This window comes from Limnohabitans sp. 2KL-51 (assembly GCF_003063645.1).
In the GTDB taxonomy this organism is placed as follows: Bacteria; Pseudomonadota; Gammaproteobacteria; order Burkholderiales; family Burkholderiaceae_C; genus Limnohabitans_A.
In genome coordinates, this window is the sequence record NZ_NESJ01000018.1 from 1 (window position 1) to 57,671 (window position 57,671).

48 protein-coding genes (1 of these 48 running past the window's edge) are annotated in these 57,671 nt (G+C 60.5%); 30 read left to right on the forward strand and 18 right to left on the reverse strand.

Annotated features, from left to right (window positions below; genetic code table 11):
* Positions 1–8,012 (forward strand): S-layer family protein (locus B9Z49_RS17165; RefSeq protein ID WP_199225092.1); only part of this gene is annotated, 8,012 nt, incomplete at its 5' end.
* Positions 8,013–8,121: 109 nt separating this feature from the next.
* Here B9Z49_RS17165 and B9Z49_RS17170 read toward each other — a convergent pair.
* The 3 genes from B9Z49_RS17170 to B9Z49_RS17180 form a co-directional block, all read right to left on the reverse strand.
* Entirely contained in the window at positions 8,122–9,318 is a 1,197-nt protein-coding gene (locus tag B9Z49_RS17170) for an ATP-binding protein (RefSeq protein WP_108354664.1), read from the reverse strand.
* A 240-nt stretch (positions 9,319–9,558) separates the two neighbouring features.
* The gene (locus tag B9Z49_RS17175) at positions 9,559–10,899 is read right to left on the reverse strand and encodes a sulfatase (protein WP_108354665.1); all 1,341 of its coding nucleotides are present in this window, start codon (positions 10,897–10,899) and stop codon (positions 9,559–9,561) included.
* A 4-nt stretch (positions 10,900–10,903) separates the two neighbouring features.
* Positions 10,904–11,902, reverse strand: coding sequence for a tripartite tricarboxylate transporter substrate-binding protein (locus B9Z49_RS17180; protein ID WP_108354666.1), 999 nt, complete (start codon positions 11,900–11,902; stop codon positions 10,904–10,906).
* 278 nt (positions 11,903–12,180) lie between these two features.
* On the opposite strand from B9Z49_RS17180, the gene B9Z49_RS17185 reads away from it, so the two are divergent.
* Positions 12,181–12,636, forward strand: coding sequence for a thermonuclease family protein (locus tag B9Z49_RS17185; RefSeq protein ID WP_233254684.1), 456 nt, complete (start codon positions 12,181–12,183; stop codon positions 12,634–12,636).
* A 6-nt stretch (positions 12,637–12,642) separates the two neighbouring features.
* Here B9Z49_RS17185 and B9Z49_RS17190 read toward each other — a convergent pair whose 3' ends face one another.
* The 3 genes from B9Z49_RS17190 to gpmA all read right to left on the reverse strand — a co-directional run bounded on the left by B9Z49_RS17190 (position 12,643) and on the right by gpmA (position 15,707).
* Positions 12,643–13,395, reverse strand: coding sequence for a molybdopterin-synthase adenylyltransferase MoeB (locus B9Z49_RS17190; protein ID WP_108354667.1), 753 nt, complete (start codon positions 13,393–13,395; stop codon positions 12,643–12,645).
* 26 nt (positions 13,396–13,421) lie between these two features.
* The gene (locus B9Z49_RS17195) at positions 13,422–14,870 is read right to left on the reverse strand and encodes a S41 family peptidase (RefSeq protein WP_108354668.1); all 1,449 of its coding nucleotides are present in this window, start codon (positions 14,868–14,870) and stop codon (positions 13,422–13,424) included.
* Between the two features lie 99 nt (positions 14,871–14,969).
* Positions 14,970–15,707 (reverse strand): 2,3-diphosphoglycerate-dependent phosphoglycerate mutase, encoded by a 738-nt coding sequence (gene gpmA, locus B9Z49_RS17200; protein ID WP_108354669.1) that lies wholly within the window; start codon positions 15,705–15,707, stop codon positions 14,970–14,972.
* Between the two features lie 112 nt (positions 15,708–15,819).
* On the opposite strand from gpmA, the gene B9Z49_RS17205 reads away from it, so the two are divergent.
* From B9Z49_RS17205 to B9Z49_RS17240, 8 genes are all read left to right on the forward strand, one after another.
* On the forward strand, positions 15,820–16,221 hold the full coding sequence (locus tag B9Z49_RS17205) for a rhodanese-like domain-containing protein (RefSeq protein WP_108354670.1): 402 nt from the start codon (positions 15,820–15,822) through the stop codon (positions 16,219–16,221).
* 27 nt (positions 16,222–16,248) lie between these two features.
* Entirely contained in the window at positions 16,249–16,509 is a 261-nt protein-coding gene (grxC, locus tag B9Z49_RS17210) for a glutaredoxin 3 (protein WP_108354671.1), read from the forward strand.
* Positions 16,510–16,647: 138 nt separating this feature from the next.
* The gene (secB, locus tag B9Z49_RS17215; protein ID WP_108354672.1) at positions 16,648–17,127 is read left to right on the forward strand and encodes a protein-export chaperone SecB; all 480 of its coding nucleotides are present in this window, start codon (positions 16,648–16,650) and stop codon (positions 17,125–17,127) included.
* A gap of 24 nt (positions 17,128–17,151) precedes the next feature.
* Positions 17,152–18,153, forward strand: a complete 1,002-nt coding sequence (locus B9Z49_RS17220; protein ID WP_108354673.1) for an NAD(P)H-dependent glycerol-3-phosphate dehydrogenase — start codon at positions 17,152–17,154, stop codon at positions 18,151–18,153.
* A gap of 6 nt (positions 18,154–18,159) precedes the next feature.
* Complete coding sequence (gene rodA / locus B9Z49_RS17225) at positions 18,160–19,347, forward strand: rod shape-determining protein RodA (protein WP_108354674.1); 1,188 nt, start codon at positions 18,160–18,162, stop codon at positions 19,345–19,347.
* Positions 19,344–20,231, forward strand: a complete 888-nt coding sequence (locus B9Z49_RS17230) for an NAD(P)-dependent oxidoreductase (RefSeq protein WP_108354675.1) — start codon at positions 19,344–19,346, stop codon at positions 20,229–20,231. The genes rodA and B9Z49_RS17230 overlap by 4 nt, the downstream gene beginning before the upstream one ends.
* Before the next feature lie 75 nt (positions 20,232–20,306).
* Positions 20,307–21,767, forward strand: a complete 1,461-nt coding sequence (gene tldD / locus B9Z49_RS17235) for a metalloprotease TldD (RefSeq protein ID WP_108354723.1) — start codon at positions 20,307–20,309, stop codon at positions 21,765–21,767.
* Positions 21,768–21,995: 228 nt separating this feature from the next.
* On the forward strand, positions 21,996–23,117 hold the full coding sequence (locus B9Z49_RS17240; RefSeq protein ID WP_108354676.1) for a 3-deoxy-7-phosphoheptulonate synthase: 1,122 nt from the start codon (positions 21,996–21,998) through the stop codon (positions 23,115–23,117).
* A 119-nt stretch (positions 23,118–23,236) separates the two neighbouring features.
* Here B9Z49_RS17240 and mpl read toward each other — a convergent pair whose 3' ends face one another.
* A complete protein-coding gene (gene mpl, locus B9Z49_RS17245; protein ID WP_108354677.1) occupies positions 23,237–24,604 on the reverse strand; it encodes a UDP-N-acetylmuramate:L-alanyl-gamma-D-glutamyl-meso-diaminopimelate ligase in 1,368 nt (455 codons plus the stop codon).
* Between the two features lie 60 nt (positions 24,605–24,664).
* Between mpl and B9Z49_RS17250 the strand changes: the two genes are divergently transcribed.
* The 6 genes from B9Z49_RS17250 to B9Z49_RS17275 all read left to right on the forward strand — a co-directional run bounded on the left by B9Z49_RS17250 (position 24,665) and on the right by B9Z49_RS17275 (position 29,592).
* Complete coding sequence (locus tag B9Z49_RS17250) at positions 24,665–25,249, forward strand: hypothetical protein (protein ID WP_108354678.1); 585 nt, start codon at positions 24,665–24,667, stop codon at positions 25,247–25,249.
* Positions 25,250–25,263: 14 nt separating this feature from the next.
* The gene (locus tag B9Z49_RS17255; protein ID WP_233254685.1) at positions 25,264–25,806 is read left to right on the forward strand and encodes a TlpA disulfide reductase family protein; all 543 of its coding nucleotides are present in this window, start codon (positions 25,264–25,266) and stop codon (positions 25,804–25,806) included.
* 158 nt (positions 25,807–25,964) lie between these two features.
* Positions 25,965–26,417 carry an acetyl-CoA carboxylase biotin carboxyl carrier protein gene (gene accB, locus B9Z49_RS17260; protein WP_108354680.1) on the forward strand — a complete coding sequence of 151 codons (453 nt, stop codon included), beginning with the start codon at positions 25,965–25,967 and terminating at the stop codon, positions 26,415–26,417.
* A 15-nt stretch (positions 26,418–26,432) separates the two neighbouring features.
* Positions 26,433–27,782 (forward strand): acetyl-CoA carboxylase biotin carboxylase subunit, encoded by a 1,350-nt coding sequence (gene accC / locus B9Z49_RS17265; protein ID WP_108354681.1) that lies wholly within the window; start codon positions 26,433–26,435, stop codon positions 27,780–27,782.
* 6 nt (positions 27,783–27,788) lie between these two features.
* Positions 27,789–28,685, forward strand: coding sequence for a 50S ribosomal protein L11 methyltransferase (gene prmA / locus B9Z49_RS17270; protein ID WP_108354682.1), 897 nt, complete (start codon positions 27,789–27,791; stop codon positions 28,683–28,685).
* 19 nt (positions 28,686–28,704) lie between these two features.
* Positions 28,705–29,592 carry a zinc-ribbon and DUF3426 domain-containing protein gene (locus B9Z49_RS17275; protein ID WP_108354724.1) on the forward strand — a complete coding sequence of 296 codons (888 nt, stop codon included), beginning with the start codon at positions 28,705–28,707 and terminating at the stop codon, positions 29,590–29,592.
* 89 nt (positions 29,593–29,681) lie between these two features.
* Here B9Z49_RS17275 and B9Z49_RS17280 read toward each other — a convergent pair whose 3' ends face one another.
* The 6 genes from B9Z49_RS17280 to B9Z49_RS17305 form a co-directional block, all read right to left on the reverse strand.
* A complete protein-coding gene (locus B9Z49_RS17280; protein WP_108354725.1) occupies positions 29,682–30,149 on the reverse strand; it encodes a histone in 468 nt (155 codons plus the stop codon).
* Positions 30,150–30,341: 192 nt separating this feature from the next.
* Entirely contained in the window at positions 30,342–31,481 is a 1,140-nt protein-coding gene (locus tag B9Z49_RS17285) for a ribonucleotide-diphosphate reductase subunit beta (protein WP_108354683.1), read from the reverse strand.
* Between the two features lie 141 nt (positions 31,482–31,622).
* On the reverse strand, positions 31,623–34,502 hold the full coding sequence (locus B9Z49_RS17290; RefSeq protein ID WP_233254690.1) for a ribonucleoside-diphosphate reductase subunit alpha: 2,880 nt from the start codon (positions 34,500–34,502) through the stop codon (positions 31,623–31,625).
* Positions 34,503–34,959: 457 nt separating this feature from the next.
* The gene (ampD, locus tag B9Z49_RS17295) at positions 34,960–35,550 is read right to left on the reverse strand and encodes a 1,6-anhydro-N-acetylmuramyl-L-alanine amidase AmpD (protein WP_108354684.1); all 591 of its coding nucleotides are present in this window, start codon (positions 35,548–35,550) and stop codon (positions 34,960–34,962) included.
* Positions 35,551–35,603: 53 nt separating this feature from the next.
* Positions 35,604–35,843 carry a PP0621 family protein gene (locus B9Z49_RS17300; protein ID WP_108354685.1) on the reverse strand — a complete coding sequence of 80 codons (240 nt, stop codon included), beginning with the start codon at positions 35,841–35,843 and terminating at the stop codon, positions 35,604–35,606.
* Positions 35,840–36,643, reverse strand: coding sequence for an inner membrane protein YpjD (locus tag B9Z49_RS17305; protein ID WP_108354686.1), 804 nt, complete (start codon positions 36,641–36,643; stop codon positions 35,840–35,842). The genes B9Z49_RS17300 and B9Z49_RS17305 overlap by 4 nt, the downstream gene beginning before the upstream one ends.
* 77 nt (positions 36,644–36,720) lie before the next feature.
* Between B9Z49_RS17305 and ffh the strand changes: the two genes are divergently transcribed.
* The gene (gene ffh / locus B9Z49_RS17310) at positions 36,721–38,103 is read left to right on the forward strand and encodes a signal recognition particle protein (RefSeq protein WP_108354687.1); all 1,383 of its coding nucleotides are present in this window, start codon (positions 36,721–36,723) and stop codon (positions 38,101–38,103) included.
* Between the two features lie 89 nt (positions 38,104–38,192).
* Here ffh and B9Z49_RS17315 read toward each other — a convergent pair whose 3' ends face one another.
* The 3 genes from B9Z49_RS17315 to B9Z49_RS17325 are packed head-to-tail and all read right to left on the reverse strand — an operon-like array spanning position 38,193 to position 41,433.
* Complete coding sequence (locus B9Z49_RS17315) at positions 38,193–38,522, reverse strand: 2Fe-2S iron-sulfur cluster-binding protein (protein ID WP_108354688.1); 330 nt, start codon at positions 38,520–38,522, stop codon at positions 38,193–38,195.
* A 41-nt stretch (positions 38,523–38,563) separates the two neighbouring features.
* Complete coding sequence (locus B9Z49_RS17320) at positions 38,564–40,045, reverse strand: glutamine synthetase family protein (RefSeq protein ID WP_108354689.1); 1,482 nt, start codon at positions 40,043–40,045, stop codon at positions 38,564–38,566.
* Positions 40,042–41,433 (reverse strand): aromatic ring-hydroxylating dioxygenase subunit alpha, encoded by a 1,392-nt coding sequence (locus tag B9Z49_RS17325; protein ID WP_108354690.1) that lies wholly within the window; start codon positions 41,431–41,433, stop codon positions 40,042–40,044. Before B9Z49_RS17325 ends, B9Z49_RS17320 begins: the two co-directional genes overlap by 4 nt.
* A gap of 190 nt (positions 41,434–41,623) precedes the next feature.
* Between B9Z49_RS17325 and B9Z49_RS17330 the strand changes: the two genes are divergently transcribed.
* Positions 41,624–42,019, forward strand: a complete 396-nt coding sequence (locus B9Z49_RS17330) for a gamma-glutamylcyclotransferase (RefSeq protein ID WP_108354691.1) — start codon at positions 41,624–41,626, stop codon at positions 42,017–42,019.
* Between the two features lie 117 nt (positions 42,020–42,136).
* Here B9Z49_RS17330 and miaB read toward each other — a convergent pair whose 3' ends face one another.
* On the reverse strand, positions 42,137–43,474 hold the full coding sequence (gene miaB / locus B9Z49_RS17335) for a tRNA (N6-isopentenyl adenosine(37)-C2)-methylthiotransferase MiaB (RefSeq protein ID WP_108354692.1): 1,338 nt from the start codon (positions 43,472–43,474) through the stop codon (positions 42,137–42,139).
* 162 nt (positions 43,475–43,636) lie between these two features.
* A complete protein-coding gene (locus tag B9Z49_RS17340; RefSeq protein WP_233254686.1) occupies positions 43,637–44,221 on the reverse strand; it encodes a DUF2889 domain-containing protein in 585 nt (194 codons plus the stop codon).
* Between the two features lie 60 nt (positions 44,222–44,281).
* Between B9Z49_RS17340 and B9Z49_RS17345 the strand changes: the two genes are divergently transcribed.
* The 12 genes from B9Z49_RS17345 to B9Z49_RS17400 form a co-directional block, all read left to right on the forward strand.
* The gene (locus B9Z49_RS17345; RefSeq protein WP_199225093.1) at positions 44,282–45,853 is read left to right on the forward strand and encodes an acyl-CoA synthetase; all 1,572 of its coding nucleotides are present in this window, start codon (positions 44,282–44,284) and stop codon (positions 45,851–45,853) included.
* Between the two features lie 234 nt (positions 45,854–46,087).
* Positions 46,088–46,891: a GntR family transcriptional regulator gene (locus B9Z49_RS17350; RefSeq protein WP_199225094.1), complete on the forward strand. Its 804-nt coding sequence runs from the start codon at positions 46,088–46,090 to the stop codon at positions 46,889–46,891.
* A gap of 19 nt (positions 46,892–46,910) precedes the next feature.
* Complete coding sequence (locus tag B9Z49_RS17355; RefSeq protein ID WP_108354694.1) at positions 46,911–48,113, forward strand: ABC transporter substrate-binding protein; 1,203 nt, start codon at positions 46,911–46,913, stop codon at positions 48,111–48,113.
* Positions 48,114–48,140: 27 nt separating this feature from the next.
* Positions 48,141–49,013, forward strand: a complete 873-nt coding sequence (locus tag B9Z49_RS17360) for a branched-chain amino acid ABC transporter permease (protein ID WP_108354695.1) — start codon at positions 48,141–48,143, stop codon at positions 49,011–49,013.
* Positions 49,010–49,987 carry a branched-chain amino acid ABC transporter permease gene (locus tag B9Z49_RS17365; protein WP_108354696.1) on the forward strand — a complete coding sequence of 326 codons (978 nt, stop codon included), beginning with the start codon at positions 49,010–49,012 and terminating at the stop codon, positions 49,985–49,987. The genes B9Z49_RS17360 and B9Z49_RS17365 overlap by 4 nt, the downstream gene beginning before the upstream one ends.
* Positions 49,984–50,760, forward strand: a complete 777-nt coding sequence (locus B9Z49_RS17370) for an ABC transporter ATP-binding protein (protein WP_108354697.1) — start codon at positions 49,984–49,986, stop codon at positions 50,758–50,760. The genes B9Z49_RS17365 and B9Z49_RS17370 overlap by 4 nt, the downstream gene beginning before the upstream one ends.
* The gene (locus B9Z49_RS17375; RefSeq protein WP_108354698.1) at positions 50,757–51,467 is read left to right on the forward strand and encodes an ABC transporter ATP-binding protein; all 711 of its coding nucleotides are present in this window, start codon (positions 50,757–50,759) and stop codon (positions 51,465–51,467) included. The genes B9Z49_RS17370 and B9Z49_RS17375 overlap by 4 nt, the downstream gene beginning before the upstream one ends.
* A 67-nt stretch (positions 51,468–51,534) precedes the next feature.
* Entirely contained in the window at positions 51,535–52,500 is a 966-nt protein-coding gene (locus tag B9Z49_RS17380; protein ID WP_233254687.1) for a tripartite tricarboxylate transporter substrate binding protein, read from the forward strand.
* Positions 52,497–53,777 carry a 3-isopropylmalate dehydratase large subunit gene (locus tag B9Z49_RS17385; protein ID WP_108354700.1) on the forward strand — a complete coding sequence of 427 codons (1,281 nt, stop codon included), beginning with the start codon at positions 52,497–52,499 and terminating at the stop codon, positions 53,775–53,777. Before B9Z49_RS17380 ends, B9Z49_RS17385 begins: the two co-directional genes overlap by 4 nt.
* Positions 53,774–54,277: a 3-isopropylmalate dehydratase gene (locus tag B9Z49_RS17390; RefSeq protein WP_108354701.1), complete on the forward strand. Its 504-nt coding sequence runs from the start codon at positions 53,774–53,776 to the stop codon at positions 54,275–54,277. The genes B9Z49_RS17385 and B9Z49_RS17390 overlap by 4 nt, the downstream gene beginning before the upstream one ends.
* Before the next feature lie 23 nt (positions 54,278–54,300).
* On the forward strand, positions 54,301–55,965 hold the full coding sequence (locus B9Z49_RS17395) for a hydantoinase B/oxoprolinase family protein (protein ID WP_108354702.1): 1,665 nt from the start codon (positions 54,301–54,303) through the stop codon (positions 55,963–55,965).
* Positions 55,962–57,671, forward strand: the 5' portion of a protein-coding gene (locus B9Z49_RS17400; protein WP_108354703.1) for a hydantoinase/oxoprolinase family protein. It continues 372 nt past the right edge of the window; only the first 1,710 of its 2,082 coding nucleotides appear in the window; its start codon is at positions 55,962–55,964; its stop codon lies beyond the right edge, outside the window. The genes B9Z49_RS17395 and B9Z49_RS17400 overlap by 4 nt, the downstream gene beginning before the upstream one ends.

Sequence of the window (57,671 nt, forward strand, 5' to 3'; positions counted from 1 at the left end):
GCACCGGCGCATGGACCTGGACAGACGCCTCGCGCAACCCCGGCACCTACATCCTCAAGGCAACCATCGTCAGCGCCACCGGCACCACGGCCATCAACACGGCCGCGCCGGTCAACGGCACCAACGGTGGTTACGACATCCAGCCGGTGGTCATCGACACCTCGGTGGGCACACCCGCCGAGATCAACTTGGGCCTGAGCATCACCACCGATGCGAACAACAACACCTTTGTCAACAAGAGCGAGCTGGCCGCCGCGACCACCTTCACCAGCCGCGCCACGTTTGACACCGCCTTGGCCAAGGTGGGCATGGTCATCACACTGAGCGACGGCACCACCAACACCCCCATCACCTTGACGCAGGCGATGGTGACAGCCGGCTTTGTGGAGGCCACCTTTGCCAAGCCGGCCGAAGGCGCCACACAAACCGTGACCGCCAAGCTGACCGACATTGCAGGCAACGTGGGCACCACCACGGTGAGCGACAGCGCCACGCTGGACACCACGGCCATCACGGTGGCCGTCACCCGCGCAGGCTCGGGCACCGTCACCACCAGCGAGGTGATCACCTTCACGCTCAGCGAGGCCAGCCCCGACTTTGCCGCGGCCAACGTGGACGTGACCGGTGGCGCCCTGAGCAACTGGACCAAGGTCAACGCCACGACCTACACCGCCACCTTCATCCCCACTGCAGGCAGCAACGGCACCGCCACCGTGGGCGTGACGTTTGACAAGTTCAGCGACACCGCAGGCAACCAGAACAAAGACACCTACGTGGCCAGCCCCGCCACGGGCTATGTGAATGACGGCAACAACATCCAGAGCTTTGCGTTTGACACCCGTGTCAGCGCCAGCCTGGCCCTGAGCAACGACACCGCCACCGCCGTGGAGGCGGGCGGCACCGCCAACGGCACAGCAGGCACCAACCCCGCCATCGCCGGCACAAGCGGCGTGCTGAGCAATGACTCTGGAACCACACCCACCGTCACCGGCATCCAAAAAATCAGCGACACCAGCGCCACAGCGGTCACAGCCGGCAGCACCGGCGGCACGGGCGGCACCTCCATCGTTGGCCAATACGGCACCTTAGCCATGGGTGCGGATGGCAGCTATATCTACACCGTCAACAACAGCAACGCCACCGTGCAAGCCCTGCGCACCACGGCCAACACCCTGACCGACGTGTTCACCTACACCGCTGCAGACGCATCGGGCACCAAGACGGCCAACCTGGTCGTCACCGTGCAGGGCGCCAACGACGCGCCCACCGTTGTCGTTCAAGAGGCTGACAAAACCGTCACCGCTGGCAACGCGCTCACGCCCTTCAGCATCCTGGGCAACTTTGCCGACGTGGACAGCGCAGGCAACGGCGAGACCGCCACCTACACCACCTCAGCCCTGCCAGCAGGCGTGAGCTTTGACGCCACCACTGGCACCTTCAGCGGCACGCCCACCACCACCGGCACCACCAGCGTCACGGTCACCCGCACCGACGCGGGCGGCCTGACCGTGACCGACACCTTTTTGATCATCGTCAACCCCGTGGTCGACGCCACGCCCCCCAAGATCGCCATCAGCTCCAACCAATCGAGCCTGAGCATCGGCCAGACCGCCATCATCACCTTCACGGTGAGTGAAGCCACCAACAACTTTGCCTGGAACGGCAGCTCGGGCGACATCGTGGTCACCGGCGGCAGCCTGAGCGCACTCACTTCTGTGGGCTTGAACGCCGCGGGCGAAGACATCTACACCGCTGTCTTCACCCCACTGGCCAACAGCACCACCCCGGCCACCATCGCGGTGGCCGCGGGCAAGTTCACAGACGCTTCCCTCAACCAAAACCTGGACACCTACAACGCCAGCGCAGACACCGTGGCGAACCATGTGGTGGAGACCAACAACATCGTCACCCTGAGCGTCAACACCACCGTGGTGACGGCCCTGAACCTGACGAACGACACCGCCACCGCGCTTGAAGCGTCGGGCATCGTCAACGCCACGGCAGGCACCAACCCCACAGGTAGCGTGCTGGGCAACGACACCGGCACCAGCCCCACCGTGACCGGCATTCAAGTGCTCAGCGCCAGCACGGCTACGGCCGTGAACGCTGGCACCAACAGCACCAGCGGCACCTCCATCACGGGGCAGTACGGCACCCTCAAAATGGGCGCAGACGGCAGCTACGTCTACACGGTGGACAACGCCAATGCCAATGTGCAGGCCTTGCGCACCAGCGGCCAGACCCTGACCGAAGTCTTCACCTACACCGCCACCGACAGCACGGGCAGCAAAACGGCCAGCTTGGCCGTGACGGTGCAAGGCGCCAACGACGCGCCCACCGTGGTGGTGCAAGAAGCGGACAAAGCGGCCATCGTGGGCAATGCGCTGACCCCGTTCAGCATTGCCAGCAACTTTGCCGATGTGGACAGCACCGCCAACGGCGAAACTGCCACCTACACCGCGACGGTGGGCGGCGCAGCGCTGCCCAGCTGGCTCAGCTTCAATGCCGCCACCGGCACCTTCAGCGGCACGCCCACTGCCGCGGGCACAACCACCGTCACCGTCACGCGCACCGATGCGGGTGGCCTGTTGGTCACCGACGACTTTAACATCGTCACCACCTTGCCCGTGGTCACCACCACCGTCAGCTTCAGCAGCATGACCAAGGACAGTGGCACGGCTTTGAACGCCAATTGGACGACCAACGACGCGTCAGCAGGCCGCTTGCTCTCAGGCCACATCAGCGCCCCTCTGGCCACGGGCGAAGTCGTTAAGGTGTACGTGGGCACCACCGAAGTGGGCACCGCCGTTGTCAACGGCACCAAGTGGGCAATTACCGACCTGAGCGGCTACACCGCCCCTTGGACCTACACAGCCCGCGTGGTGGGTGCGGGTGGAAGCCAGGGAACCTCTGCTACCCAAGCGGTGACATTAGCTGCTACCGACGATGCAGCGGTCACAGTCCCAGGTACCAGCAGCGGAGAAACGGTCGCTTACACCACAGGTGTATTGGACGCATTGGAAGGTGACGACACCATCACAGTGGCGAGCACCAGCCTGCAAACCACACTCTCCACAAACGGCGGCGTGATCAGTGGCGGCGCGGGCGTGGATACCCTCACGTTGGCCGCTGGCACAACCCTCAACCTGAACACCTTGACCACCAACCAGACCGTGCGAAGCATCGAGCAGGTTGAAGTCATAAAGATGCAGGGCACCTCTGTGTTGTCCATGACGGCCAACAATGTGCTGTCGCTGGGTGGCACCAACACCGGCACCACCGTTGGCACCAGCACCGCCACCAGCACCATGGCGCCTTACAGCTTTGGAAGCACGAACCAAACCGCCACCAGCACGGAGACCAGCGCTACGGCTGCAACCGGCTCCACCAGCAGCTTGAACAAAGTGCAGATGGTGATTGAGGGCGTCACTGGCGACACCCTCAACCTGGCCACCTTGGCCACCGACGGTGTGACCACCGCCGGTGCCCTGGGCAACACCGGTCTGGCCGGTACCTGGGCCTACAAAGGCAAAGTCACCCTCAACAGCATCACCTACCAAGTCTATGACCACAGCACCACGCAAGCGCAGGTGCTGGTCAATGTGGCCGTGACCGTCAACCGAGAGTTGCCCGTTGCCGTCGCCTTGGCCTTGAGCAACGACACCGCCAACGCCGTCGAGGCTGGGGGCGCGGTCAACGCCATCGCAGGCACCAACCCAACGGGCAGCGTGCTGACCAACGACCAAGGCGCATCGCCTGTGGTCACGGCCATTCAGTTGGTCTCAGACGCCTCTGCTACGGCTGTTGCAGCAGGCACCACCAGCACCACAGGCACGAGCATCGCGGGCCAATACGGCACCTTGGTGTTGGGCGCGAACGGCACCTACAGCTACGCGGTGAACAACGCCAACGCCTCGGTGCAAGCCTTGCGCTCGGCCAGCAACTCCTTGTCAGAGGTGTTCACCTACACCGTCAACGACGGCACAGACGCCAAAACCGCCAACTTGGTGGTCACCATCAAAGGCGCCAACGACGCGCCCACTTTGGTGGTGGCAGAGCCCGACAAGACTGGCTCAGTCGGCACCGCCATCAGCAGCTTCAGCATTGCGGGCAACTTTGCCGACGTGGACAGTACCGCCAACGGTGAGACGGCCACGTACAGCGCATCGCCTTTGCCAGCGGGCATCACCTTCAATGCCGCCACCGGCACCTTCAGCGGCACGCCCACCACGGCGGGCACCACCACGGTCACCGTCACCCGCACCGACGCGGGCGGCCTGACCGTGACCGACACCTTTGACATCGTGATCGCTGACGTCATCACCAAGACAGTGGCCTTCAGTTCCATGACTAAGGACAGCGGCACGCTGGTGGGCGACAACGACAACTGGCTGACCGCAGACGCCAGCGCAGGTCGACTGGTCTCGGGCACGATCAGCGCAGCCTTGGGCGCCAACGAGGTCGTAGAGGTGTCCGCTAACGGCACCAAGATCGGCAACGCCCGTGTGGTGGGCCAGGCCTGGGACATCACCGACCTGAACGGCTACAACGACAACTGGACTTACACCGCCAAAGTAGCCAACCCGACCACCAGCAGCAGCGGCACGACGACCACGCAAGTGGTCAACACCGACTTTGTGGAAGCGGCACCGGTCATCACCGGCGTGTTCGATGTGGCCACCCCTGGCGCAGCCACCATTGCCAACAACGGCAGCACCGTCATGCCCATCCTGTCGGTGTCGGGCACGGCCTCGGCCAATGCGCTGATTTACCTGTACGACAACACCTCCACCAACCTGGTGGGCACAGCAATTGCTGATGCCTCGGGCAACTGGACGGTGTCGGGCTTCGGCGTCTTGCCTACTGCCAACACCTTTGCGGCCAAACAAGTGGACGTGCATGGCAACGAAAGTGTCTTGTCCAACCTGTGGACCGTGACCACCACCAGCAGTGGTGGCTTCAATGGCAACTTTGACTCAGGCAGCGAAACCGGTTTTGCCAGCGACATGACTTTGCTGACGGCCGCCACCAGCTTCAACTACGTGCGCCAACGCTTCGGCTTTGCCGTGCTGGAAAAGCCGCTTGCCTATGGCCCAAGCGGCTACCCTCAATCGGAACTGGCCACACTGACACAGTCGGCTGCCACCACCTGGAACGGCACCGACACCTGGTCTGAAAAGATCTATGTGCCAGCTTCTGGCGTGGCCTTGGAAGAAACCGAAAAAGGCTACAACACCTTCCTGAATCTGGCCAGCGGCAAGATCTTCTACGGCAGTTTTGACAACTTCGGTGGTGTGGGCGTGCTGGGCACCATCTGGGGCTCTCAGGTCGAAGTGGTCAAGGGACAAACTTACCAATTCAAGTTTGACTACTGGAACACGGCCATTGGCCAGTTCTCCCCCAGCGGCTTCATCCATGCCCTGATCAATGGCCAAGAGGCCATGGTCACGCGCAACAGCAGTACCGGCACGGTGACCATCAACTACACGGCCACCACCACCGGGTCGATTAACCTCAAGCTGGGTGCGGAAGGCTGGGGCAGCAGCGGCGACTTTGCCCTGGACAACATCTCGTTTGCACAGGTGGCGCCCAGCAATGGTTCTTTGGTCGCAGGCACCAACCCTGGCTTCTCGGACAGCGCCAACGGCACCAGCAGCACACCCGTGAGCTACAGCGGCGGTGCAGTCAACGCCATGGGCGGCAGCGATGTGATCGCTGTGGCAGCCGGTGTCAACTTGCAAACCGCCTTGGCCACAGGCGGCAGCTACATCAATGGCGGATCGGGCGCAGACACCTTGGTGTTGAACGCAGGCACCACGCTCAACCTGCCGGCCCTGAGCAGCACCCAGACCGTGCAGCCCATTCAGCAGGTGGAAATTTTCAAACTGCAGGGCACCTCCACACTGACCTTGTCGGCCAACGACGTCCTCAGCCTGGGCGGCAGCCATGCCACCACCATGAGCGGTTACAGCTTCGCAGGCAGCACGGGCAAGGTGCAAATGGTGGTAGAAGCCACCAGCACCGACGCCGTGGTGCTCACGCCCTTGAGCTTGGACAGCGTCACCACCAACGGTGTGGTGGGCAACACCGGCTTGGCCGGCACCTGGTCCGCTGCAGGCACTGCCACCATTGGCGGCAACACTTACAGCGTGTACAACCACAGCACCACCGACGCCCAGGTGTTGGTGTCCGGCGCAACGGTCAACCCCGCAGGCACCACCGCAGCCTCGCAAGCGGTGGTCATCACCAAGGTCGAGAACTCAGGCGCTGCTGCCAGCTATGTGGAAGAGTTCAACAGTGGCACCACCACCGTTTCGGCCAACTTGGTGAACGCTTCGTCGCCACCGACTTACACGACCACCACCGCCATCAACACGGCAGGCACCAAGATCAACACCGGTGCCTGGGAAGTCAGTGTGAAGGACATCTGGTACTCCTGGCAGGCCAACAACAGCTACGTCCCCGTCAATGAGCTGTACCTCAAGACGGGTGCCACCACGCCCAACAATGCGACTGCCACAGCAACCAACACCATGCTGGGAACCGATGGCAAGCTGCAATTGGGTTTGGACAGCAATGAAGCACCGAATGGTGCCAATGACGCTCGCTTGTACACCTTCACATCTCAGGCCGGTCCGTTCACATCCATGTCGTTCAAATCGTTTGGTTTGAGCAACATGGTCGAAAATGGCCAGAACCCCCCAACCTGGAGCTACCCGCAAGTGTCGTTCCGCGATGAAGAAGGCAACGTGGTTTACCGCACGGACTTCAAAACTCTGAGCAGCAACACAAAGCTCGACATTTTTGACGTCACACTGCCTGCAGGCGTCACGGCGTCGTCCTTCGAGTTCAGAACCATCAACGCTGACCGCTGGTTCATCGATGAAATCAGCATGACCGGTGCTGCCAACGACATCGTGCCGCACCTGGGCACCACGGCAGACACCACACACAAGATCTCGGGCACCTACGCCAACACGCTCAACCCGGGCGAAGTGATCAAGGTCTACGACGGCAGCACCTTGCTGGGCACCGCCACGGTGGACGCGGCCAGCAAGACCTGGACCCTGCAGCTGACTGCGGCGCAAGCTGCAGGCGCCCACACCTACTCGGCCAAGGTCGAGGCGGGTGCCACCACCGTGGCCACATCCAACAACTACACCCTCAATGTGTTGTCCAATGCGGTGGCCCCCGTGGTGCTCGACCTGAACGGTGATGGCCAGATCGGCTACAGCCAGATCAAGATGGACCTCAACCGCGACGGCATCCTGGACACCACCGCCTGGGTCGCGTCGCAAGACGGTTTGCTGGTGCACGACATCTACGGCGACGGCTCGGTGCGCGAGAACAGCCAGTTCGCCTTTGCCCGCCACGGCGGCGAGACCGACTTGCAAGGCCTGGCCGCGCAGTTCGACAGCAACCGAGACGGCGTGCTGGACGCCAAAGACGCACAGTTCGGCGAGTTCGCAGTCTGGCAAGACGCCGACCAAGACGGCGTGGCCGACGCAGGCGAGGTCAAGACCCTGGCCGACCTGGGCATCACCGCCCTGCAGCTCAACAGCGACGGTGTGGTGCGCGCACCTGCCGAGGGCGTGACCGAAGCGGGCCACAGCTCGGCGCAGTTGGCCGATGGTTCCAGCATGCTGGTGACCGATGCAGCGTTTGCCTACACGCTGGGCATGGCTGAGGCGTCTGTCATGCCAGCCGATGCTTCTGTCATCCCGGCCTCCGAGCCGGGATCCACCAACCCCGTCATCGCTTTCAAACTGAACGTAGCCGACGTGTTGGCGATGCCTGCAGACGCAAACGGCCAGCATGTGGTCCAGGTCAAGGGTGACGGCAACGACACCCTGAACCTGAGCAACTTGCTCGGCGCAGAGGCCCCCGGCCAATGGCTGGCTGCAGGCACGGTACAACAAGACGGCGTGACGTTCAACACCTACAACTACAGCGCTGACACCAGCCTGCAAGTGATGGTGGACCAACACCTGCAAAACGTGACCTTGTCGTAAAAATGTAGGAGCCCACCCCGTGGGCGATGGGCGTGGCACACGCTCTAAAAACCATCGCGCACAGGGTGCGCTCCTACAAACAGAAGGTCATCCCGGACCCTCTGACATGTCATCCCAGGCTCGACCCGGGATCCATACTTTCTTTCGGGCCGGTTCGCAGTTGTTGCCAGCTGTGGACGGGCCAATCAGATCTGGCTTGGTGTTGATCGCCGCCGTAAATCACGCAACCGCTTTGCAGCATGCCTAGATGATGGGATGTGTAGCGTTTGAGGCCTTTGAAATAGTCGGTGTTGACGGTGGCGCCGGCTTTGATTTCGATGGCGTGAAATTGCCGGCCTACGGGTAGCATCAAGTCGACCTCATTGCCTTCAGAGTCGCGGTAGAAATACAGTTCGGCGGATTCGCCGGCGTTGAGTCTGTCTTTGAGCGCCTCGATGATCACCATGTTTTCAAACAATGCGCCCCACAAGGGGTCGCGGTGCACTTGCTCTTCGTGCCGCAAGCCCAGCAGCCAGGCGGCCAAGCCGGTGTCGTAAAAGTAAAGCTTGGGGGATTTGACCAGCCGCTTGCCGCTGTTGGTGTGCCACGGCGGGAGCAGGTAAACGATGAAACTGGTCTGCAACAAGTCCATCCAGGCGCGTGCGGTGGGTTGGGAAATACCGGCGTCGTTGGCCAAGTTGTTGAGGTTCAGCAATTGGCCCACGCGGCCTGCACACAGCCTGACAAATCGTTCGAATTGTTGAAGATTTTGGACGAAGGCAAGCTGCCTCAGATCGCGTTCGATGTAGGTTGAAAAGTAGTCCCCAAGCGCCTGCGCAGGCGCAAGGTGTTTGTCGTGAATGCGAGGGTAAAAGCCTGTCAGGAGAGTTGCCGCCAGGGAATGATTCTTTTCAGGGTTGATGCGCTGCACTTCTGACAAGGTGAAGGGCAACAGGCGCAACAAGGCCGTGCGACCCGCCAGAGACTGGCTCACCTGCGTCATCAACTCAAATTGCTGACTGCCCGTCAAAATGAATTGGCCGTGCTGGTCATTGTGATCCACCTGGGTTTGCAGGTAGGAAGGCAGTTCGGGTGATCTTTGAATTTCGTCGAGTATCGCGCCTTGGGGATAAGCCGATAAAAAACCACGCGGATCGTCAAGCGCAAAACGCCTCGCATCAGGGTCCTCTAGCGAGACATAAGGCTTGTTTGGAAACATGCTTTTGGCCAAAGTGGTTTTCCCACTTTGTCTGGGTCCCACCAATGTGACGATGGGATAGCTGCCTGCCAAGCTGTGAAGCAACGGTTCTATGTTGCGATGGATCATGCGTCCATGATAACCAAAAACCTGTAATTTCAAAATATGAATTTTGAATTGCAGGTTTAATTGGAGTGCGCTGTGCAAGGGCTAAAGCCGCACGAAGGTTGAGTTGCCCCTGCGTATGTTCTTTGTAAGAGATCACCCCGTGGGCGATGGGCGTGGCACACGCCCTGAAAAAACCAGCGCCCACAGGGGTGGGCTCCTACAAAAAAGCGATCCCTCGCATGTTGTTCAAGATGACCGCGTTCAGCGCTGCGGCATGTCCTTGACCGAGTAGCCCAGGCTGACGGTGGCGTCTTCGGGGATGGCGGGCACGGTGGCGTCCCAGGCTTCCCACGCTGCGCGCATGGTTTGCAGGCGCTCAGGCTGGCGTCCGCCCAGATTGGCGCGTTCGCGTTCGTCGGCGGGAATGTTGAACAGGTAGTCGTGGCCGTCCACCCGCAGGTACTTGTAGTCGCCGATCCGCAGGGCGCGTTGGCCGCGGTGGTTCATGCGCCAGTACAGGGCACGCTCAAACTGGTGATTGGCATCACGCAGCACGGGCAGCATGGACACGCCGTCAAGCGGCAAGTCGTCATGAGCCTGTGCACCCGCCAACTCCACCATGGTGGCCGACCAGTCCATGGTCATGCAGTGCTGGGTAGAGGTGCCGCCGGGCGCAATCACAGTAGGCCAGTGTGCGATCCACGGCACGCGGATGCCGCCTTCGGTCAGGTCCATCTTGCCGCCGACCAGTGGCCAGTTGTCACTGAAACGCTCGCCGCCGTTGTCGCTGGTGAAGACGATCAGGGTGTTGTCGAGTTGCCCGATTTTTTTGAGCGCGTCGACCACCCAACCAATGCCTTCGTCCATGTGGTGGATCATGCGGTGGTAGGTGTGGATGTTGCCGCCATGCAGGTGAAAGATGTTGTCTTTTACTTCAGCCGCCAGTGCATGGTCTTCGCGCGTTTCCCAAGGCCAGTGCGGCGCGGTGTAGTGCAGGCTCAAGAAGAAGGGGGTTCCTTGCGCAGCGCCCGGGGCCATGCGCTCCACATAGTCCACCGCCCGCTTGGAGATCATGTCGGTGAGGTAACCATCTTCGGGTGTTTCGTCTTCGCCGTTGAAGAGGTCGTGCGCGCCATTGGAGGCGCAGTGGGTGAAGTAGTCCACCCCGCCCGACATGGGGCCAAAGAATTCCTCGTAGCCCGACTTGAGCGGGCTGAAGTGCGGTGGGTAACCCAAGTGCCATTTGCCTATCAAGGCGGTGCGGTAACCGCTGGCCTGAAGCAAGGACGGCAGCGTGGGGTGTTCGGGCGGCAAGCCCAGCACGGCGCTGCCCCGGCTGCGGCTGTTGATGGGCTCGTCGGCACCGCCGCGCAGGCGGTATTGGTAGCGCGCCGTCATGAGCGCAAAGCGCGTGGGCGAGCACACGGGCGAGTTGGCATAGCCCTGCGTGAACTTGAGGCCGCCCGCAGCCAACTGGTCGAGCACGGGCGAGACCTTGCCGAACTTTGCGTCGCGACCGCCATAGCAGCCGAGGTCGGCAAAGCCGAGGTCGTCGGCGACGATGAAGACGATGTTGGGGCGTTGTGAGGTGATGTGTGCCATGCGTTCAGTCCAGTTGCACGCCCGTGGCTTTGATGGGCTTTTCCCAGCGGTTGAGGTCGGCTTTCTGCGCGGCGGCCAGATCGACAGAGTTCGAGCCAATCGGTTCAAGGCCCAGTTTGATCATTTTGTCTTTCATGGTGGGGTCGCGGGCGATCTTCATCATGGCTTTTTCGAGGCGCGTGAGGGCATCGCCTTTGAGGCCAGCGGGGCCGTACATGGCGAACCAGGCCGTCGCCTCCATGTTGATGCCCGACTCTTTGAGGGTGGGCACTTCGGGCACTTGCGAATCACGCTGGCCGCCGGTGACGGCAATGATGCGCACTTTGCCAGCACGGTGCATTTCAGCGGTTTCGGACACCACGTCAAACTTGTAGCCAATGTGGCCGCCCAGCAGCGCCGTGTTGGCCGGTGCACCGCCCTGGAAGGGGATGTGGTTCAGGCTGATGCCAGCAGACTGCTCCAGCAACACCCCCATGAAGTGCGGCAAGGTGCCTGCACCAGGTGTGCCGTAACTGGCAGAAGCCGGGTCGGTTTTGGCTTTGGCCACCATGTCGGCCACGGTTTTTGCGTTGCTGGCGGGGCCAGAGACCACGCCAAACTGGAAGCGGGCGATTTGCGAGACGGGTGTGAAGTCTTTCACCGCGTCGTAGTCGAGCTTTTTGTAGACGTGGGGAAACAGCACCATGGGGCCGCTGGGCAACACGATCACGGTTTGGCCATCGGGCTTGGCGGCTTTGACCAGGTTCAGGGCAATGCGTCCGCCGGCGCCGGGTTTGTTGTCCACCACGATGGTGCCAAAGTCATCACGCAAGGCATCGGCCACCATGCGGGCCAACACGTCGGCCGAGCCGCCAGGTGGAAAGCCGACCAGGATTTTCAGCGGTGGTTTTTCTTGCGCCTGCAGGCTGGGCGAGAGCGCCGCCAAACACAGGGCCAGCAGTCCCAAACTGCGGCGGCTGAAGGTGCCAATGTTCTGGCGAAGAAGGGGCGTAATGGGTTTCATGAATGTTCCGTGGGTGTTGGGCGTCAAGTGCGCTTGGGTTTAAAGCGCTGTGCAAATAGGAGTGTAGTGGCTTGACCGACAATGGCTGACATCCACCCTCCACCCGGAAAACCCAAATGTTGTCGTCTGCCTCTCAACCACTGGCTTTGATTGAAGACCAGTTGATGCACCGTTGGGGCCGTTGGTTGCGCGTGCTGGGGCCTAGCATGAGGGCTTGTCTTGTTGGGGCACTGTTGCAGTGTTGGCTGGGGGGCGCTTTCGCTGCAACTGACAAGGCCATGAGTCAGTCGCAAGCCAGGGCCGAGGTCTGGTCTGGATGGGTGAGCTGGGTGATGGACGGTGACACGGTTTTGTTGATGCGCGAGGGGCAGCGTGAACCCGTCAAGCTGCGCATTGAAGGCATCGACGCGCCCGAGAGTTGTCAGCCGGGCGGGAGCGAGGCGCGTGAGGCCATGATGGTCCTGGCCCTGCGCAAGTCGGTTCAAGTGACCGATCGTGGTCAGGATTCGTATGGTCGGCAGATTGGGCGTTTGTCGGTCGACGGTGTGGATTTGGGCGCCGAGATGGTGCGCTCAGGTCAGGCATGGGCCTACAATTTTCGCACCGGCAAAGGCCCTTATGCCGCGTTGCAGCGCCAGGCAGAGAAACAAAAAAAAGGCATTTTTGCGACCCAGGAAGCCGCCATGTCACCCGCCTTGTTCAGAAAATTTCACGGCACCTGCCATGGCAGTTGAGCGCATTCAATGGTGCGCCGCACACACAGGGCATGCTGCGTTGCGCTGCATGCGGATGTCGGTCCACGACAGCTCGCGGCCGTCGAGCATGAGCAAACGCCCGGCCATGTGGCTGCCCATGCCGCTCAAAATCTTGAGCGCTTCGGCCGCTTGCACCGTGCCGATGATGCCCACCAGCGGTGCAAATACGCCCATGGTGGCGCAGCGGGTTTCTTCGGGCAGTTGGGCGGGCGGGAAGATGCAGGCGTAGCAGGGTGCATCGGGCTGTGTGCTGTCAAACACCGAGACCTGCCCGTCCATGCGGATGGCCGCACCCGAAACCAGGGGTTTGCGGTGCACCACACAGGCCAAGTTGACGGCCTGGCGGGTTTCAAAGTTGTCGCTGCAGTCGAGCACCACATCGGCTTGGGCCACCAGGGTGTTAAGCAAAGCCGCATCGGCGCGTTGGGTGATGGCGGTCACCTGCACATCGGGGTTGATTTGCGCAATCGCCGTGCGCACCGAATCGGCTTTGAATTGCCCCACCCGGTCCAGGGTGTGGGCAATTTGGCGCTGCAAGTTGGTGGCGTCGACGTGGTCGTGGTCGACCACGGTGATGTGACCCACGCCTGCACTGCCCAAGTACAGGCTGACCGGTGAGCCCAGTCCGCCTGCGCCGATGATGAGGGCGTGCGAAGTCAGCAGTTTTTCCTGCCCGTCGATGCCCAGTTCGTTGAGCAGGATGTGCCGCGAATAGCGCAGCAGTTGCGTGTCATCCATGGGCGGCGTCCGTCTATCGCTGGCGATCAGTCTTTCTTCTCGACTTTGCGTTCGGCCAGTGTGGTGCTGGCTTTGACAGGCTGACCTTTGAGTTGTTTCAAGGCCTGGGCCAGTTGGAAGTCTTTGTCCGAGCCGAATTCAGGCAGGCGACGTTCGGCGAGCGGTTTTTTGGCGTCTTCTTCCATCTTTTTCATGGCCTCTTCACGGGCTTTTTCGCGGGCGGGGTCTTTGGCTTCTTCGGCTTCTTTGCCGTTCAACAGGTGTTTGCCCAAGTCGGCTTCGCGGGTGCGCAGGGCGGCAAAAACGTTGCCTTCGGCGGTCTCGTCGAGCATCACGTCGGGCACGATGCCCTTGGCCTGGATGGCGCGGCCGTTGGGCGTGTAGTAGCGTGCGGTGGTGATTTTGAGGGCGGTGTCAGGGCCAAGTTGGCGCACGGTTTGAACCGAGCCTTTGCCAAAGGTCTGGCTGCCCATGAGGGTGGCGCGTTTGTAGTCTTGCAGGGCACCGGCCACGATTTCGCTGGCCGAGGCCGAGCCTTCGTTGACCAGCACCACCAAGGGCACTTTTTTCAGGGCACCGCCAGTGGCCAGTGTCATGCGGGTGATGGGGTCGTTGCTGTTGTTGCGACGCCAAAATTGGGGTGAAGCCTTGTAGGTGAATTTGCTTTCCGCCAGCTGGCCGTTGGTGGTGACCACCGTGACGTTGTCGGGCAGGAAGGCTGCCGACAGGGCCACGGCTGCATCCAGCAGGCCGCCCGGGTCGTTGCGCAGGTCGAGCACCAAGCCCTTGAGCTGGGGGTCTTGCTTGTACATCTCTTCGATCTTGCGGGCAAAGTCTTCGACAGTGCGTTCTTGGAATTGTGAGACGCGGATCCACCCGTAGCCGGGCTCGATCAGCTTGGACTTGACCGATTGGGTCTTGATTTCTTCGCGGATGATCGTGACCGGGAAGGTGCGGTTTTCGTCTTTGCGGAAAACGGTGAGCACCACCTTGGTTTTAGGCTCGCCGCGCATGCGCTTGACGGCTTCGCTGAGCGACAGGCCTTTGAGGGGGGTGTCGTCGACTTTGGTGATCAGGTCGTTGGGTTTGAGGCCTGCCCGGTCCGCCGGGGAGCCTTCAATGGGCGAGACGATCTTGACGACACCGTCTTCTTGGCTGATCTCGATGCCCACGCCGACAAAGCGACCCGAAGTTCCTTCAGAAAACTCCTTGAAACTTTTCTTGTCGAAGTACTGCGAATGCGGGTCCAGGCTGGCCACCATGCCGGAGATGGCTTCGGTGATGAGTTTCTTCTCGTCCACCGGCTCGACGTAGTCGCTTTTGACCATGCCAAATACGGCCGCCAGCTGCTGCAGTTCTTCGAGGGGCAGGGGGGCCATGTTGCCGCGCGCCACGGTTTGCAGCGACACGGTGGTGAGGGCACCGGCCAAAGCACCAATGCTGAGCCAGCCGATGATCTTGAGTTTTTGTCCCATTTTGCGAGTACGTGTGCAGTGAAGTTCGAGCCAATATACACCTGCAAGCCCCGCGGCGTGGGGCTTGGCGTGTAATTTCCTGTAAAGGGCCTTGTGCGGTCAGGCTTTGCCCTGGCTGGCCACGGCAGCCGCGGCTTGGGCGGCGGCTTCAGCGTCGCCCAGGTAGTAGTGGCGAATGGGCTTGAGCTGGGCGTCCAGTTCGTACACCAAGGGGATGCCGTTGGGGATGTTCAGGTGCACGATGTCGGTCTCGGAGATGCCATCCAGGTATTTGATCAGGGCGCGAATCGAGTTGCCGTGCGCGGTGATCAAGACACGCTTGCCCGCACGTATGCTGGGGGCAATGCTGTCGTTCCACGCGGGCAGCACGCGAGCCACGGTGTCTTTCAGGCATTCGGTCAGGGGCACCAGGGCTGGATCGGGGTAGCGGCGGTCGCTGCGTTCGCAGCGAGGGTCGGTCGCTTCCATCGCGGGTGGGGGCGTGTCGTAGCTGCGACGCCAGACCAGCACTTGCTCGTCACCGAATTGCTTGGCCATGTCGGATTTGTTCAGGCCCTGCAGCGCGCCATAGTGGCGCTCGTTCAGGCGGTAGTCCTTGACCACCGGCAGCCAGGTGCGGTCCATCTCGTCCAAGGTGAACCAGAGGGTGAGGATGGCGCGCTTGAGCACCGAGGTGTAGCACAGGTCAAAGTCCAAGCCTTCGGCCTTGAGCAATTTGCCCGCCGTCATGGCCTGGCTCACGCCGGTGGGGGTCAGGTCCACATCGGTCCAGCCGGTGAAGCGGTTTTCCAGGTTCCAGGTGGATTCGCCATGGCGAATGAGGACAAGTTTGTACATAAAAAAGAGGCCTTGGAGGCGTTTTAAAACAGGGGTAAGCCCGGCATTTTAGAATTGCGAGTTGTGTGCCCGCTGAAAAGGCGGCTTTTTTTGATGAATAAAGGTCTGTCCCGTGAATTTTTTGATTGATAACTGGATGTTGCTGGCCCTGGCTTTGGGGTCGGGCTTTGCCTTGTTGTTGCCGGTTTTGACCAAAGGCAGCGGTCTGGATCCGCAGACCATGGTGCAGCTGATGAACCGCGAGAAAGCCGTGGTGATTGACGTGTGCGAGCCCGACGAGTTTGCTCGGGGGCATGTCATCGGTGCCAAAAACTTGCCTTTGGGCCAGCTCGAAGAAAAGCTGGGCCAAGTGGTCAAGAACAAGTCGGCCCAGGTGATCATGGTTTGCCAGGTGGGTGCGCGTTCGTCGCGTGCCGCTGCTGCTGCACGCAAGCTGGGCTATGACAACGCGCAGTCGCTCTCGGGCGGTTTGCGCGCTTGGACAGCGGCCAGTATGCCGACCGAAAAAGCCTGATTTCATACTTGTCACCAAGGAATTCTTATGCAAGCCGTCAAGATGTACACCACCGCTGTTTGCCCTTATTGCGTTCGGGCCAAGCAACTGCTCAAGTCCAAAGGGGTCGAGCAAATTGAAGAAATCCGCATCGACACCGATCCCGTTCAGCGCGACCACATGATGCAAATCACGGGTCGCCGCACCGTGCCGCAGATTTACGTGGGCGACACCCATGTGGGCGGCTGCGATGACCTGATGGCCCTGGACGCCAAAGGCGGCCTGGTGCCTTTGCTGCAGGCGGCCTGAACTGCACCGCGGGTTGTTCAGGGTTTTCATGGCCCTGATTGCATGCCAGGGTGTCATTGATGGCCGATAATGCGGCAGTTTCCTTCCTCCATCTGTCCGGTTTTTCCGGCACTTTCATTTCATACACAAGAGTTTTCCATGACCGATACCGCTGTCACCCCCGCCACCGAAATCCAAACCCCCGTGTTCCAGATTCAGCGTGTTTACCTGAAAGAGGCTTCGCTGGAGCAACCCAATTCGCCGGGCATCTTGCTGGACCAGCAGCAGCCCAACGTGGACATCCAGTTGGGCGTGGAGGCCACACCCGTGGCCGAGGGTGTTTTTGAGGTCTGCGTGACCGCTACCGTGCACACCAAAATCGGCGACAAGACCGTGTTCTTGGTCGAGTGCAAGCAGGGCGGTATTTTTGAAATCCGCAATCTGCCCGACGACCAGATGGGTCCCGTCATGGGCATCGCTTGCCCACAAATTGTGTACCCCTATCTGCGCGGCAACGTGGCCGACCTGATCACGCGTGCCGGCTTTCCGCCGGTGCACTTGGCCGAGATCAACTTCCAGGCCATGTACGAGCAGCAACAAGTCCAGCAAGCCGAGCAGGCCGCTGCGATCACGCAGTAAGCCAGACCGAGGTTCAGCCGGACCATGCACATCACCCTCATTGGTGCCGGCGCTTGGGGCACTGCCATGGCTTTGGCGGCAGCCCGTCACCCGAGTGGACATGCGGTCACTTTGCACGCCCGCGATGCCGCCCAAGCCGAGGCTTTGCGCTCGCAAAGGCAAAACGCCCGTTACCTGCCGGGCATCGACTTGCCCGGTTCCCTTGAGATTTCATCGGCCCCTTTGGCGTCTTTGCTGACGTCCTCCACTGACTGCGGCTTGTGGGTCATTGCCACGCCCATGGCGGGTTTGCGCACTGTGCTGACAGCCATGTCGGAGGTGAGCGCGCCTGTGGCATGGCTGTGCAAGGGGCTGGAGTCGGGTACCGGGTTGATGCCCCATGAGGTGCAGGCCCAGGTGGCCCCGCACCTGATGGCGGGTGCGTTGAGCGGCCCCAGTTTTGCCTTGGAGGTGGCGTGCCAGCAACCCACGGCTTTGGTGGCTGCCAGTGCCCACGCCAGTGCGCGCAATGCCTTGGTACAGGCTTTCCATGGCCCAGCCTTGCGTGTGTATGCCAACAGCGACATCGTGGGGGTGGAAGTGGGCGGGGCCGTGAAGAACGTGCTGGCCATCGCCGCGGGCTTGTGCGATGGCCTGGATCTGGGCCTGAATGCGCGGGCTGCCTTGATCACCCGGGGTTTGGCCGAGATGACGCGCTTGGGCCTGGCGCTGGGGGCCCAGAGCGACACCTTCATGGGTTTGTCTGGCCTGGGGGACCTGGTTTTGACTGCCACGGGGGATCTGAGCCGCAACCGCAAAGTGGGTTTGCTGCTGGCCCAAGGCCAGTCGCTCGATCAGGCGGTGACTTCTCTGGGCCATGTGGCCGAGGGTGTTTACAGCGCCCGCACCGTCTTGCAACGTGCCCGTGCCTTGGGGGTGGACATGCCGATCACCGAGGCCGTGGTGGCTTTGCTGGACGCTCGCCTGAGCGCCCGTGAGGCTGTGCAGGCCCTGATGGGGCGCGACCCCAAGGGCGAATTCGCCTGATTTTCCATGAACAAGATTGCACGCCAGGCCCCGTTGACATCGGCCTCTGTTTTTCAAAAACACACCGTGTTTCAGCGGATGATGCGCTTGATCGAAGGTTTTGACGGGCCTTTGGCTTTCGCTGTTTTTTTTCTGGCCTGTCTGGGCATGTTGGTCATGTATTCATCCGGTTATGACCACGGCACGCGCTTTCTTGACCACGGCCGCAACATGTTGATTGCGGGCGCCATCATGTTTGTGGTGGCGCAGATCCCGCCTTCCAAACTCATGGCTTGGGCGATTCCGGTGTACACCGTGGGTGTGATTTTGCTGGTGGCGGTGGCCCTTTTTGGTATTACCAAAAAAGGGTCCACGCGCTGGCTCAATTTGGGGGTGGTGATTCAGCCCAGCGAGATCCTCAAGATTGCCTTGCCTCTGATGTTGGCCGCTTGGTTCCAAAAACGCGAGGGGCAGCTGCGGCCCTTCGATTTTGTGGTGGCGCTGCTGATTTTGGGCATTCCTGTGGGCTTGATCATGAAGCAGCCCGACCTGGGCACCTCTTTGCTGGTGCTGGCGGCGGGCTTGGCTGTGATTTTCTTTGCCGGGATCAAGTGGCGGTGGATTTTGCCGCCCGTTGGTTTGGGGTTGGTGGGCATCGTGGCGCTGGTGATCATGGAGCCCAGCCTGTGCCAGCCTGATGTGGATTGGCATGTGCTGCGCGAGTACCAACGCCAAAGGGTGTGCACCTTGCTGGACCCTGGCCGTGACCCGCTGGGCAAGGGTTTTCACATCATCCAGGGCATGATCGCCATTGGATCGGGCGGTTTTTGGGGCAAGGGATTCATGCAGGGCACACAAACCCACTTGGAGTTCATTCCAGAGCGCACCACCGACTTTATTTTTGCGGCCTTGGGTGAAGAGTTCGGCCTGCTCGGGGGCTTGCTTTTGCTGGCCAGTTTGTTCTTCCTGATTTACCGGGCCTTGGTCATTGCCATGCAGGCGCCCACCTTGTTCAGCCGTTTGTTGGCGGGCAGCATGGCCATGATTTTTTTCACCTATGCCTTTGTCAATGTTGGTATGGTCAGCGGTATCTTGCCGGTGGTAGGTGTGCCCTTGCCGTTCATCAGTTACGGCGGCACGGCCATGGTGACCTTGGGGCTGGCTTTAGGAATTTTGATGTCGATTGCGAAATCCAAACAACTGGTGCAAACATGACAAATCTCACGCAGGTCGCTGTGGTAGGCGCGGGCAACATGGGCGGTGGCATGCTGGCCCGTTTGCTGGGTCTGGGCTGGTCGGTGGCGGTGCGTGACATCGACCCACGGGTTCAGTCGCAGGCGGTGGCCTTGGGGGCGGTCGCTTGTGGGTCTGCCATGGAGGCCGCCCGCATGCTGGCGCCCGATGGCGTTTTGATGGTGGTTGTGGTGGATGCTGCGCAAACTGAGGCGGTGCTTTGGGGCGAGGGGGGCGCTGGCCCGGTGCTGAAACCGGGTCAGTCGGTGATGCTGTGTCCAACCTTGGGACCTGCCACGGTGCAAAGCCAGGCTGAGCGTTTGGCACCCATGGGCATTGACTTCATCGATGCCCCCATGTCCGGGGGGCCTGTGCGGGCCCAAGAGGGCACCATGAGTTTGATGGTGGCTTGTTCCGATGCGGTGTGGCAGCGCAGCCAGAAGCTGTTGACCGCCTTGAGCCAGCAAGTTTTTCGCGTGGGAACCCGCGCAGGAGACGGCGCCCGCACCAAGCTGGTCAACAATTTGCTGGCCGCGGTGAATCTGGCGGGCGCTGCCGAAGCCATGGCCCTGGCCGAGCGTCTGGGGCTGGACCCTGCCGCCACGCTGTCGGTCATTGAAGCGTCCAGTGGTCAAAGCTGGATTGGCTCGGACCGGATGCGACGGGCTTTGGCAGGGGATTTCGAGCCCCGTGCCCACGTCACTTTGTTGGCCAAAGACACGGGCTTGGCGGTGCAGGCCGCTGACGATGTGGCCTTTGATCCCCCTTTGGGTCGTTTGGCGCGGGACTTGTTTGCACAAGCCCTGGGGCGGGGTTGGGCCGATCTGGACGATGCGGCCTTGCTCAAACTCATGCGCCAGCGCTGAAGCAGCGGCTTGCCGGGGACATCGGGTGCTGTCCGGCGTGGGCAAGGGTCTTGATCCGTGCCTACAATGGCTTCCATGATTTCACGCGAACCCACCATTGAACGCTTGGCCACGGCCAAGTCCCTGTTGCTTGACCCGTTTGGTCTCGACGAATCCCATCTGACTCAAGCCCTGAACGCCATCAAGGCGCATGCGGTGGACGACGCTGATCTGTACTTTCAGTACACGCGATCTGAAGGCTGGAGCCTGGAAGAGGGCATCGTCAAGACCGGCAGCTTCAGCATCGACCAAGGTGTGGGCGTGCGGGCTGTCTCGGGCGAGAAAACCGCTTTCGCGTACTCGGACGACATTTCCGAAGCCTCCTTGATGGACGCGGCCATGACGGTGCGCTCCATTGCGTCTGCCGCGCAAAACAAGCGCATCAAGGTGCCAGCACGCAAGATTTCAGCCAGCCGTTCGCTCTACCCCGCGCTGGACCCGATGTCCACGCTGGACAGTACGGCCAAAGTGAACTTGTTGGGCCATGTGGAAAAAATCGCCCGTGCCAAAGACCCCCGTGTGGTGCAGGTCATGGCAGGGCTGGCCACCGAATACGACGTGGTCATGGTGGCCCGCGCCGATGGCACGCTGGCGGCCGATGTGCGGCCTTTGATTCGTTTGTCCGTGACGGTGATCGCCGAGCAAAATGGCCGCCGGGAAGTGGGCAGTGCCGGCGGCGGTGGCCGCTTTGGCCTGGCCTATTTTGACGACAACATGGTTGAAAGCTATGTACAAGAAGCCGTGTCGGCGGCGCTCATCAACCTCGAAGCCCGCCCCGCGCCCGCAGGCGAGATGACCGTGGTGTTGGGCAATGGCTGGCCCGGCGTGTTGCTGCACGAAGCCGTGGGCCACGGGCTGGAGGGCGACTTCAACCGCAAGGGCTCGAGCGCTTTCAGCGGCCGCATTGGTGAGCGCGTAGCGGCCAAGGGCGTCACCGTGCTGGATGACGGCACCATGGCCGACCGCCGTGGCTCGCTGAATGTGGACGACGAAGGCCACGCCAGCCAAAAGAACGTGCTGATTGAAGACGGCATTTTGCGTGGCTACATCCAGGACTCGATGAACGCGCGCCTGATGGGCGTCAAGCCCACGGGCAATGGCCGCCGCGAAAGCTACGCCCATGTGCCCATGCCGCGCATGACCAACACTTACATGCTGAGCGGCGACAAGAGCGCCGAAGAAATCGTGGCCAGCATCAAAAAAGGCCTGTACGCCACCAACTTTGCGGGTGGCCAAGTGGACATCACCAGCGGCAAGTTTGTGTTCTCGGCCAGCCAAGCTTATTGGGTGGAAAACGGCAAGATCCAATATCCGGTCAAAGGTGCGACCTTGATTGGTAGCGGGCCTGAGTCGCTCAAAAAGATCAGCATGATCGGCAACGACATGAAGCTCGACTCGGGCGTGGGCACCTGCGGCAAAGAAGGCCAGAGCGTGCCGGTGGGTGTGGGTCAGCCGACTTTGCGCATTGAAGGCCTGACCGTCGGAGGCACGGCCTGAAGTCCTGTCCGGGTTTGCCCTCGGGCGGGGCTGTCATGAAGCGTCATAAACCTGTGATACATTGAACCCATGTCTTCGCGCACCGCCTTTTACTTTTTTTATTTTGGATTCTCAGTCCCCGGCGGACGAGAGGCGAGCGCATAAGCACCCGAATATCTCGATACATACCGCCGGAGCCCCAAAGCCCGGCGGTTTTTTTTCACCTTTTTTCAATTTGAGGAGTCCACGATGAACGCCAAAACCACTGCCCCTGAGAGCTGGTATCCGAATGCCGCCGACCGTACAGGCCAGACCGACGACGAACGCATCAAGGACATCACCGTGCTCCCACCGCCAGAACATTTGATCCGATTCTTTCCGATTGCCGGCACGGCAACGGAAACCCTGATCTCCCAAACCCGCAAAGCCATTCAAAAAATCGTGCACGGCAATGACGACCGACTGCTCGTCATCATCGGCCCTTGTTCGATCCACGACCCGGCCGCGGCGCTGGATTACGCCCGCCGCTTGAAGCCTTTGCGAGAAAAATACGCTGACACACTGGAAATCGTGATGCGTGTGTACTTCGAAAAGCCCCGCACCACCGTGGGCTGGAAGGGCCTGATCAACGATCCTTACCTGGACGAGAGCTACCGCATCGACGAAGGTCTGCGCATCGCACGCCAGCTGCTGATCGAGATCAACCGCCAGGGCGTGCCCGCCGGCAGCGAGTTCCTGGACGTGATCTCGCCCCAATACATTGGCGACCTCATCAGCTGGGGCGCCATCGGTGCGCGAACGACCGAAAGTCAAGTGCACCGCGAGCTGGCCTCTGGCTTGTCGGCACCCATCGGCTTCAAAAACGGCACCGACGGCAACATCAAGATCGCGACCGATGCGATTCAGGCTGCGGCCCGTGGCCACCACTTTTTGTCGGTGCACAAGAACGGCCAGGTCGCCATCGTGCAAACCCAGGGCAACCAGGACTGCCACGTGATTTTACGAGGTGGCAAAGCGCCCAACTACGACGCCGAAAGCGTGACCTCCGCCTGCAAGGAACTCGAAGCCGCCAAGCTGCCCGCCACCTTGATGGTGGATTGCAGCCACGCCAACAGCAGCAAAAAGCACGAGCGCCAGATCGATGTGGCCAAAGACATTGCCACGCAAATCAGCGGTGGCTCACGCCAGGTGTTTGGCGTCATGGTCGAGAGCCACATCGTGGACGGTGCCCAAAAGTTCACGCCCGGCCAGCACGATGTGGCCAAGCTGACCTACGGCCAGAGCATCACCGACGCCTGCATTGGCTGGGACGACAGTGTGGGCGTGTTGCAGGTGCTGTCGAATGCGGTGAAGGTACGTCGCGCCCGCTAAAGCATGCGAAGACCCCCTGTTTTGTCTTCCCGGGCAAAGACTCGGGATCCATGGTTCAGAGCTGCCCTTTGCAAAAGCCAGCTGCCCACTCTGAATCCCGGATCAAGCCCTGTCTGAAATCATTCGGCCAAGGCTTCCAGCAGCTTGGCGTGGATGCCGCCAAACCCACCGTTGCTCATGCACAGCAGGTGGTCGCCGGGCCTCACTTGCGCCAGCACTTGGGCGATGACCTCGTGAATGTTGGTACCTACTAGCGCTTTGAGGCCCATGGGTGCAAGCGCGGCGGCAGCGTCCCAACCCAGACCCCCTGAATGGCAAAACGCCAGATCGGCCTCTTCGAGGCTCCAAGGCAGTTGCGCTTTCATGCTGCCCAGCTTCATGGTGTTGCTGCGCGGCTCAAAAATCGCGAGGATGCGGGCATCGCCCACTTGACGGCGCAGGCCGTTGACGGTGGTGCGGATGGCGGTGGGGTGGTGGGCAAAGTCGTCATAGACGGTAACGCTCCTGACTTGGCCGCGCACTTCCATGCGGCGCTTGACGTTTTCAAAGCTGGCCAGCGCCTGTGCGGCAACGGCAGGGTTCACCCCCACATGCTCTGCGGCTGCAATGGTCGCCAGCGCATTGAGTTGGTTGTGCACGCCGCCAATGACCCATTTCACTTCGGCTACGGGCTTTTCGGCCTGCAAGACCTTGAAATGCGAGGGCTCGCCTTCGGCCACAAAATCACACACCGTCGAGCCAAAGGTGCGCACTTCGCTCCAGCAGCCCTGGCCCAACACGCGGGTCAGGCTTTCTTCCAGGCCATTGACGACCACCCGACCAGACCCGGGCACGGTACGAACCAGGTGGTGGAACTGGCGCTCGATGGCGGCCAGGTCGTCAAAGATGTCGGCGTGGTCAAACTCCAGGTTGTTCAGGATGGCGGTGCGCGGGCGGTAGTGCACGAATTTGCTGCGCTTGTCGAAGAAGGCGGTGTCGTACTCGTCGGCTTCGATCACAAAATACTTTCCAGCACCCAAGCGCGCCGAGACGCCAAAGTTGAGCGGTACGCCGCCGACCAAAAAGCCCGGTTGCAAGCCGGCTTGCTCCAGCACCCAGGCCAGCATGGAGGTGGTGGTGGTTTTGCCGTGGGTGCCCGCCACGGCCAGCACATGCTGGCCTTGCAAGACGTGATCCGACAGCCATTGCGGGCCACTGGTGTAGGGCGCACCTGCTTCCAAAATGGCTTCCATCAACGGAAATTTGGGGCTGCCGTCGGGCAGTCGTGCGCGGCTGACCACATTCCCGATCACGTACACATCGGGTTTCAAGGCCATTTGTTCGGCGTCAAAGCCTTCGATCAGCTCGATGCCCAAAGCGCGCAATTGGTCGCTCATCGGCGGGTAAACGCCCGCGTCGCAACCGGTGACACGATGGCCAGCTTCGCGGGCCAGTGCGGCCAAGCCGCCCATGAAGGTGCCGCAGATGCCCAGAATATGTATATGCATGCCCGGATTTTAGGGGGGCATCGGCGCGGTCTCGCCTGGGTCGGGTCACAATCGGTGCCCATGAACGACCTTGCCCTTGAAATTGCCGCCACCGCCGCCCGTTTGGTGGTGGAAGAAGGCCTGGCTTTTGGTCCGGCCAAGCACCGAGCCCTCAAAGAGCTGGGCCTGCCCAGCCGTACGGCCTTGCCCACCAACGACGTGGTCGAGACCGAGGTGCGCGACTACATCGCCTTGTTTTGCGCCGACACCCAGCCCGGCGAGTTGCTGGCTTTGCGCGAATTGGCAAAGGTATGGATGCAACGCCTGGTCGAATTTCGCCCGCACCTGGGCGGTGCGGTCTGGCAAGGTTGGGCCACCCGCCTGTGCGATGTGGATCTGGCTTTGTTTTGCGACGACCCCAAATCGGCTGAGATCGCCTTGATCAACCAAAACCAACGCTACGAAGTGCAAACTGCGCGGGGGCTTCATGGGGACGATGTGGATGTGCTGAGTGTGCACAGTTTTTGTGACGCGTTGAGCGAAGATGTGGGGGTGCACCTGCGCATTTACGATCTGGACGATCTGCGCGGAGCTTTGCTGCCCGACACGCAAGGCCGCTCGCCTCGGGGGGATTTGGCGGCCTTGGAGCGCCTGCTGGCGGCATGAAAGACAATGCCATCATGAATCAACCAATTGAAAACGGGTCCAGACGCCATCTGATTTGGGGTGCCGGTGCGGCGGCCCTTGTGGCCGGAGTCGGCGTGGCTTTGCGGCGTTTTGAGCCTCAAGAGGTGGTGGATGCGGTGAAGCACCCATTTTGGAGTCAGCAGTTCGAGGCGCCCGGGGGCGAAGCCTTGAGCATGGCTAGTTTTCAGGGTAAACCCTTGCTCCTGAACTTTTGGGCCACTTGGTGCCCACCATGCATCGAAGAGTTGCCTCTGATTGACGCCTTCTGGCGCAAAAACACCGCGATTGGGCATCAAGTGGTGGCTCTGGCCATTGACCAGCCCAGTGCGGTGCGCAAGTTCCTCTCCAAGCAGCCATTGGGTTTCCCGGTGGGACTGGCCGGACTGGAAGGCACCCAATTGGCCAAGTCCTTGGGCAATGCGGTGGGTGGCTTGCCTTTTACCGTGTTTTTCAAGGCAGATGGCAGCATTTGGCGACAAAAGATGGGTCAACTCACGTCTGACGATCTGATGCAGTGGCGCGGCGCTGTCTCCTGAAACAACCCACATTCCATGCCGAGGGAGGGTGCGCCCTCATGCCGCAGAGTCGTCTGGGTGGCACGTTCATGTTCGGACGAGAAAAGATAAATTCAAGGTTTTTGCTGAAATTTGGTGTAAATTCACCCCATTACAAGTGCTCAAGCAATGGAGGATCTATGGATTTGCGCAAACTCAAAACACTGATTGATTTGGTTTCTGACTCGAACGTGTCAGAGCTGGAAATCACCGAAGCTGAAGGTAAAGTTCGCATTGTCAAGAGCATGGGCGTTGCCCAATCGGTGGTGATGCAACAAGCCGCACACGTGGCCGCAGCCCCTGTGGCGGCTGCACCCGTGGCCGCGGTTGAGGCCGCCCCTGTGGTTGCTGCGCCGACGGGTCACGCCGTGAAGTCGCCCATGGTGGGCACGTTCTACCGCTCGTCCAGCCCCGGCTCGGCCCCTTTTATCCAGATCGGCTCAGTGGTCAAGGAAGGGGACACCCTGTGCATCATCGAAGCGATGAAGATCCTCAACGAGATCGAATCCGACAAGTCCGGCACCATCACGCAGATCTTGTGTGAAAACGGCCAGGCCGTGGAATACGGTCAGCCACTGTTCATCGTCGAATAAAGCCACGGGGATTTCATGTTCAAGAAAATCCTGGTCGCCAACCGAGGCGAAATCGCCTTGCGCATCCAGCGCGCTTGTCGCGAATTGGGCATCAAGGCGGTGATGGTCTATTCGGAAGCGGACAAAGAGGCCAAGTACGTCAAATTGGCTGAAGAGGCGGTTTGCATTGGGCCCGCTTCGTCAGCTTTGAGCTACCTCAACATGCCGGCCATCATTTCGGCGGCCGAGGTGACCGATGCCGAAGCCATTCACCCCGGTTATGGCTTTTTGAGCGAGAACGCCGACTTTGCCGAACGGGTTGAAAAAAGTGGTTTCCAGTTCATTGGACCCACGCCAGAGTCGATCCGCATCATGGGCGACAAGGTCTCGGCCAAGCAAACCATGATTCGCGCCGGCGTGCCTTGTGTACCGGGCTCGGAAGGTGAATTGCCCGATGACCCGGTGCAAATTCGCCGCATCGCCAAAGCCGTGGGTTACCCGGTCATCATCAAGGCTGCAGGCGGCGGCGGCGGTCGCGGCATGCGCGTGGTGCACACCGAGGCGGCGCTCATCAACGCCGTGCAAATGACCAAGGCCGAAGCGGGTGCCGCATTTGGCAATCCGGCGGTGTACTTGGAAAAGTTTCTGCAGAACCCACGCCATGTTGAAATCCAGATCATGGCCGACAAGCACCGCAACGCGGTCTATTTGGGCGAGCGCGACTGCTCCATGCAGCGGCGTCACCAAAAAGTGATCGAAGAAGCCCCGGCGCCAGGCATCCCGCGCAAACTGATCGAGAAGATCGGCGAGCGTTGCGTGGCCGCTTGCAAGAAGATCAATTACCGGGGTGCGGGCACCTTCGAGTTCTTGTATGAAAACGGCGAGTTCTATTTCATTGAGATGAACACCCGCGTGCAGGTCGAGCACCCGGTGACGGAGTGGGTCACGGGCGTGGACATCGTCAAAACGCAGATCATGGTGGCAGCCGGTGAGCGCCTACCCTTCACCCAAAAGCAGATCCAGATCCGGGGTCATGCCATCGAATGCCGCATCAACGCCGAAGACCCTTTCAAGTTCACGCCTTCGCCCGGCCGTGTCACATCCTGGCACATGCCTGGTGGGCCAGGCGTGCGGGTGGATTCGCACGTCTACAACAACTACTTTGTGCCCCCCAACTACGACTCGATGATCGGCAAACTGATTGTCCACGGTGATACCCGCGAGCAGGCCCTGGCCCGCATGCAGACCGCCTTGAATGAGACGGTGATCGAAGGCATCAACACCAACATACCGCTGCACCGCGAGTTGATGGTGGACGCCAAGTTCATGCAAGGCGGCACCAACATCCATTACCTGGAACACTGGCTGAGCCAGCACAAGCGCTGACCCCTTATGTATGAACTGAGCCTGCTGTGCCCCGAGGACCGGGTGGACGTGCTGAGCGATGCACTGGATGCGCTGGACGCGTTGAGCGTGTCGGTGGAAGACGCAGACGCTCAGACGCCCGCCGAACAAGCCCTTTTTGGCGAACCGGGCATGCCGCCACCCAAAGATGGTTGGCAGCGTTCGCGCATGGTGGCGCTGTTCGCCCAAGAAGCGGCAGCCCGGGAGGCTGCGGATTTGTTGGGCGCGCAAGATTTTTTTGAGAACTGCCAGTTGCTCGGCATCCAGACCCTGGAAGACCAAGACTGGGTGCGCCTGACCCAGTCTCAATTTACGCCGGTGGAGGTGACGCCCGATTTCTGGATCGTGCCCACTTGGCACGAGCCGCCCGCACAAGCCCGGCAGATCATCCGACTTGACCCGGGTCTGGCTTTCGGCACCGGCACCCATCCCACCACCCGCATGTGTTTGCGCTGGATTGCCCAGCACGACGTGCATGGGCAGCGTGTGCTCGATTACGGTTGTGGCTCGGGCATCCTGGCCATTGGCGCAGCCAAATATGGCGCCACCGAGATCGATGCAGTGGACATCGACGAAGCGGCTGTGACGTCCACCGAGTTGAATGCTCAGGCCAACGGCGTGCATTTGAAAGCCGGTTTGCCTGACAAAGCGCAGGGCCAGTACCATACTGTGCTGGCCAATATTTTGGCCACACCGTTGAAGGTATTGGCGCCCCTGTTGTGTTCTTATGTTGCCCCTGGCGGCCATTTGGTGTTGGCCGGTATCCTTGAGCGGCAGGCCGAGGAACTCAAGGCCGCGTACGCCCCATGGGTTGCTCTCGAAGTGACCGATACACAAGAAGGCTGGATTTTGATGACGGCCAAGGTGGTGTCTCGGCCTGCTTGAGCCTGTCTACAATCGGGCCATGAACAGGATCACTCGCTGCCCTTCGTGCGCCATGGTTTATCAGCTGCCGGAGCTGCATTTGAATGCCGCCAAAGGTTGGTTGCGTTGCGGTGCCTGTGGCCATGCTTTTGACAGCACAGGGCTTGTGCTGCGTTGGGACCCTGCGTCCTCCGGGCCTCTTGTTTCTTCCAAAGTGCCTGTTCCTGGCACCGGAGACATTCCCCCATACCCTTCGGCCGAGGCGGTGCAGCCTGTCGACTTGGTGGCTGACCCTGCAGACCGCATCTCGCTCGACAATTCATTGACAAAAGAAGACCTCAGCTCGCCTGCCAAGATCCGGCCAGCACAATCCGAGTTGGCCGCTTTTGAAGATGCATTGTCCAGTTTTAAACCTGAGCCTGTGGCGTCTGAGGCCTTGCCAAGCCCACCAAAGGACTCCAAAGCGCTGTCATCTGGGGCATGGCTTGCCCCTAGTGGGGTGCTGGCTTTGGCTTTGCTGCTCGCGATGCAATTGGCCTATGTGCAAAGAGATGCCATTGCGGCGTCATGGCCTGACAGTGAACCCATGATTCGCCATGTGTGCGAGACTTTCGGTTGCCAAGTCAGTCCGCTGCGCGATCCAGAGGGCATGGTCATCGACAGCTCCAGTCTGGTGAAACGCAGCGAGGACCATGTCCTGTCTTGGTCTGTTCGCAACACCACGCACCTTGTCCTTGGCATGACGGCCTTGGAGCTGAGTTTGATGGATCAAGAAGGCAAGCTTGTGCTGCGCACCGTGGCATTGCCTGCGCAGGCTGGAGCGCCGCAAACACTGTCACCAGGGCAGTCCTGGTCGGGCAGCCTGAAAGTTCTGGTTTCCCCGGATGTGGTCTTCAGCGATTACCGTGTGCTGAGTTTCTACCCTTGATGCGGGTCGATCCAGTGTCAATTCGGTACGAAAAAAAGCCCGGCACTGTTGCCAGTGACGGGCTTTGTGGCTAGCGCCTGAACTGAGAATCAGGGCTTTGCGGCCGAAGGAAACGGCCACGCAGCTTGAGGATTCAGAGTCGTTTGAGCAGCCGGGGCAGCGGGTGCTTTGGATGCCTTCTTTGCTGCTGGTTTTTTGGCCGCTTTTTTCACAACCGCTTTTTTGGCAGCAGGCTTTTTGGCTGCAGTTTTCTTGGCTGCGGCTTTTTTGGCTGGTGCTGCTTTTTTGGCTGCGGCTTTTTTGGCCGGTGCGGCTTTTTTCGCTGCTACTGCTTTTTTAGCGGGAGCGGCTTTTTTAGCCGGCGCTGCTTTTTTCGCTGCTGGCTTTTTGGCTGCTACTGCTTTTTTGGCAGGAGCGGCTTTCTTAGCGGGAGCAGCTTTTTTGGCGGCGGGTTTCTTGGCTGCGGCTACTTTTTTAGCTGGAGCCGCTTTTTTGGCCGGTGCGGCCTTTTTCGCTGGAGCAGCTTTTTTTGCCGCTACTTTTTTTGCAGTTGCCATGATTTTCTCCTTGATCAAGTTGAGAACTCAACGGAAAGGGAACGCTTGGTGCTTGTTGGTTTGCACAAAGCGATCCATGGCGCTGGGGAAATCCCCAACGCCATGAACGCGGAAAAGCCACCCCGCCCAAAGTCGGGAGACTTTGCAGCGTGTGGCTTGAAGAGGTAGAGCATGAGATAGGGGTTCAGAAAATCAATCCCAGGACAAAGCCCCGCCAGTTTGGTATTCGATCACCCGGGTTTCAAAGAAGTTGCGTTCTTTCTTCAGGTCGATCATCTCGCTCATCCAGGGGAATGGGTTCTCTTCGTTGGGGAAAAGAGCCTCCAGGCCGATCTGAGTGGCGCGGCGGTTGGCAATGTAGCGCAGATAACCTTTGAACATGGATGCGTTCATGCCCAAGACGCCGCGGGGCATGGTGTCTTCCGCGTATTGGTATTCCAATTCAACCGCTTTGAGGAACAGGTCCTTGATTTCGGTTTTGAATTCGTTGGTCCACAGCTGTGGGTTTTCGAATTTGATGGTGTTGATCATGTCAATGCCGAAGTTGCAGTGCATGGACTCGTCACGCAGTATGTACTGGTACTGCTCAGCAGCACCGGTCATCTTGTTTTGGCGACCCAGAGCCAGGATCTGCGTGAAGCCTACATAGAAGAACAGGCCCTCCATCAGGCAAGCGAACACGATCAGCGACTTGAGCAAGGTCTGGTCTGTTTCCAGGGTACCTGTCTTGAAGTGGGGGTCCATGATCACGTTGATGAACGGGATCAGGAACTCGTCTTTGTCGCGAATCGATTTGACTTCGTTGTAAGCGTTGAAAATCTCACTCTCGTCCAATCCCAATGACTCAGTGATGTATTGGTAAGCGTGGGTGTGGATGGCTTCTTCAAAAGCTTGGCGCAACAAGAACTGACGGCATTCAGGGGCCGTGATGTGGCGGTAGGTGCCCAAGGTGATGTTGTTGGCTGCAAGCGAGTCTGCCGTTACGAAGAAGCCGAGATTGCGCTTGACCATGCGGCGCTCGTCTTCGGTCAGACCGTTAGGGTCTTTCCACAAAGCGATGTCGCGGTTCATGTTCACTTCTTGCGGCATCCAGTGGTTGGCGCAAGTGGCCAGGTATTTTTCCCAAGCCCATTTGTATTTGAATGGCACCAACTGGTTGACATCGGTTTGGCCGTTGATGATGCGCTTGTCGGCGGCATTCATGCGACGTGGTGCGGCAGGAGCGGCTGTGGATGAAGACGGCGTGGCCTTGACGGCAGTGTTGTCTGCGCCACTGAAGGATGGCATTGAAGGTTGCAATGCGGGTTTGACTTGATCGTCCCAGGACAGCATAAAAAATTCCAGTTCTTAAATTATGAAAGCATGACCACAAATTGCAAAGCCGTTCGTCCATTTAGGACACAAGCAATGCATGAAGTGTTGTTCCATTACATCGAACAGCGCACTCGAGTGCGCTGATGTGTGCAAGGTCCATCACTGGCAAGCTTCGCAACCTGGATCGTCGATGGCGCAGAACTTGATGTCGGTGGCAGGAGTAGTGGCCATTTGTGCTTGTGCAGCAGCAGCGGCGGCCTCGATGGCACTCATGCCACCACTGGGCGCACCCGATGCCGACACGGCATTGTGAGAGCCTGAACTGACCGTGGATTTCTCCACTTGTGTGGCGCTGGATGTGCGCAGGTAGTAGGTGGTTTTGAGGCCGCGCAGCCAAGCGAGTTTGTACGTATCGTCGAGTTTCTTGCCAGAGGCGCCGGCCATGTAGATGTTGAGCGATTGCGCTTGGTCAATCCACTTTTGACGACGAGCAGCAGCTTCAACCAACCAGGTCGTTTCAACTTCAAAAGCGGTGGCGTACAAAGCCTTGATGTCTTGCGGCACACGGTCGATCGGCCGCAGTGAACCATCAAAGTGTTTGAGGTCCATGACCATCACGTCGTCCCACAGGCCGAGGCGTTTCAAGTCACGCACCAAGTAGCCATTGATGACGGTGAATTCACCAGACAGGTTGGATTTGACCGACAGGTTGCCAAAGCAGGGCTCAATGGAGGCATCCACGCCAATGATGTTGGAGATCGTAGCGGTGGGCGCAATGGCTACGCAATTGGAGTTGCGCATGCCGTCAGCCTGGATCTTCTGGCGCAGGGCATCCCAGTCCATGGTGGCCGAGCGGTCGACTTCCACATAACCACCGCGCTCGCGGGCCAGCAAATCGATGGTGTCCAAAGGCAAGATACCTTGGTCCCACAAAGAGCCCTTGTAGCTGGAGTACTGGCCACGTTCTTTGGACAGCTCGGTCGAAGCCCAGTAAGCGTAATAGCAAATTGCTTCCATCGACTGGTCGGCAAACTCCACAGCCTCTTGAGAAGCGTATGCAATGCGCATTTCGTACAGTGAATCTTGGAAAGCCATCAGGCCCAAGCCCACCGGGCGGTGGCGAATGTTGGAGTCACGGGCTTTTTTGACCGCGTAGTAGTTGATGTCGATCACGTTGTCCAGCATGCGCATGGCCGTGGAAATGGTTTTCTTGAGTTTGTCGTGGTCCAGCACTTTGCCGTTGGCACTGTCTTTGAGGTGGCGCGACAGGTTGACCGAGCCCAGGTTGCAGACGGCGGTTTCGGTGTCGCTGGTGTTGAGCGTGATCTCGGTGCACAGATTGGAGGAGTGCACCACGCCAGCGTGTTGCTGGGGTGAACGCACGTTGCAGGCGTCTTTGAATGTGATCCAAGGGTGACCCGTTTCAAACAGCATCGACAGCATCTTGCGCCACAGGTCATTGGCGGGCAGTTTTTTGCTGGGCTTGATTTCACCGCGCTCTGCTTTGGCTTCGTAGGCGGTATAGGCCTTCTCAAAGTCTGAACCAAACTTATCGTGCAAATCGGGGCAGTCTGAGGGCGAGAACAAAGTCCAGTCGCCTTTTTCCATGACGCGGCGCATGAACAGGTCTGGAATCCAGTTGGCGGTGTTCATGTCATGGGTGCGGCGGCGGTCGTCTCCGGTGTTTTTGCGCAGCTCCAGGAATTCTTCGATGTCCAGGTGCCAGGTTTCCAAGTAAGTGCAAACCGCGCCTTTGCGCTTGCCGCCTTGGTTCACGGCCACAGCCGTGTCATTGACGACCTTCAGGAAGGGGACCACGCCTTGCGACTCACCATTGGTGCCCTTGATGTGCGAGCCCATGGCGCGCACGCGTGTCCAGTCGTTGCCCAGGCCGCCCGCAAACTTGGACAGCAAGGCGTTTTCCTTGATGGATTCGTAAATGCCGTCCAGGTCGTCGGGCACGGTGGTCAGGTAGCAGCTGGACAACTGGGGACGCAAAGTGCCGCTGTTGAACAAGGTGGGGGTGGACGACATGAAGTCAAACGACGACAGGATTTCGTAGAACTCGATGGCGCGTGCTTCGCGGTTGATTTCGTTGAGTGACAAGCCCATGGCCACGCGCATGAAGAAAGCCTGAGGCATTTCGATGCGTTGCTTGCGTACGTGCAGGAAATAGCGGTCGTACAAGGTTTGCAGCCCCAGGTAGTCGAACTGCAGGTCCCGCTCAGGCTTGAGGGCGTCGGCCAGTTTTTTCAGGTCAAACTGTGCCAGCTTGGCGTCGAGCAGGTCGTTGTCGATGCCTTTTTTGATGAACTGGGGGAAGTAGTTGATGTATTCCTCGGCCATTTGGTCTTGAGCCACTTCCTTGCCCAAGATTTCCTTGGCAATGGTGTGCATCAGCAGGCGCGCGGTGACGTAGGTGTAGTCCGGGTCTTTTTCGATCAGCGTGCGCGAAGCCAGAATTGAAGCTTTGTAAACTTCTTCCATGGGCACACCGTCGTACAGGTTGCGCATGGTCTCGGCGAGGATCGGTTCGGGGCTCACGTCTTTGCCCAGACCGGCGCAGGCGTTGACCATCAGGGATTTGAGGTAGTTCAGGTCCAGCGCGACGCGCTTGCCACCGTCCAAGACATGCAATGCAGGCTCCTGAACGACCGGAGCGGCTTGCTGGTTTTGCTGTGAGCGCTCTTGCGTGCGGCGCTCGCGGTAAAGCACATAGGCCCTGGCCACTTCATGGTTGCTGCTGCGCATCAGGCCCAATTCGACCTGGTCTTGCACGTCTTCGATGTGAAAAGTGCCGCCACCGGGGCGGGAGCGCATCAGGGCGCGCACAACGTTTTGGGTCAATTCTTCAACGATTTCACGCACACTGGCGGATGCTGCGCCTTGGGTGCCGTGCACCGCTAAAAAGGCTTTCATCATGGCCACGGCGATCTTGTTGGGCTCAAAAGGGACCACGGCACCGTTGCGGCGGATGATCTGGTAGTGGTTGAGGGGGTGCACAGTGGCAGCGCCAGCCCGGTCTGCAGACAGGTTCATCAGGCCGGAAGAGGTGGAGGGGATGGTCAGGTCAATTTGCATGGTCATTTTTTAATTTATGGTCTGGGTTGCATCGGTCAAAAAGGCTTCAATTGCCGCTCTGGCATGTTTGTGAGAATTTGTAACGGACACTATATCTGGTGTCTGGGGTCATGACAAGCCACTACAGGTAGTGTACGAGCTCTGAACAGAGCCCTGCGGCGAATGCGCTGGGTGTTGGCTTGGCTCAAGGGCCATTCATGGGTTTTCAGAGGCTGAAAAAAGTCGCTGAAAATCAACCAATCAGGGGGTTTTGGAGATCGATGCCAGTCGCAATGCGACTTCCGGAGACTTTTCTTGCTCAATCGCCCGATTTCACTTCCTTGCCAGATGGCTGGGCTTCGGTCCTAAATTGACAAAACGTTTTTAAAGCTCTTTTAAAACGTAAAAAAAGCTAAAAATTATTTTTTGTTTCGCATCAAAAACACACAGGAAAACAGTGATCGGGCAGTTGGAGGGTCGCTTTCAGGCGTTGCCAGTCAAAGCCTGTTCCCGGATCGCCTTTGCGGCCTGGCGCAATGTGCTCATGGCCCGCCACATGTGCAATGGGGTAGTGTCGATGCAAGTCAAGGCACAGACGACGCAGTTGCTCATACTGGGCGTCCTCGAACACATCGCCCTCCAGGCCTTCGAGTTCGATGCCAATCGAGTCGTCATTGCATTGGGGGCGGCCTCGGTACTCGGACTGACCGGCGTGCCAGGCACGATCGTCGGCGCTGACAAACTGCCACAGGCTGCCGTCACGCCGAATATAGAAGTGCGAGGACACATGCAGGTCCCGGATTTGTGAGAAATACGGGTGGGCCTCCCAGTCGAGCTGGTTGGTGAACAGCGCTTGCACCTCCTGGCCGCCGTATTGGCCGGGCGGCAGGCTGATGGAATGGATGACGAGCAAATCGATGCAGGCGCCTGGGGGCCTGGGGCCAAAGTTGGGTGAATCCAGCCTTTGTGCGGGCGCGTACCAGCCCTGGACCCAAAGATTGGCGAGTTCAGCGGCGTGTTCAGACATGGCTGGACGAGGTCGGTGGCGGTGGCTGGGCGCGTCAGGCAGGCGCCGGGTTTTCACACTGGGTTGCGGTCTTGTGCAGCTGCGCGGTGCTCGGAGCTGCAGTACAGGCCTTTTTCACCCGTGACGACTTCGTCGTGCGGCAAGTGGATGCCGCAATGCAGACAGACCGCCATGTTGGTGGGCGTGGGCGGGGCCGGGGGCTGCTCTTTGGGAGTGTCTGATTTGACGCGGCGGCTGCGCTTGAAAGCCCAGATCGCCAGCAAAATGACCAAAATCCAAATCAGGTATTTCATCCCACGCGTCCAATCAAGACTTCCAATACAAAGCGCGAACCCGCGTAAGACAGCAGCAGCAAGCCCGCACCGATGTAAAGCACCCGCACGGCGCGACGGCCCCGCCAGCCCCATTGGCTGCGGCCCACCAGCAAGGTGGCAAAGGTGATCCAAGACAGAACGGCAAAGACGCGTTTGTGGTCCCAGCGCCATGGGTTGTGGCCTTGGCCATACAGGGCCTCGCCAAAAAGGGCGCCTGCCACCAAAGTGGCCGTCAACAGCACAAAGCCGGCTGTCACAAAGCGAAAGGTCAGGCGCTCCAGTGTCAAGAGCGGCAGACCGCTCGAGCCTTCTTGAGCCTGGCGGATGTCATGTTCTGTACGGGTCATCAACCAGGCGTGCACCACCGCAGCGGCAAACATGCCATAGGCCGACAAACCCAGTGCAAAGTGAAGGGGTAACCAGGCCGATGCCTGGGTGGTGAGCAAGGCTCCTGGAAACACCCAGGCCAGCACCACGGTGACCGCCCCCAGGCCACCTACGGACCAGCGAACCCTGAGTTTGGGGAAAAACTGGGTCTCAATCATGTAAGCCAACACCACCAACCAGGCGGTGACCGACAAAGCCGGGGCAAAACCGAAGCGCACCGGCCCCATCAGCAGCACCAGCAAGCTGATGGCATGCAAAACCCAAGCGAGCCAAAGCAAGCGGCGAGCGTTCACATCACTCAGGTGGCGGGGCACCAGAGCGGGCAAGGCATAGGCCAGGACTGCCAATGCCGAGAAGGGCAACGTCCACAAAGGTGCACTCGCTAAAATCATGGCACCGAGTTTAGCCTTTCAGGCGCTGCCGCTGGGGCTTCGCCATCCCGCTTGACCGGTTTTTCCTGGATTCCCCCATGGCCTCCGCCCTGACCGACAAACTCTCACGCCTCGTCAAGACCCTCAGCGGACAGGCCCGCATCACCGAAACCAACGTGGCCGACATGCTGCGTGAGGTGCGCATGGCCTTGCTCGAAGCCGACGTGGCTTTGCCCGTTGTGCGCGATTTCATTGCGCGGGTGAAAGAGAAAGCCCTGGGCCAAGAGGTCATGGGTTCGTTGAAGCCGGGCCAGGCTTTGGTGGGCGTGGTCAACCGCGAGTTGGCCGCCACCATGGGCGAGGGCGTGTCGGACATCAACTTGGCCGCGCAGCCACCTGCTGTGATCCTGATGGCTGGTTTGCAAGGGGCCGGTAAAACCACCACCACCGCCAAGCTGGCCAAGCACCTGATTGAAAAGCGCAAAAAGAAAGTGCTCACCGTCTCGGGTGACGTGTACCGTCCAGCGGCCATTGAGCAGCTCAAAACCGTCACCGCGCAAGCTGGAGCCGAATGGTTCCCCAGCACACCCGACCAAAAGCCGATCGACATTGCGCGCGCCGCCATCGATTACGCCCGCAAACACTTCTTTGACGTGCTTTTGGTCGACACCGCGGGTCGCTTAGCGATTGACGAAGCCTTGATGGCCGAGATCAAAGCCTTGCATGCCGAATTGAAGCCTGTTGAAACCCTTTTCGTAGTGGATGCCATGCAGGGCCAGGACGCGGCCAACACCGCCAAGGCTTTCAGCGATGCCTTGCCATTGACGGGCATTGTGCTGACCAAACTCGATGGCGATTCACGCGGTGGTGCGGCCCTTTCGGTGCGCCAGATCACGGGTGTGCCGATCAAGTTTGCCGGTACCAGCGAAAAGATTGACGGCCTTGAAGTCTTCGACGCCCAGCGCCACGCAGGCCGGGTGCTGGGCATGGGCGACATCTTGGCCCTGGTCGAGCAGGTCACTGCAGGCGTAGACATGGAGGCCGCGCAAAAGTTGGCCGCCAAGGTCAAGAGCGGTGGTGGCTTTGATCTGAACGACTTTTTGGCGCAAATCCAGCAGATGAAGCAAATGGGCGGGCTGTCGAGCCTGATGGACAAGCTGCCCAGCCAGATGACCGCCAAGGCCGCGTCTATGGACATGGACAAGGTCGAAAAAGACATTGGCCGCAAGCAGGGCATCATTCACAGCATGACGCCCAAAGAGCGCAGCAAGCCCGAGTTGATCAAGGCCACGCGCAAACGCCGCATTGCAGCGGGAGCAGGCGTTCAAGTGCAAGACGTCAACCGCATGCTCAAGGAGTTTGAGCAAATGCAGGACATGATGAAAAAAATGTCCGGCGGCGGCATGATGAAAATGATGAAGCGCATGGGCGCCATGAAAGGCATGATGGGCGGCGGCGGATTTCCCGGCATGCCACGCTGACCTTCTCTTGTAGGTCGGGCCTTCAGGTCCGACATTGTGGGCTTGGTGCAGGTCTCAAGTCGGGGCTAAAGCCGCCGACCTACACACTGTCAGTATTGGCTTGCGGGCAGCGTGACCTGAAGGCCATCCAGTTCTGCGGTCAACGTGATCTGGCACGACAGGCGGCTGCCCGGCGCACGCGTTTGGGCGGTGAAGGCCAGCATGCCGTCTTCATCGCTGCCCATCGGCGGTAGCTGCTTCTCCCAGTCTTCATGCACCACCACATGGCAGGTGGCGCAGGTCAGTAGCCCACCGCAATCGGCCTGTATGCCTGGCAAATTCGCATCGACTGCGGCTTGCATCAGGCTTTGGTCGGGCTGGGCTTGCAGGGTATGTGCCGCTTGTCTGGGGTCGTGGGGTTGCAGGTGGATCGTGATCATGTTCAAGGCTTCGCCGTCTGGCGTTGTGATTCAAAAGCTTGTCAAATGCGCCCGAAGTATTCGCGGCGGTGGAATTCCTGGGCGTCATCGGCCTGCGCCATGCGCAGGTGTTCGGCTTGCTTGATGGTGCTGTAGTAATCGACAAAGGGCTGACCCAAGGCTTGGCACAAACCCGCATCTTGCTGCAGCGCTTGCACCGCATTGGCCAAAGAAGTCGGTATGGTGGCAGCCCCTGAGGCATAAGGTGTTTCGCTGGCGGGCGGCGCTTGCAGTGGCGTATCCACGCCATCGAGACCCGCATGGATTTGCGAGGCCATGTACAGGTAAGGGTTGGCCGCTGGTTCACCCAGGCGGTTTTCAATGCGGGTGGCACTGTCACCCGGCGCACCGATGACACGCAGCATCGCGCCTCGGTTGTCACGCCCCCACAAAATGGACTGCGGTGCCATGGCGTTGGGTCTGAAGCGCCCATAACCATTGCTGGTGGCTGTGCACAAAGCGGTGAGTGCTGGACCATGGGCCAGCAGACCCGCCAGCCAGGACGCGCCCGCATCGCTCAGCACCTGCTGCGCATCACGCGCACCGCAGCCCGATGCTGCGGCATCGCGCATGAACACGTTGCGCCCCGTGGCCAATTCGCAGACCGACTGGTGCAGGTGCCAGCCGCTGGACATGATGTGTTCAAACGGCGGGCGGCACATGAAGGTGGCGTGGTAACCAGCGCGGCGCAGGGCCTGGCGCGTGGCGTTGCGAAACAGCACCATGTGGTCGGCGGCCGTCAGCACATCGCTCACGTCAAACACCGCTTCGACCTGGCTGGGGCCGAGTTCAATTTCGAGCGAGATCAACGGCAGGCCCAGTGCTTGCGCGGTGCGCTGCACGATGCGCAGCGGCTCTTCTGACCGGTCCATCCAGCCCTCGGTCAGCAGGTTGAAGCCCGGGTGGATCAGGCTGACCTCGGGCGCAGGGCCGGGCCAGGCGGCGTGGTCCGGGTCCAGGTCTGCACCGTGCAGCGGGTCTTTGAGGCGATAGATGTGGAATTCGACTTCCAGCCCGCAGCGCATCTGCCAGCCGCGCTCGGCCAAGCGCTGCACGGCCTGCTGCAACACATGGCGCGAATCCAGCGGCACGATGCGCCCATCTGCGAAATAGGGCTGGCACTGCAGCCAGCCGGTTTTCTCGGTCCAGGGCAGCACATGCCAGCTGGCCGGGTCGGGCATGAGCGTGAAATTGCTGGCCCCGGCAAAGCCGGGCAGGGTCTCTTGAATGCCCGGCTCGAACACCTTGAAGGCGGTGCGGTCCGAACTGTCTTTGAGCAGCAAGGTGCTGACCATACCGATGCCGTTGGCCAGCGCACTGCGCAGTTGCGAAGCCACGATGGTCTTGCCGCGCACCACGCCGTGCAGGTCGCACCAGCCCAGGCGGATCAGCTCGATGCCCGAGGCCTCGACCTGTTGCAGCAATTGCGCGCAAGCCGCTTGCCGCTCCGGGCTGTGCAGGCCGCAACGTTCGGCGAAGCTCATGCCGCGCTCGTGTCGGCTGGGGTTGGCACATCCGCCGTCAAGGCGGCGTCCCAAGGCGCGCCACTGCGTTTGGCCGCGCAGGCTTCGCGCCACCACTGCGGCCACTGCCCGCTGGGCGCGATGCCGTCCACTGTGTCGGGGCCCACACGCTGGCTGGCCACAGCCGCTTGCGCAAAACCTGGCGGTAACCCCCCGGCCTGCACCGTCTCGATGGATTTGAGCAGCATGCGCCGGTTGGCCATGATCACTTTGTCGCTGGTTCCCAGGTGCTCGCGGGTGCGGTCCTGAATGGCACCCATGCTCTCGCAGGCCCACTGGTCGTGCACGTTGATGTCGTCCTCGCCCATGCCGAGGTAAGTGCGCGCCACTTGCTCTTCGGGGTTAAAGCCCCAGTTGTTGTGTTTGCCCGCTTTGGGGATGTAGTCGGGCAGCGTGACCGAAGGCAGGCGTTGGTTGCGCATGGCTTCTTTGTCCACCGGGCCGTCAAAGCTGGTGAACACCGAATACCAATAGGTGTGTGTGTCGTCCACCGGCACATGCATCTGCGTGATGGTCATGGTCTCGGACAGCGGAATCACAAAGGTGTGCGGAAACAGCGAATTCGTCACCCTCACATGGGTCAGTGCCTCGTTGATCGGGCGAAGGGCCGTCAGGCGCAGGCCCGCATCGGTGGGCTCAAACGAAATCTCGGGCTGGTCCAGCTCGCGCATCACCCGCGTCATGGGCCAACGCTCGCCTTGCACATCGCCCGCACTCGCGCCGCGGAACTGGCGGCCATAACTGCCTTCGAGCGATTCGTCTTCAAAAAAGCGGTGCAGGTACGAGGCGTGTGCCGGGTCAATGCCCACTTCAAACGCCTGCAGCCAGTTGCAGTGCCACAGGCCCTTGAAGGCAAAAGTGTGGGTGGCCGGGGCGCTGAAAGCATCAATACCAGGGAGCGGCGGTGGCGTCTGTCCTTCGGGGCCGAACCAGCCAAAGAGGATGCCGCTGCGCTCGATCAACGGGTAGCTGCGCTGGCGCACCCGCGTGCACAGCGTGCTGCCGGTGGGTTCGGCAGGGGTTTCGATGCACTGACCCGTCACGTCGAACTTCCAACCATGAAAAGGGCAACGCAGGCCATCGCCTTCGTTGCGGCCAAAGGCCAGGTCCGCACTCCGGTGCGGGCAGTCACGGTCTAGCAAACCGTAGTCGCCCTGCGCGTTGCGAAACAGGACCAGGTCCTGCCCCAAAATGCGCACCGCTTTGACGGGGCGAATCGCCATGCGCGGATCGAGCGCGGGGTTGAACTCGTCCACCAGGGCCACGGGCTGCCAATAGTGGCGCATCACCGCGCCGCACGGCGTGCCCGGGCCGATGCGGGTGATCAATTCGTTTTGTTCAGCTTTCATGGGGGCCTCTGGCTTGCGCCTTGTGTCTGCCGGTGGCGTGTGCCCGTCCGGGGGCGGGCTACGCTTGTCTCTTGCCAATCAGTTTAAACGCCTGCATAAGACGCAGCCAAGAGCTGACAAGCAAGGCATGGCATGGCGTGCGTCAAGTCGGCGTCAAGGCGGAGGCTTGAATTGGCGCAAAATCAGGCGGATGAAACATGCTATTTTTATCTACGGCACCCTGTTGCCAGGCCTGCGGCTGGAGGCCGAAATGCACGGTGCCCGCTTGCTGGGGCCAGCCCATATAGCGGGTCGATTGATCGATGTGGGCCTGTACCCCGGACTGCTTCAGGGCGACGGGCAAGTCACCGGTGAGGTCTACGAAGTGGATGACGCGCACCTGACCCGTCTGGATGTGGTGGAAGGCGTTGTGCCCGGTGACCGCGCCGAATCACACTACTGGCGGGAGGTGGTGACGGTGCTCAGCGGCCCGCTGCAAGGCCAGCAGGTGCAGACCTATGTGTACAACCTTCCGGTGGATGGCTGCACGTCCATCCCGCACGGTGACTACCGCCGTTACATCCGCGAAGTCGGCCGAGAGTCCTGATCTTTCGTAGGTCGGCGGCTTTAGCCCCGACTTAGTGCGCCAAACAGCATGTCGGGGCTGAAGCCACTGACCTACAAAACGCAGGTTGTTTCATCAGTCCCGGCATGTCGCCTGGTTTCAATCGCGAATGACCAACTCACCTCGTAGCGAATGCGACAGGCCTTGGGTGATACGCACATCCGCCATCTGACCGATCAGGCGGTCCATGTTGGGGCCGCCGGGGAAGTTGACCACCCGGTTGCATTCAGTGCGACCCGCCAGCTCGGTCGCGTCCTTGCGTGAAGGGCGCTCCACCAAAATGCGCTGCACCGTGCCCACGCGGCTCTCGCCGATGCGCTGCACGTTCTCTTCGATGGTCGCTTGCAGGTGGTGCAGGCGGCGCAATTTTTCGGTGTGCGGCGTGTCGTCGTGCAAGTTGGCCGCAGGCGTGCCGGGGCGGGGGCTGAAGATGAAGCTGAAACTCGTGTCAAAACCCACGTCGGTGATCAGCTTCATCATCTTGCTGAAGTCGTCCTCGGTCTCGCCGGGAAAGCCCACGATGAAATCGCTGCTGAGCGACATGTCGGGGCGGATCGCCCGCAGCTTGCGGATCGTGCTCTTGTATTCCATGGCGGTGTAGCCGCGCTTCATGGCCATCAAAATGCGGTCTGAGCCGTGCTGCACCGGCAGGTGCAAGTGGCTCACCAGTTTGGGAATTTTTTCGTACGCGTCAATCAAGCGCTGTGTGAACTCGTTCGGGTGGCTGGTCACATAGCGGATGCGCTCGATGCCCGGCATGTCGGCCACGTATTCCAGCAACAAGGCAAAGTCGGCGATGTCAGCGGTATCGCCCATCTTGCCCCGGTAAGCGTTCACGTTCTGGCCCAGCAGCGTGATCTCTTTCACGCCCTGCGCAGCCAAACCCGCCACCTCGACCAGCACATCGTCAAAGGGGCGCGAAACCTCTTCGCCCCGGGTGTAGGGCACCACACAGTAACTGCAATATTTGCTGCAGCCTTCCATGATCGAGACAAAGGCCGTGGCACCGTCCACCTTGGCAGGCGGCAGGTGGTCAAACTTTTCAATCTCGGGGAAGCTGATGTCCACCTGCGGGCGCTGCTTGCGCTCGCGCTCGTTCAGCAACTCGGGCAGGCGGTGCAGGGTTTGCGGGCCAAATACCACGTCCACATAAGGTGCACGCTTGATGATCTCGGCACCCTCTTGGCTGGCCACGCAGCCGCCCACGCCAATCAGCACGCCCTTGGCTTTGAGGTGCTGCACCCGGCCCAAGTCGCTGAAGACTTTTTCTTGCGCCTTCTCGCGCACCGAGCAGGTGTTGAACAAAATCAGATCGGCCTCGTCCACGTTTTGCGTGGGCTCATAACCCTGGGCCGCGCCGAGCACATCGGCCATCTTGTCCGAGTCGTACTCGTTCATCTGGCAGCCAAATGTTTTGATGAAGACCTTCTTGCTCATGCGGCCTCCACGGAAGTGACGGAGGTGATGAAGTCAAAGCAAAGCAAAGCACGCCCGCGAAGGACCAAAGTGCAGCGGTTCATGGTGTAGATCCAGAGGCTGTGAAAAAGAAAAGCGCTGACGCGCTTATGAAGTGATTGATTATCGCAGGCAAGCTCCGGCTCAGTTCTCCATGCCCACAACCGTTTTAGGTTTGAAAAACATCGGATAAGCCCTTTGCACCGTCGGGCTGTCAAAGGCCCAGCTGTGGCATTGGCCCAGGAAATAGGGCGCTTGGGTCATTTCGGGGTGGGGCTGGCCTGCCAGTTCGCGGCGCTGCCATTGGCCTGAGGGCAGGGTTTGGTAAGCGGCCGTGGCCATGTTGAACAGCATCTCGCGCAGGTGGGTGCAGCCGTCAGTGCCGCCCACATGTTGGTTGATGACCTTGCGCCAACCCGGGCCCATGGTGCAGCCGATGAGTTTGTGCATGTTGTGTGGCGCGCCGGTGCATTCGGCGTGCGGGATGTCGTCCATGGAGGTGGCGATGTCCTGGATGACCATTTGGTTGTTGAGCGTGACGCGGATTTTCAGGCCGTGAATTGGCTCATGGCCAGGGAAAAGCCGTTCGTTGGGCACCTGAAAACTGAAGGTCTTGACGTCGGTCAGTTCGGCTTCGATGTCCCACAGACCGTCTTCGCGGTCAAAGCCTTGGTACACCACGGTTCGCGTATGTGACAGTTTTCGGGGGGAGGGTGGTGGAAGTGCCAATGGAATTCTCGTGGGTCTGATGTTGAATCTCTGGATCATATCGATGCAGGAGCCAGACCCATGTCGCCCGTTACCCAGACCGCCATCCACCCCGCCGTTCGCCGCCAAACGATTGCCGATGCCTTGCGACGCACGGCGATTCGCTTGCCCACCAAAACCGGCATCGTTTGTGGCGCGACCACCTGGACCTATGCCGAGTTCGATGCGCTGGTGACGCGCCTGTGCGCAGGCCTGGCCAGCATCGGTGTGGCCGAGGGCGACAAGGTGGCGGTGCTGGCCCGCAACTCGCACGGTTTTGCCGCGTTGCGCTTTGCGCTGGCCCGCCGGGGTGCGGTCATGGTGCCCATCAACTTCATGCTCAAGGCCGAAGAGGTGGCTTACATCCTGCGGCACGCCGGCGCCCAAACGTTGGCCACCGACAGCGGCCTGGCCGAGCTGGCACAGGCCGCCAGCAAACTGGACACAAAAGTCGAGCAGTTCATCTGGCTGCCTTCTGAAGATCCGAGCCAGAACGTGCCGGGCATGCACAGCTTTGACACGCTGGCCAACTGCCAGGATGCGCTGCCCGATGTGCAACTGGGCAGTTATGACGTGGCGCAGATCGTCTACACCAGCGGCACCGAATCGTCGCCCAAAGGCGCACAGCTCACGCACGATGCGGTGCTGTGGCAATACGTCAGCTGCGTGATCGACGCCGAAATTGCCGAGCAGGATGTAGCCCTGCACGCGCTGCCGCTGTACCACTGCGCCCAGCTCGATGTGTTCTTTGGCCCGGCCATTTACATGGGCAGCACCAACGTGATCACGTCCAAACCCACCCCCGACAACCTGCTGCCCATGCTCGAAAAGTTTGGCATCACCAGCTTCTTTGCACCGCCCACGGTGTGGATTGCGCTGCTGCGCTCGCCGCTGATGGATGTGGACAAGCTCTCCCAATTGGCCAAGGGCTACTACGGCGCATCCATCATGCCGGTGGAGGTGCTCAAAGAGTTGGCTTCGCGACTGCCCAAGGTGCGTTTATGGAATCTGTACGGCCAGACTGAAATCGCCCCGTTGGCCACCCTGCTCGGCCCAGAGGATCAGCTGCGCAAACTGGGTTCATGCGGCAAGGCGGTGCGCAACGTCGAAACCCGCGTGGTGAACGACGACATGCAGGATGTGGCCGTGGGCGAGGTCGGCGAGATCGTGCACCGCTCGCCACATTTGATGCTGGGCTATTACCACGACGACGAGCGCACCCAGGCGGCGTTTGAGGGCGACTGGTTCCACAGCGGAGATCTGGGCACCCTCGACGAGGAGGGCTATATCTCTGTGGTGGACCGCAAGAAGGACATGATCAAGTCCGGCGGCGAAAACGTGGCCAGCCGCGAGGTCGAAGAAATGATTTACCGCCTGCCGCAGGTGAGCGAAGTGGCGGTGATTGGCTTGCCTGACCCCAAGTGGGTGGAGGCGGTGACAGCGGTGGTGGTGGTCAAGGCCGGGCAGAACTTGGACGAGGCCGCGGTGATCGCCCACTGCGCCCAGCACATGGCCGGTTTCAAGTGCCCTAAACGCGTGGTCTTCACCGACACACTGCCTAAGAACCCGAGCGGCAAACTGCTCAAGCGGGATTTGCGCTTGCGCTACGCGTGAAACAGACTGCCGCGTCGCTGCGCTCCTCGCAGTGACGTGAAGAGTGTGCTGGAGCGCTAAGGTGAGGCAGACTGCCGCATTGCTGCGCTCCTCGCAGTGACGTGAAGAATTTGCGATCGCGCGATTTCCAGCGTGCACTGTCCGTAACCAAGGGAAATCCCTGATGAAATGTTCTATGCATAAGACCTGAATGTCCCATTGACAGGACAATAGGACTGTTTCACCATAACGGTCATGGATGCCCATCTGCCTTTGCCCAAGTACCACCAGATTTATCTGGTGCTGCGCGAGCAATTGCGCGAGGGTCGTTTCGACCAGGGTTTGCCGGGCGAGTTGGCCTTGATGGGGCAGTTTGGTGTGGCGCGTGTCACCGTGCGTCGGGCCTTGTCGCAATTGGCTGAAGAGGGCTTGATCCACCGCGAACCCGGACGTGGCACTCGACCCGTTGCGGCGCGGGCGTTAGAGGTGCAGATGCAGGCCTCCACCATGGCCTCGGGTCAGCAAGCGCGTTTGACGGGTTTGCTCGAGAACCTGGTCACCATGGGCATGCGCACCAAGGTCAAGGTGCTGAGTGTCGAGCACATGCGTGCGCCGGTGGATGTGGCGGCAGCATTGAAGTTGCCTGCCAAGACCATGGTTCAAAAAGCCGAGCGCGTGCGCAGCACGCCCGAGGGTCCCCTGTCGCACATCACCACCTGGGTGCCCGATGCCATTTCTTCGGGGTTTGGCAAGCGCGAATTGGCGCAAAAGCCCATTTTGGTTTTGCTCGAAGAGTCGGGTGTCAAAGTGGGCCGGGCCGAGCAGACCATCTCGGCACGCTTGGCCGATGTGGGCATGGCCCAACACCTGGATGTTTCTGTCGGATCGGCCTTGTTGGCGGTGCGGCGTTTGATTTATGACGAGGACGACCGTCCCGTCCAATGGCTGCATGGTTTGTACCGACCGGACCGGTACGAATACCAAATGCAGTTATCCCGCGTTGGCAGCATCGATGCCAAGGTGTGGGTAAGCGAAGAGTTGTCCGCTAACTTTCATTAACTTTTTCAAGGATGTTCTCATGACCTCACGTCGCACTTTCATGGGCCAGTCCGCTGCTGCGGCCTCGGCTCTCGCTTTTCCTTTGGTCGGCGGGGCGCAGCCCAAGCCCATCAAAGTGGGTGTTTTGCACCCCGTCACCGGTGCCTTGGCTTACTCGGGGCAGCAGTGCCGCATGGGCGCATTGATGGCGATTGAGGACATCAACAAGGCTGGCGGCATCAAGTCGCTGGGCGGCGCCAAGATCGAAGCCATGCTGGGCGACGCGCAGTCCAACCCGCAAGCGGGCACGGCCGAAATCGAGAAGATGAACGAAGCCGGTGTGAGCGCTGTGGTGGGGGCCTTTGCCTCGGCCATTTGCCTGGCCACCACCCAAGCGGCTGCCAAATACAACTTGCCCCATGTGGTGGACGTCGGTGTGGCCGATCAGATCGTCGAGCGCGGCCTGAAAAACACCTTCCGCTTTGGCCCCGGCTACAAAAAGTGCGCCGAAGTGGCCGTGTCCAGCCTGCACGTTTTGAACACCGCTGCAGGCAAGCCCGCCCGCACCGTGATGATCGTGCATGAAGAGTCTTTGTTCGGCACAGGCACCGCCAACTTGCTGGCCAAAGAACTGCCCGGCTACGGCTACGAGGTGAAAGAAGTCATCAAGCACGCCAACCCCACGCGTGACTTCAACAACATCGCGCTGCGCATCAAGCAGGTCAACCCCGACATCCTGATCCCGGCCAACTACTACAACGAATACGCACTCTTGGTGCGCACTTTGCAGCAGCAAAAAATCACGCCCAAGGCCATCTATTCAGTGTTGGGCGGCGCAGCTTCAAGCTACAAGTTCGTCAAGGAGTTTCCAGAAGCGGCCAACGGCATCATCGACTGCAACCATTGGTTCAACCCCAAGGACAAGCGCTCGGCCGAGTTGCGCAAGCGCGTGGAAGCACAGGGCCAGTTCTTCAGCTACGAAGTGTTCATGACCTACACCGCCATGATGCTGCTGGCCGATGCCATTGAGCGCGCCAAGTCCACTGACCGCGCGGCCATCATCGATGCGTTGGCTTCGAGCAAGTTCTCGAACCACATCATGCCCTACGGCCCCACGCAGTTTGTCAATGGTCAGAACATGGGCGCGCAGCCCCTGATGACCCAGGTCTACAAAGGCGACATCAAGGTGATCGTGCCGCGCGATTACCGTGAAATTGAACCGATCTTCCCGCTCAAGGGCTGATCCGGTTTGTTGAACTGAAAGATCCCGATGCTGGACTTCAACATCCTGTTTCCTTCGGTGCTGAACGGCATCACCACCGGTGCCGTCTATGCGCTGATCGCGCTGGGCCTCACGCTCATTTATGGCGTTTTGCACATCATCAATTTCGCGCATGGCGCGTCTTTGATGGTGGCGCTGTATGGCGTGTACATGTTGAAGCAACACTTCGGGGTCGATCCCTACATGGCCCTGCCCATCATGGTGCCTGCCATGTTTGTGCTGGGCTACGCGCTGCAGCGCGGCGTCATCAACCGGGCCAGCCATGGCAAGGATGAAAACATCTTGCTCGTCACGTTGGGCATTTCTATCGTGCTGGAAAACCTGGCGCTGCTGTTTTTCAAATCTGACACGCGCACCATTGAAACGGCCTACACCTTGACCACCGTCGAAATTGGCCCAGCCTTCATCGCCTTGCCCAAACTGGTGTCTTTTGCTGGTGCTTTGGTGGTGTCGGCCGTGATGCTGCTCATCGTGCAAAAAACCGATCTGGGCCGGGCCATTCGTGCCGTGTCCAAAGAGAAGCAAGGTGCACGTTTGATGGGCATCGATGTGGACCATGTGTACGCGATGTGCTTTGGCTTGGGGCTGGCCAGTCTGGGCGCTGCGGCCTGTTTTTTGATGCCGGCCTATTACGTCAACCCGCAGGTGGGCAATGGTTTTGTGCTGGTGGCCTTCACCATCGTGGTGCTGGGCGGTATGGGCAGTTTTGCCGGAGCCTTGCTGGGCGGTTTGCTGATTGGTGTGGTCGAGTCGCTGGGCGGTTTGCTGCTGGGTGAATCGCTGGGTCAAGTGGGCATTTTTGTGATTTTCATTGTGGTGCTCTTGCTGCGGCCGCAAGGATTTTTTGGAGCGAAGGCATGAAAGACTTTCGCAACATCGTTCTGTTTGTTTTGATCGTAGGCGCGGTGCCATTTTTTACACAATCTGGCGTGATGCTCAACTTTGTGATGACCGCTTTGTACGCGTGCTTGCTGTCGCAAGCTTGGAATGTGCTGGGTGGTTTTGGGGGACAGTTTTCGTTTGGCCATGCTTTGTTTTTCGGCACCGGCGCTTATGTGCAGGCCATTGCGCAAATGCAGTGGGGCCTGAGCCCCTGGGTGGCTTTGCCTCTGGCCATGGTGTTTGCGGCGGCCGTGGGGGCCTTTGTGGGCGCGGCCTCGTTCCGCTATGGACTCAAGGGCTCTTACTTTGCTCTGGTGACTCTGGCCTTTGCCGAGGTGTTCCGAATTTTGGCCACTTCGGTGCCCTTTACCGGTGCGGGTGTGGGCCTGATGTTGCCGCTCAAAGAGTCGGCGGCCAACATGCAGTTTGGCAACCGCGCCGGTTTCATCTGGCTGATGCTGGGCCTGGTCACGTTGGCGCTGTGCATCACGGCATGGCTGCGCCATTCGCGCTTTGGCGCTTACCTGCAGGCTGTGCGTGACAACGAAGACGCGGCCCGCGCCATTGGAGTCAACCCCTTCAGCGTCAAGTTGATTGCTACCGTTTTGTCGGGTGGCTTGATGGGCGCAGCCGGGGCGTTTTATGTGCAGGTGTTCCAGTACATCGACCCGGGCATTGCCTTTGGGGCGCACACCTCGGTCGAGGCCCTGGTGGGCGCGATCGTGGGCGGCATGGGCACGCTGTGGGGACCGCTCTTGGGGGCGGTGAGTCTGCACATACTGGCCGATGTCACGCGCAATTTGTTCGGTCAACTGCCGGGCATCAACATGGTGATTTATGGCGTGGTGTTGATCGTGATTGTGATGTTCTTGCCGCGTGGCATTGCGGGGCTGGGCACCATCACGCCGCTGCAGTGGCTGCGCGGCCAGAAGTCTGACGGAGACAAACCATGAGCACGCTGCTGCAGATCGACGGCGTGGGCAAATCCTTTGGCGGCCTGAAGGCCGTGCAAAACGTGAGCCTGTCGGTGACCGAAGGGTGCTTGAGCGCCTTGATTGGCCCCAACGGCGCGGGCAAGACCACCTTGTTCGCGCTCATGTCTGGATTCCTGATCCCCGACACAGGCAAGGTCGTATTCGACGGTCAAGACATCACCGGCCAGCCGCCGCACCTGAACGCCCGCATGGGCTTGACGCGCACGTTCCAGATCGTGCAGCCATTTGCCGCGCAGACCGTGCGTGAAAACATCGCGGTGGGGGCGCACCTGCATTTGCCAAGCCGCGCCGGGGCGCTTGAATTTGCAGAGTCGGTGGCGCAACAGGTGGGTTTGACGCCCCAGCTGGACAAGCTGGCCAGCGACCTGACGGTAGCGGGGCGCAAACGGTTGGAATTGGCGCGTGCACTGGCCACGCGTCCGCGCTTGCTGCTGCTCGACGAAGTCTTGGCCGGATTGAACCCACAAGAAATTGCCGAGATGATCCCGGTGGTGCAGGGCATTGCCCAAAGCGGCGTGACGGTGCTGATGATCGAACACGTCATGCAAGCGGTGATGAGCCTGGCGCAAGAGGTGTGGGTGTTGGCGCAGGGGCAGCTGATTGCCCATGGCACACCCGCCGAGGTGACGAACAACAAGGCCGTGGTGGAGGCCTATCTGGGCCACGGTACGGCCGAGCGGCTGCAAAAGAATGCGGCCCAAGCCAAGACAGCGCAGGAGGTTCAGGCATGAGCGCTCTGTTGAATGTGCAGGGCCTCAAATCCGGCTACGGCGTGGTCGAGGTCTTGCGCGGTGTGGACCTGCAGGTCATGCCCGGCGAGCTGGTGGCGCTGTTGGGCAGCAATGGCGCAGGCAAGACCACGCTCAACCTCACGCTCAGCGGCCTGGTGGCTGCGCGTGCGGGGCAAGTGGGTTTTGACGGTCAAGACATCACGGGTTGGCACTCTCGCCAGGTGGTCAAGCACGGTTTGATTCAGGTGCCGGAAGGCCGCAAGGTCTTCCCCAACCTGAGCGTGCACGAGAACCTGGAGCTGGGGGCCTTCACCCGGGGACGTGAGCGAAAGCTACAAAACCTGGACAAGGTTTACGAAACCTTTCCGCGACTGAAAGAGCGTGTGGCGCAGTTGGCCGGCACTTTGAGTGGTGGCGAGCAGCAGATGCTGGCGATTGGCCGGGGCCTGATGGCTGAGCCGCGCCTGTTGATTCTGGACGAGCCCTCACTGGGTTTGTCGCCCTTGTTGGTGGAAGAGTTGTTTGGCCTGATCTCGCAGCTGCGCAGCAGCGGCCTGGCGATTTTGCTGGTGGAGCAAAACGTGGGCCAGTCGCTCGACATCGCCGACCGTGCGTATGTGATGGAAAACGGCCAGATCCGTTTTACCGGGACACCGGCTGAATTATTGGCCAGCGACACGCTTCGCCAAGCCTATTTGGGCATGTGAGTCGCATGGTGGGCCATCGTGATTCAGGTGCATTGACGCCAACATCGTTTTCTAAATGACAGACCCTATGACTTCACGGCGCCAATTGTTTTTGTCGTTGATTTTTCTGAGCTTGGGCGGGCTGGTGTTGCCGGCATGGGCTCAACCGCAGCCGCCCATCAAGATTCTGGTGGGTGCGCCTGCAGGCGGCACCACCGACACCATGGCCCGCACATTGGCCATGGTGTTGGGCACGCAACTGGGCCGCACGGTGGTGGTCGAGAACAAGCCTGGCGCGGGCGGCAACCTGGCCGCTGACGCGGTCGCCAAGGCCGCGCCCGATGGCAACACGCTGCTCATGAGTTTTACCAGCCACGCCATCAACGCATCGCTTTACCCCAGTTTGCCGTTTGACCCGGTCAAGGATTTCACGCCGCTGACCATGGTGTCTACCTCGCCGTCCATTTTGGTTGCACACCCCAGGTTGCCGGCGAACAACGTGAAAGAGTTGATGGCGCTGGCCAAAACCAAGCCTGGTCAGCTGAACTTTGCCATTGGTGCCTTGGGCTCGTCGCTGCACATGGCGGGTGACGCGTTCAAGATGCAGGCGGGCGTGTTCATCGTCAACATCCCATACCGGGGCACGGCCCCTGCGGTGCAGGATGTGCTGGCCGGTCAGGTGGACCTGATGTTCGCGGCGGTTGGCAATGTGCAGTCGCACATCAAGGCGGGAAAGCTCAAGGCGCTGGGCGTGACCAGCGCCAAGCGGCTGGCGGCTTTCCCGGATGTGCCCGCCATTGGCGAGAGCTTGCCTGGCTACGAGTCCAGTGCCTGGTTTGGCCTGTTTGCGCCGGGGCGCATGAATCCCGAGGTGGCCAAAAAGCTGGCCGATGCCGCCCGCGCTGCGGTCCAGTCGCCTGAGGTCAAGCGCCGCATCGAAAACGAAGGCGCCACGCCTGTGGGCAATAGCCCTGAAGAATTTTCCCGGTTTGTCGACAGCGAGATCGTGCGCTGGCGCAAGGTGGTGCAGTACGCAGGAGCCAAACCAGAATGAGCGCCATCCTTTCTCAAACCTTGGCGCAAAAACTCATCGCTCGCGCCTCTGGCCGCGCCCATGTGGCCGTGGGCGAGGTGGTCACCTGCAACGTGGACCTGGCCATGTTCCATGACTCATCGGGCCCGCGCCGCTTGAAACCCATGCTGGATGAGCTGGGCGCTGAGATCTGGGACAAAAACAAAGTGGTGCTGGTGCTGGACCACTATGTGCCCGCACAAGACGCCGATGCGCAGCAGATTGTGCAGATCGCACGCGACACCGCCAAGCTTTGGAAGTTGCCGCATGTGATTGACAGCGAAGGGATTTGCCATGTGGTGCTGCCCGAGCGGGGCCATCTCAAGCCCGGTATGTTTTGCGTGGGGGGCGACTCGCATTCGCCCACGGGCGGTGCCTTTGGCTGCTATATGTTCGGCATCGGTGCGACCGAGATGCTGGGCGTGTGCGTCACCGGTCAAATCTGGGTGCAGGTGCCGCGAACCTTGCGCATGCAATGGTCGGGTCGCCTTCAAACTGGTGTGTCGGCCAAGGACATGATGCTGCACATGGTGGGGCGCTTTGGCATGAACGGTGGGCAATACCAGGCGGTGGAGTTCGCGGGGGCTGCCGTGCAGGCGCTGTCAATGGCCGAACGCATGACGCTGTCCAACATGAGCGCCGAGATGGGTGCGCAGGCCGGGTTGATCGCGGCTGACGAGACCACTTTGAAATACCTGCGCGGTGTGGGTGTGGACCCGGCGCATTTAACCGGGTCTGAGCAGTGGCACACCGACGAAGATGCCGAGTTTGAACAGCACAGCTTTGATGCTTGTACCCTCAGTCCGCAAGTGGCCGCGCCGCACAGCCCGGCGAACACGCGGGATGTGGGTGAATTTGCCGATGTCCAACCCAACATCGCATACATCGGTGCTTGCACCGGTGCCAAGCTCGAAGACCTGCGTGCCGCTGCATCGGTGCTCAAAGGCCAGCGTGTGGCTGCGGGTGTGCAGCTGATGGTGGCCCCAGCCAGCGCCCGCGAGCAAGCCCAAGCCACGCAAGAAGGTGTGATGCAAATCCTGCAAGACGCGGGCGCCACCGTGTTGCCCAACAGTTGCGGCGCGTGTGCGGGCTACGGCGCAACCTTTCCCGAAGGCTCCACCGTGATTTCGACCACCGCCCGCAATTTCAAGGGCCGCATGGGCCCGGCCAGCGTGAATGTGTATTTGGCCTCGCCCTACACGGTGGCCGCCTCGGCCTTGCGCGGGCGCATCAGCGATGCACGCGAGGTGTTGGCATGAACAAGCGCAGTTTCGAGAACGCACGCGTGTGGCGTGTGGGCGCCGATGTGGACACCGATGCGCTGGCCCCCGGCGCTTACATGAAGCACGGTCTGGAAGTGATCGGCTGGCATTGCCTGGAGGCGGTGCGCGGCGACTTTGCCTCGGGTGTGCGCGAAGGCGACGTGATCGTGGCGGGCGCCAATTTCGGCATTGGTTCTTCTCGCGAGCAGGCCGCAGGCGTGTTGCGGCACTTGGGTCTGGCGGCGGTGATCGCGCCTGCCTACAGCGGCTTGTATTTCCGCAATGCCTTCAACCTCGGTTTGCTGTTGCTGACCTGCCCTGAGGCCAGCCAGATCGAAGAAGGCGAGCGTTTGTCTTTGCACTTCGAAGGTGACACACCACAGGTGATTCGCGCCAATGGTCAGACGATGGTGTGTGCCCCGATCCCGGGTTTTTTGATGGACATGGTCGACGCAGGCGGCTTGCTGCCCTTGCTCAAGAATAGAAAACAAGGATGAACCCGATGGTTTCAGCTTCACCAATGCCAAATGCAATGGACCCGGTCACTTTGGCCGTGCTGCGCGGCCGACTCGAACAGATTGCCGACGAGATGGACGCCACGCTCTACCGCAGCGCCTTCAACCCCATCATTGCCGAGGCGCATGACGCTTGCCACGGCCTGTACGATGCCATCACCGGCGACACCCTGATCCAGGGCAAGTCGGGCTTGCCGGTGTTTGTGGGTGCCATGGCTTTTGCCGTGCGCGCCGCCATGCGCGTGGCCGCTGAGCGCGGCGGCATGCAGCCGGGCGACGTGTGGTTGTTCAACGACCCGTATGAGGGCGGCACCCACGCCAACGACTTCAAGCTGGTCAAGCCCTGCTTTCGCAACGGTCAGCTGTATTGCTTTTTGGCTTCGGCCGCACACTGGCACGACGTGGGCGGTGCGGTGCCCGGCAACTACAACCCGGCGGCCACCGAGTGCTGGCAAGAAGCGGTGCAGATTCCGCCGGTGCGCATCTTGCGCGGCGGTGTGCTGGAAGACGATGTGCTGGCCATTTTGCGCGCGAACACCCGCCTGCCCGACAGCCTGTGGGGTGACCTGAACGGCCAGTTGGCAGCGCTCGAATTGGGTGGACGCCGCCTGGACGGACTGCTGGATGAATACGGCGATGCCAAAGTGGCGCAGGCCCTGGTGGAACTGCGCACACGAGCCGTGCGTTTGATGCGCTCGCACATTGGCAGCTTGCCCGATGGCCGCTACAGCTTTGAAGACGTGCTGGACAACGACGGCGTGAAAGACGAGTTGCTGACGATTGCGCTCGACATGACGGTGGCTGGTGACCGGCTGACGCTGGACTTTTCGCGCACCTCGGCGCAGTGCGCCGGGCCGGTGAACATCTCGCGTGCCACGGCAGTCGCCGCTTGTTATGTGGCTTTGAAGCATGTGTTCCCCGATGTGCCCGCCAACGCGGGCGTGCTCGATGCGGTCGACTTTGTGATACCCGACGGCCTGGTGATCAGCGCTTCGCGTCCGCGCCCGGTGGGTGGCTACACCGAAACGATTTTGCGCATGATCGACGTGATCTTCAGCGCCACGGCTTTGGCTGACCCCAAGCGGGCGGTGGCCCACGCTTACGGCACCATCAACGCCTTGTCGATCGCCGGTCACCGCACCGACGACAAGCGCAAGGGTCAGCGCTGGGTGATGTTCAGCTTCTTTGGCGGTGGGCACGGCGGCCATTCCGATGGCGACGGCCTGTCACACGGCAACGCGCCGATTTCCACCGCCACCATACCCCCCATGGAAATTCTGGAAGCGGCTTACCCGGTGCGCTTCACGCAGTGGGCCTTGCGCCCCGGCTCGGGCGGTGATGGCCAGCACCGGGGTGGTTTGGGCGCGATTTACGAAATTGAATTGCTCGAAGACAGCGCCGAGGCCTTCATTTTTGGCGAGCGCGGCAAGTCGGCCCCCAAGGGCATCCATGGCGGCCAGCCTGCACTGCCCAATGTGTTCGAGTACTGCCAGAACGGCGAATGGAAAACACCGCCCATGGTCTCCAAGATGCTTGGCATTCAATTGAAGAAGGGCGACCGGGTTCGCCTGCAAACGCCCGGTGGTGGCGGCTGGGGCAACCCGGCAGACCGGTCAGAACAAGACCGCGCCAAGGACAGCGCACTCGGTTACACCAAGGAACAAGCATGAGCGAGGCAGCAGTGAATCAGCCGCATTGGGTGGTGGGTGTTGACGTGGGCGGTACGTTTACCGACCTGTTTGTGCTGGACGAAAAAACCGGCCAGGCCCGCATTGTGAAAGTGCCTTCGACCCGGGGTGAAGAAGCTCGGGGCTTCATGAACGGCATTGCCAAAGTGACCGGCACCACCGGCGAAAACGGTGAACAGGGGGCCAAAGACATCGCCACCATCGTGCATGGCACCACCGTGGGCACCAACGCCTTGCTGGAACGCAAGATCGCCCGCACCGGCATCATCACCACACGCGGCTTTCGCGATGTGCTAGAGATGCGCCGCCGCGACCGCCCGCAAACTTGGGGCCTGCGCGGCAGCTACACGCCCGTGGTGCCAAGGGCTTGGCGCTTGGAAGTGGACGAGCGCGTGCTGGCCGATGGCCAGTTGCACACCCCCGTGAATCTGGATCAGGTGCGCGAGCAAGCCCGCGCCCTGCTGGCCGAAGGCTGCGAGGCGGTGTGTGTGTTCTTTGTTCACGCCTATGCCAACCCCGGCAACGAACAAGCCGCTGTGGCCGCTGTGCGCGAGATCTGGCCCAACAGTTATGTGACCGCCGCCAGCGAAGTGCTGCCCGAGATTCGTGAGTTTGAGCGCTGCTCCACCGCGACCCTGAATGCTGCATTGCAGCCCGTGGTGGGGGGGTATTTGCAGCGGCTCGATGGCGATTTGCGCGCCCAGGGTTTTGGTGGCGAATTGCTGATCGTGCAAAGCAATGGCGGCGTGATGTCGCGCCAGACCGCCTGCGATGTACCGGTGCGCACCGCTTTGTCCGGGCCTGCTGCGGGCGTGATGGCTTGCGCCGAAATTGCCCGCGCTTCTGGTTTTGAGAACGTCATCACGGGCGACATTGGTGGCACCTCGTTCGATGTGTCCTTGGTGGCCGGGGGCGAGGCGGCGCTGGCTGCGCAAACGTCTATCGAATTTGGTCTGGTGGTGCGCTCGCCCATGATCCAGATCGAGACCATCGGTGCCGGTGGCGGCTCGATCGCCTCGGTCGATGCGGGTGGCATGCTGCAGGTCGGCCCCGAGTCGGCTGGCAGCATTCCTGGTCCTGCTTGTTACGGGCGCGGCAACACCCGCCCTACGGTGACCGATGCCAATGTGCTGTTGGGCCGCATCGCGGCCGACCGGCCTTTGGGCGGCGGCTTGCTGAATAAACTCGACTCGGGTTTGTCGGATCAAGCCATTGCCCTGCATGTGGCCGAGCCTTTGGGCTTGACGGCGATGGCCGCGGCTGAGGCGATCTTGACGGTGGCCAATGCCCGCATGGCGGGCGCGATCCGTGTGGTGTCGATCGAGCGTGGCCACGACCCCCGCCAGTTTGCCTACATGCCGTTTGGCGGCGGCGGCGGTCTGCATGTGTGCGCCATGATGCGCGAGGTGGGTGTGACCACCGGCATCGTGCCCCGTTACCCGGGCGTGACGTCGGCGCTGGGTTGTGTGATGGCCGACATGCGCCACGACGCGGTGCAGACCCTGAACGTGGCTTTGGTCGATGTGGCTTGGCCCGAGTTGCTGCAACGCTTGGACGCATTGGCCGAGGCTTGTCAAGTGCGATTGGATTCGGCCGGTGTGAACTTTGTGCGGGTTGATGAAGTCATCAGCTTTGACATGCTCTACATGGGCCAGACCCACACGCTGCAAGTGCCCGTGAAGCGTGAA

Coding starts and splice junctions, on each gene's coding strand:
- rodA (WP_108354674.1), top strand. CDS start 18,160: ATGAACAAGATTGCACGCCAGGCCCCGTTGACATCGGCCTCTGTTTTT.
- B9Z49_RS17350 (WP_199225094.1), top strand. CDS start 46,088: ATGGATGCCCATCTGCCTTTGCCCAAGTACCACCAGATTTATCTGGTG.
- B9Z49_RS17325 (WP_108354690.1), bottom strand. CDS start 41,433: ATGAAAGCTGAACAAAACGAATTGATCACCCGCATCGGCCCGGGCACG.
- accC (WP_108354681.1), top strand. CDS start 26,433: ATGTTCAAGAAAATCCTGGTCGCCAACCGAGGCGAAATCGCCTTGCGC.
- B9Z49_RS17360 (WP_108354695.1), top strand. CDS start 48,141: ATGCTGGACTTCAACATCCTGTTTCCTTCGGTGCTGAACGGCATCACC.
- B9Z49_RS17345 (WP_199225093.1), top strand. CDS start 44,282: ATGTCGCCCGTTACCCAGACCGCCATCCACCCCGCCGTTCGCCGCCAA.
- B9Z49_RS17300 (WP_108354685.1), bottom strand. CDS start 35,843: ATGAAATACCTGATTTGGATTTTGGTCATTTTGCTGGCGATCTGGGCT.
- B9Z49_RS17385 (WP_108354700.1), top strand. CDS start 52,497: ATGAGCGCCATCCTTTCTCAAACCTTGGCGCAAAAACTCATCGCTCGC.
- B9Z49_RS17180 (WP_108354666.1), bottom strand. CDS start 11,902: ATGAAACCCATTACGCCCCTTCTTCGCCAGAACATTGGCACCTTCAGC.
- B9Z49_RS17250 (WP_108354678.1), top strand. CDS start 24,665: ATGAACGACCTTGCCCTTGAAATTGCCGCCACCGCCGCCCGTTTGGTG.
- B9Z49_RS17290 (WP_233254690.1), bottom strand. CDS start 34,502: ATGAACCTGTCTGCAGACCGGGCTGGCGCTGCCACTGTGCACCCCCTC.
- ampD (WP_108354684.1), bottom strand. CDS start 35,550: ATGTCTGAACACGCCGCTGAACTCGCCAATCTTTGGGTCCAGGGCTGG.
- B9Z49_RS17230 (WP_108354675.1), top strand. CDS start 19,344: ATGACAAATCTCACGCAGGTCGCTGTGGTAGGCGCGGGCAACATGGGC.
- ffh (WP_108354687.1), top strand. CDS start 36,721: ATGGCCTCCGCCCTGACCGACAAACTCTCACGCCTCGTCAAGACCCTC.
- B9Z49_RS17395 (WP_108354702.1), top strand. CDS start 54,301: ATGCCAAATGCAATGGACCCGGTCACTTTGGCCGTGCTGCGCGGCCGA.
- B9Z49_RS17220 (WP_108354673.1), top strand. CDS start 17,152: ATGCACATCACCCTCATTGGTGCCGGCGCTTGGGGCACTGCCATGGCT.
- B9Z49_RS17305 (WP_108354686.1), bottom strand. CDS start 36,643: ATGATTTTAGCGAGTGCACCTTTGTGGACGTTGCCCTTCTCGGCATTG.
- tldD (WP_108354723.1), top strand. CDS start 20,307: ATGATTTCACGCGAACCCACCATTGAACGCTTGGCCACGGCCAAGTCC.
- B9Z49_RS17370 (WP_108354697.1), top strand. CDS start 49,984: ATGAGCACGCTGCTGCAGATCGACGGCGTGGGCAAATCCTTTGGCGGC.
- miaB (WP_108354692.1), bottom strand. CDS start 43,474: ATGAGCAAGAAGGTCTTCATCAAAACATTTGGCTGCCAGATGAACGAG.
- B9Z49_RS17380 (WP_233254687.1), top strand. CDS start 51,535: ATGACTTCACGGCGCCAATTGTTTTTGTCGTTGATTTTTCTGAGCTTG.
- B9Z49_RS17280 (WP_108354725.1), bottom strand. CDS start 30,149: ATGGCAACTGCAAAAAAAGTAGCGGCAAAAAAAGCTGCTCCAGCGAAA.
- B9Z49_RS17195 (WP_108354668.1), bottom strand. CDS start 14,870: ATGGGACAAAAACTCAAGATCATCGGCTGGCTCAGCATTGGTGCTTTG.
- B9Z49_RS17355 (WP_108354694.1), top strand. CDS start 46,911: ATGACCTCACGTCGCACTTTCATGGGCCAGTCCGCTGCTGCGGCCTCG.
- gpmA (WP_108354669.1), bottom strand. CDS start 15,707: ATGTACAAACTTGTCCTCATTCGCCATGGCGAATCCACCTGGAACCTG.
- prmA (WP_108354682.1), top strand. CDS start 27,789: ATGTATGAACTGAGCCTGCTGTGCCCCGAGGACCGGGTGGACGTGCTG.
- accB (WP_108354680.1), top strand. CDS start 25,965: ATGGATTTGCGCAAACTCAAAACACTGATTGATTTGGTTTCTGACTCG.
- B9Z49_RS17320 (WP_108354689.1), bottom strand. CDS start 40,045: ATGAGCTTCGCCGAACGTTGCGGCCTGCACAGCCCGGAGCGGCAAGCG.
- secB (WP_108354672.1), top strand. CDS start 16,648: ATGACCGATACCGCTGTCACCCCCGCCACCGAAATCCAAACCCCCGTG.
- B9Z49_RS17330 (WP_108354691.1), top strand. CDS start 41,624: ATGAAACATGCTATTTTTATCTACGGCACCCTGTTGCCAGGCCTGCGG.
- B9Z49_RS17255 (WP_233254685.1), top strand. CDS start 25,264: ATGAATCAACCAATTGAAAACGGGTCCAGACGCCATCTGATTTGGGGT.
- mpl (WP_108354677.1), bottom strand. CDS start 24,604: ATGCATATACATATTCTGGGCATCTGCGGCACCTTCATGGGCGGCTTG.
- grxC (WP_108354671.1), top strand. CDS start 16,249: ATGCAAGCCGTCAAGATGTACACCACCGCTGTTTGCCCTTATTGCGTT.
- B9Z49_RS17390 (WP_108354701.1), top strand. CDS start 53,774: ATGAACAAGCGCAGTTTCGAGAACGCACGCGTGTGGCGTGTGGGCGCC.
- B9Z49_RS17175 (WP_108354665.1), bottom strand. CDS start 10,899: ATGGCACACATCACCTCACAACGCCCCAACATCGTCTTCATCGTCGCC.
- B9Z49_RS17365 (WP_108354696.1), top strand. CDS start 49,010: ATGAAAGACTTTCGCAACATCGTTCTGTTTGTTTTGATCGTAGGCGCG.
- B9Z49_RS17315 (WP_108354688.1), bottom strand. CDS start 38,522: ATGATCACGATCCACCTGCAACCCCACGACCCCAGACAAGCGGCACAT.
- B9Z49_RS17285 (WP_108354683.1), bottom strand. CDS start 31,481: ATGCTGTCCTGGGACGATCAAGTCAAACCCGCATTGCAACCTTCAATG.
- B9Z49_RS17185 (WP_233254684.1), top strand. CDS start 12,181: ATGAGTCAGTCGCAAGCCAGGGCCGAGGTCTGGTCTGGATGGGTGAGC.
- B9Z49_RS17190 (WP_108354667.1), bottom strand. CDS start 13,395: ATGGATGACACGCAACTGCTGCGCTATTCGCGGCACATCCTGCTCAAC.
- B9Z49_RS17275 (WP_108354724.1), top strand. CDS start 28,705: ATGAACAGGATCACTCGCTGCCCTTCGTGCGCCATGGTTTATCAGCTG.
- B9Z49_RS17170 (WP_108354664.1), bottom strand. CDS start 9,318: ATGATCCATCGCAACATAGAACCGTTGCTTCACAGCTTGGCAGGCAGC.
- B9Z49_RS17240 (WP_108354676.1), top strand. CDS start 21,996: ATGAACGCCAAAACCACTGCCCCTGAGAGCTGGTATCCGAATGCCGCC.
- B9Z49_RS17375 (WP_108354698.1), top strand. CDS start 50,757: ATGAGCGCTCTGTTGAATGTGCAGGGCCTCAAATCCGGCTACGGCGTG.